The 56,149-nt window shown below is 72.2% G+C and carries 52 protein-coding genes and 2 tRNA genes (2 of these 54 only partly in view); 20 read left to right on the top strand and 34 right to left on the bottom strand.

The genetic code is table 11. The features are described from left to right. The 6 genes from mreC to CUT83_RS21205 form a co-directional block, all read right to left on the bottom strand. Nucleotides 1-655: the 5' portion of a rod shape-determining protein MreC gene (gene mreC, locus CUT83_RS21230; protein WP_101257418.1), read on the bottom strand. 353 nt of this gene lie to the left of the window's left edge; the window shows 655 of its 1,008 coding nt (coding positions 1-655); it begins with the start codon at nt 653-655; its stop codon lies off the left edge, out of view. 129 nt (nt 656-784) lie between these two features. Further along, complete coding sequence (locus tag CUT83_RS21225) at nt 785-1,804, bottom strand: rod shape-determining protein (RefSeq protein WP_093849232.1); 1,020 nt, start codon at nt 1,802-1,804, stop codon at nt 785-787. Nucleotides 1,805-2,088: 284 nt separating this feature from the next. Beyond that, the gene (gene ndk, locus CUT83_RS21220) at nt 2,089-2,502 is read right to left on the bottom strand and encodes a nucleoside-diphosphate kinase (protein WP_101257417.1); all 414 of its coding nucleotides are present in this window, start codon (nt 2,500-2,502) and stop codon (nt 2,089-2,091) included. A gap of 107 nt (nt 2,503-2,609) precedes the next feature. After that, a complete protein-coding gene (locus CUT83_RS21215) occupies nt 2,610-2,951 on the bottom strand; it encodes a DUF4233 domain-containing protein (protein ID WP_101257416.1) in 342 nt (113 codons plus the stop codon). A gap of 6 nt (nt 2,952-2,957) precedes the next feature. Beyond that, on the bottom strand, nt 2,958-4,517 hold the full coding sequence (folC, locus tag CUT83_RS21210; RefSeq protein WP_101257415.1) for a bifunctional tetrahydrofolate synthase/dihydrofolate synthase: 1,560 nt from the start codon (nt 4,515-4,517) through the stop codon (nt 2,958-2,960). Between the two features lie 104 nt (nt 4,518-4,621). Then, the gene (locus tag CUT83_RS21205) at nt 4,622-7,270 is read right to left on the bottom strand and encodes a valine--tRNA ligase (RefSeq protein ID WP_101257414.1); all 2,649 of its coding nucleotides are present in this window, start codon (nt 7,268-7,270) and stop codon (nt 4,622-4,624) included. 132 nt (nt 7,271-7,402) lie between these two features. Between CUT83_RS21205 and CUT83_RS21200 the strand changes: the two genes are divergently transcribed. After that, complete coding sequence (locus CUT83_RS21200; protein ID WP_101257413.1) at nt 7,403-8,377, top strand: hypothetical protein; 975 nt, start codon at nt 7,403-7,405, stop codon at nt 8,375-8,377. Between the two features lie 107 nt (nt 8,378-8,484). Here the strand turns inward: CUT83_RS21200 and clpX are convergent, their stop codons facing one another. The 5 genes from clpX to CUT83_RS21175 form a co-directional block, all read right to left on the bottom strand. Next, nucleotides 8,485-9,780, bottom strand: a complete 1,296-nt coding sequence (gene clpX / locus CUT83_RS21195) for an ATP-dependent Clp protease ATP-binding subunit ClpX (RefSeq protein ID WP_101257412.1) — start codon at nt 9,778-9,780, stop codon at nt 8,485-8,487. A gap of 180 nt (nt 9,781-9,960) precedes the next feature. Further along, entirely contained in the window at nt 9,961-10,647 is a 687-nt protein-coding gene (locus CUT83_RS21190) for an ATP-dependent Clp protease proteolytic subunit (RefSeq protein ID WP_101257411.1), read from the bottom strand. Between the two features lie 64 nt (nt 10,648-10,711). Further along, nucleotides 10,712-11,314 (bottom strand): ATP-dependent Clp protease proteolytic subunit, encoded by a 603-nt coding sequence (locus tag CUT83_RS21185; protein ID WP_101257410.1) that lies wholly within the window; start codon nt 11,312-11,314, stop codon nt 10,712-10,714. A gap of 252 nt (nt 11,315-11,566) precedes the next feature. Beyond that, nucleotides 11,567-13,006 (bottom strand): trigger factor, encoded by a 1,440-nt coding sequence (gene tig, locus CUT83_RS21180; RefSeq protein ID WP_101257409.1) that lies wholly within the window; start codon nt 13,004-13,006, stop codon nt 11,567-11,569. A 98-nt stretch (nt 13,007-13,104) separates the two neighbouring features. Further along, a tRNA-Pro gene (locus CUT83_RS21175) sits at nt 13,105-13,181 on the bottom strand. A gap of 113 nt (nt 13,182-13,294) precedes the next feature. Here CUT83_RS21175 and CUT83_RS21170 point away from each other — a divergent pair. After that, nucleotides 13,295-13,365 (top strand) — tRNA-Gly (locus CUT83_RS21170). 81 nt (nt 13,366-13,446) lie between these two features. On the opposite strand, the gene CUT83_RS21165 is transcribed toward CUT83_RS21170, so the two are convergent. Further along, nucleotides 13,447-13,641, bottom strand: coding sequence for a hypothetical protein (locus tag CUT83_RS21165; RefSeq protein WP_093654442.1), 195 nt, complete (start codon nt 13,639-13,641; stop codon nt 13,447-13,449). Nucleotides 13,642-14,143: 502 nt separating this feature from the next. Here CUT83_RS21165 and CUT83_RS21160 point away from each other — a divergent pair. Beyond that, nucleotides 14,144-15,373 carry an acyltransferase family protein gene (locus CUT83_RS21160; RefSeq protein ID WP_240958369.1) on the top strand — a complete coding sequence of 410 codons (1,230 nt, stop codon included), beginning with the start codon at nt 14,144-14,146 and terminating at the stop codon, nt 15,371-15,373. 16 nt (nt 15,374-15,389) lie between these two features. Here the strand turns inward: CUT83_RS21160 and CUT83_RS21155 are convergent, their stop codons facing one another. Both CUT83_RS21155 and CUT83_RS21150 read right to left on the bottom strand, forming a co-directional pair. Further along, nucleotides 15,390-16,154, bottom strand: coding sequence for an endonuclease V (locus CUT83_RS21155; protein WP_420882492.1), 765 nt, complete (start codon nt 16,152-16,154; stop codon nt 15,390-15,392). Nucleotides 16,155-16,158: 4 nt separating this feature from the next. Further along, nucleotides 16,159-17,313, bottom strand: a complete 1,155-nt coding sequence (locus tag CUT83_RS21150; RefSeq protein WP_173915122.1) for a PP2C family protein-serine/threonine phosphatase — start codon at nt 17,311-17,313, stop codon at nt 16,159-16,161. A 114-nt stretch (nt 17,314-17,427) separates the two neighbouring features. On the opposite strand from CUT83_RS21150, the gene CUT83_RS21145 reads away from it, so the two are divergent. Then, entirely contained in the window at nt 17,428-18,657 is a 1,230-nt protein-coding gene (locus tag CUT83_RS21145) for a GNAT family N-acetyltransferase (protein WP_240958370.1), read from the top strand. A 60-nt stretch (nt 18,658-18,717) separates the two neighbouring features. On the opposite strand, the gene CUT83_RS21140 is transcribed toward CUT83_RS21145, so the two are convergent. The 3 genes from CUT83_RS21140 to CUT83_RS21130 are packed head-to-tail and all read right to left on the bottom strand — an operon-like array spanning nt 18,718 to nt 20,702. After that, the gene (locus tag CUT83_RS21140; RefSeq protein WP_101257405.1) at nt 18,718-19,554 is read right to left on the bottom strand and encodes an Fpg/Nei family DNA glycosylase; all 837 of its coding nucleotides are present in this window, start codon (nt 19,552-19,554) and stop codon (nt 18,718-18,720) included. Between the two features lie 24 nt (nt 19,555-19,578). Then, nucleotides 19,579-20,067, bottom strand: coding sequence for a ribose-5-phosphate isomerase (locus tag CUT83_RS21135; RefSeq protein WP_101257404.1), 489 nt, complete (start codon nt 20,065-20,067; stop codon nt 19,579-19,581). Between the two features lie 26 nt (nt 20,068-20,093). Beyond that, a complete protein-coding gene (locus tag CUT83_RS21130) occupies nt 20,094-20,702 on the bottom strand; it encodes a biotin transporter BioY (protein WP_101257403.1) in 609 nt (202 codons plus the stop codon). A 312-nt stretch (nt 20,703-21,014) separates the two neighbouring features. Here CUT83_RS21130 and CUT83_RS21125 point away from each other — a divergent pair, with 312 nt between their 5' ends. Continuing rightward, nucleotides 21,015-22,451, top strand: coding sequence for an amino acid permease (locus CUT83_RS21125; protein ID WP_101257402.1), 1,437 nt, complete (start codon nt 21,015-21,017; stop codon nt 22,449-22,451). A gap of 213 nt (nt 22,452-22,664) precedes the next feature. On the opposite strand, the gene CUT83_RS21120 is transcribed toward CUT83_RS21125, so the two are convergent. Continuing rightward, a complete protein-coding gene (locus CUT83_RS21120; RefSeq protein WP_101257401.1) occupies nt 22,665-23,312 on the bottom strand; it encodes a mycothiol-dependent nitroreductase Rv2466c family protein in 648 nt (215 codons plus the stop codon). Nucleotides 23,313-23,586: 274 nt separating this feature from the next. On the opposite strand from CUT83_RS21120, the gene pepN (CUT83_RS21115) reads away from it, so the two are divergent. Then, nucleotides 23,587-26,199, top strand: coding sequence for an aminopeptidase N (pepN, locus tag CUT83_RS21115; RefSeq protein ID WP_101257400.1), 2,613 nt, complete (start codon nt 23,587-23,589; stop codon nt 26,197-26,199). A gap of 102 nt (nt 26,200-26,301) precedes the next feature. Next, nucleotides 26,302-27,381, top strand: coding sequence for a hypothetical protein (locus tag CUT83_RS21110; RefSeq protein WP_165869624.1), 1,080 nt, complete (start codon nt 26,302-26,304; stop codon nt 27,379-27,381). A 10-nt stretch (nt 27,382-27,391) separates the two neighbouring features. On the opposite strand, the gene CUT83_RS21105 is transcribed toward CUT83_RS21110, so the two are convergent. Further along, nucleotides 27,392-27,763, bottom strand: coding sequence for a helix-turn-helix transcriptional regulator (locus CUT83_RS21105; RefSeq protein ID WP_101257398.1), 372 nt, complete (start codon nt 27,761-27,763; stop codon nt 27,392-27,394). Between the two features lie 117 nt (nt 27,764-27,880). Here CUT83_RS21105 and CUT83_RS30490 point away from each other — a divergent pair, with 117 nt between their 5' ends. Together CUT83_RS30490 and CUT83_RS21095 are read left to right on the top strand one after the other, a co-directional pair. Beyond that, entirely contained in the window at nt 27,881-28,432 is a 552-nt protein-coding gene (locus CUT83_RS30490) for a universal stress protein (RefSeq protein ID WP_194074723.1), read from the top strand. Beyond that, a complete protein-coding gene (locus CUT83_RS21095) occupies nt 28,429-29,475 on the top strand; it encodes a TerC family protein (protein WP_101257397.1) in 1,047 nt (348 codons plus the stop codon). The genes CUT83_RS30490 and CUT83_RS21095 overlap by 4 nt, the downstream gene beginning before the upstream one ends. A 114-nt stretch (nt 29,476-29,589) precedes the next feature. Here the strand turns inward: CUT83_RS21095 and pepN (CUT83_RS21090) are convergent, their stop codons facing one another. After that, on the bottom strand, nt 29,590-32,169 hold the full coding sequence (gene pepN, locus CUT83_RS21090; protein ID WP_101257435.1) for an aminopeptidase N: 2,580 nt from the start codon (nt 32,167-32,169) through the stop codon (nt 29,590-29,592). Nucleotides 32,170-32,385: 216 nt separating this feature from the next. Between pepN (CUT83_RS21090) and CUT83_RS21085 the strand changes: the two genes are divergently transcribed. Then, nucleotides 32,386-33,144, top strand: coding sequence for a Clp protease N-terminal domain-containing protein (locus tag CUT83_RS21085; RefSeq protein ID WP_101257396.1), 759 nt, complete (start codon nt 32,386-32,388; stop codon nt 33,142-33,144). A gap of 227 nt (nt 33,145-33,371) precedes the next feature. Next, nucleotides 33,372-35,081 carry a TIGR03767 family metallophosphoesterase gene (locus tag CUT83_RS21080; RefSeq protein WP_101257395.1) on the top strand — a complete coding sequence of 570 codons (1,710 nt, stop codon included), beginning with the start codon at nt 33,372-33,374 and terminating at the stop codon, nt 35,079-35,081. A 35-nt stretch (nt 35,082-35,116) separates the two neighbouring features. Here the strand turns inward: CUT83_RS21080 and CUT83_RS21075 are convergent, their stop codons facing one another. Then, on the bottom strand, nt 35,117-35,779 hold the full coding sequence (locus CUT83_RS21075) for an SMI1/KNR4 family protein (RefSeq protein WP_101257394.1): 663 nt from the start codon (nt 35,777-35,779) through the stop codon (nt 35,117-35,119). Nucleotides 35,780-35,898: 119 nt separating this feature from the next. On the opposite strand from CUT83_RS21075, the gene CUT83_RS21070 reads away from it, so the two are divergent. Beyond that, nucleotides 35,899-36,132: a hypothetical protein gene (locus tag CUT83_RS21070; protein WP_101257393.1), complete on the top strand. Its 234-nt coding sequence runs from the start codon at nt 35,899-35,901 to the stop codon at nt 36,130-36,132. 328 nt (nt 36,133-36,460) lie between these two features. Continuing rightward, a complete protein-coding gene (locus tag CUT83_RS21065; RefSeq protein ID WP_101257392.1) occupies nt 36,461-37,630 on the top strand; it encodes an endo-1,4-beta-xylanase in 1,170 nt (389 codons plus the stop codon). 214 nt (nt 37,631-37,844) lie between these two features. Here CUT83_RS21065 and CUT83_RS21060 read toward each other — a convergent pair whose 3' ends face one another. From CUT83_RS21060 to CUT83_RS21040, 5 genes are all read right to left on the bottom strand, one after another. Then, nucleotides 37,845-38,591 carry a lytic polysaccharide monooxygenase gene (locus tag CUT83_RS21060; protein WP_093849150.1) on the bottom strand — a complete coding sequence of 249 codons (747 nt, stop codon included), beginning with the start codon at nt 38,589-38,591 and terminating at the stop codon, nt 37,845-37,847. A gap of 453 nt (nt 38,592-39,044) precedes the next feature. Further along, on the bottom strand, nt 39,045-39,809 hold the full coding sequence (locus CUT83_RS21055; RefSeq protein WP_240958374.1) for a ComF family protein: 765 nt from the start codon (nt 39,807-39,809) through the stop codon (nt 39,045-39,047). After that, on the bottom strand, nt 39,806-40,759 hold the full coding sequence (locus CUT83_RS21050; protein WP_101257391.1) for a DNA-processing protein DprA: 954 nt from the start codon (nt 40,757-40,759) through the stop codon (nt 39,806-39,808). Before CUT83_RS21050 ends, CUT83_RS21055 begins: the two co-directional genes overlap by 4 nt. Nucleotides 40,760-40,972: 213 nt before the next feature. Beyond that, nucleotides 40,973-41,374, bottom strand: a complete 402-nt coding sequence (locus tag CUT83_RS21045; RefSeq protein WP_240958376.1) for a type II toxin-antitoxin system VapC family toxin — start codon at nt 41,372-41,374, stop codon at nt 40,973-40,975. After that, nucleotides 41,371-41,679 carry a FitA-like ribbon-helix-helix domain-containing protein gene (locus CUT83_RS21040; protein WP_101257390.1) on the bottom strand — a complete coding sequence of 103 codons (309 nt, stop codon included), beginning with the start codon at nt 41,677-41,679 and terminating at the stop codon, nt 41,371-41,373. Before CUT83_RS21040 ends, CUT83_RS21045 begins: the two co-directional genes overlap by 4 nt. Before the next feature lie 203 nt (nt 41,680-41,882). On the opposite strand from CUT83_RS21040, the gene CUT83_RS21035 reads away from it, so the two are divergent. The 5 genes from CUT83_RS21035 (at nt 41,883) to CUT83_RS21015 (ending at nt 47,060) form a co-directional block, all read left to right on the top strand. Next, nucleotides 41,883-44,153 carry an SUMF1/EgtB/PvdO family nonheme iron enzyme gene (locus tag CUT83_RS21035; RefSeq protein ID WP_101257389.1) on the top strand — a complete coding sequence of 757 codons (2,271 nt, stop codon included), beginning with the start codon at nt 41,883-41,885 and terminating at the stop codon, nt 44,151-44,153. After that, nucleotides 44,150-44,410, top strand: a complete 261-nt coding sequence (locus CUT83_RS21030; protein ID WP_101257388.1) for a hypothetical protein — start codon at nt 44,150-44,152, stop codon at nt 44,408-44,410. Before CUT83_RS21035 ends, CUT83_RS21030 begins: the two co-directional genes overlap by 4 nt. Further along, nucleotides 44,407-45,708, top strand: coding sequence for a hypothetical protein (locus tag CUT83_RS21025; RefSeq protein WP_173915121.1), 1,302 nt, complete (start codon nt 44,407-44,409; stop codon nt 45,706-45,708). Before CUT83_RS21030 ends, CUT83_RS21025 begins: the two co-directional genes overlap by 4 nt. Before the next feature lie 315 nt (nt 45,709-46,023). Further along, nucleotides 46,024-46,761 carry a helix-turn-helix domain-containing protein gene (locus tag CUT83_RS21020; RefSeq protein WP_240958378.1) on the top strand — a complete coding sequence of 246 codons (738 nt, stop codon included), beginning with the start codon at nt 46,024-46,026 and terminating at the stop codon, nt 46,759-46,761. Between the two features lie 92 nt (nt 46,762-46,853). Beyond that, on the top strand, nt 46,854-47,060 hold the full coding sequence (locus tag CUT83_RS21015) for a DUF397 domain-containing protein (RefSeq protein WP_101257386.1): 207 nt from the start codon (nt 46,854-46,856) through the stop codon (nt 47,058-47,060). 46 nt (nt 47,061-47,106) lie between these two features. Here the strand turns inward: CUT83_RS21015 and CUT83_RS21010 are convergent, their stop codons facing one another. Beyond that, entirely contained in the window at nt 47,107-48,309 is a 1,203-nt protein-coding gene (locus tag CUT83_RS21010) for a hypothetical protein (RefSeq protein ID WP_101257385.1), read from the bottom strand. Here CUT83_RS21010 and CUT83_RS29865 point away from each other — a divergent pair. After that, nucleotides 48,275-49,054, top strand: a complete 780-nt coding sequence (locus CUT83_RS29865; RefSeq protein ID WP_143688605.1) for a hypothetical protein — start codon at nt 48,275-48,277, stop codon at nt 49,052-49,054. The two genes, CUT83_RS21010 and CUT83_RS29865, sit on opposite strands and share 35 nt — an antisense overlap. Before the next feature lie 272 nt (nt 49,055-49,326). Here the strand turns inward: CUT83_RS29865 and CUT83_RS20995 are convergent, their stop codons facing one another. The 7 genes from CUT83_RS20995 to CUT83_RS20970 all read right to left on the bottom strand — a co-directional run bounded on the left by CUT83_RS20995 (nt 49,327) and on the right by CUT83_RS20970 (nt 54,528). After that, entirely contained in the window at nt 49,327-49,986 is a 660-nt protein-coding gene (locus tag CUT83_RS20995) for an ABC transporter ATP-binding protein (protein WP_240958380.1), read from the bottom strand. Between the two features lie 94 nt (nt 49,987-50,080). Further along, nucleotides 50,081-50,389, bottom strand: coding sequence for a hypothetical protein (locus CUT83_RS20990; RefSeq protein ID WP_101257382.1), 309 nt, complete (start codon nt 50,387-50,389; stop codon nt 50,081-50,083). A 298-nt stretch (nt 50,390-50,687) separates the two neighbouring features. Continuing rightward, on the bottom strand, nt 50,688-50,864 hold the full coding sequence (locus tag CUT83_RS31105; RefSeq protein ID WP_240958381.1) for a hypothetical protein: 177 nt from the start codon (nt 50,862-50,864) through the stop codon (nt 50,688-50,690). A gap of 81 nt (nt 50,865-50,945) precedes the next feature. Beyond that, entirely contained in the window at nt 50,946-51,221 is a 276-nt protein-coding gene (locus CUT83_RS31100) for a hypothetical protein (RefSeq protein ID WP_240958382.1), read from the bottom strand. 448 nt (nt 51,222-51,669) lie between these two features. Next, entirely contained in the window at nt 51,670-51,969 is a 300-nt protein-coding gene (locus CUT83_RS20980; RefSeq protein ID WP_240958383.1) for a hypothetical protein, read from the bottom strand. A 10-nt stretch (nt 51,970-51,979) separates the two neighbouring features. After that, complete coding sequence (malQ, locus tag CUT83_RS20975; protein ID WP_101257381.1) at nt 51,980-54,226, bottom strand: 4-alpha-glucanotransferase; 2,247 nt, start codon at nt 54,224-54,226, stop codon at nt 51,980-51,982. Nucleotides 54,227-54,264: 38 nt separating this feature from the next. Continuing rightward, the gene (locus CUT83_RS20970) at nt 54,265-54,528 is read right to left on the bottom strand and encodes a hypothetical protein (protein WP_093849159.1); all 264 of its coding nucleotides are present in this window, start codon (nt 54,526-54,528) and stop codon (nt 54,265-54,267) included. Between the two features lie 477 nt (nt 54,529-55,005). Here CUT83_RS20970 and CUT83_RS20965 point away from each other — a divergent pair, with 477 nt between their 5' ends. Further along, nucleotides 55,006-56,149: the 5' end (the start) of a beta-N-acetylglucosaminidase domain-containing protein gene (locus CUT83_RS20965; RefSeq protein ID WP_241524817.1), read on the top strand. It continues 2,081 nt past the right edge of the window; 1,144 of the gene's 3,225 nt are visible here — the first part of the coding sequence; it begins with the start codon at nt 55,006-55,008; its stop codon lies beyond the right edge, outside the window.

Genomic DNA, 56,149 nt, shown 5'->3' with positions numbered 1-56,149 from the left:
GGCGGTCGCCCTTCTTCACCCTGGCCTTGCTGTTGAGGAGCTGGACGGTCAGCGCGCTGTCGCCGCGGCCGCCCGCGAAGCCGAGTTCGCCGGTGCCCTCCATCCGGGTGCCGACGGTGAAGTCGGGGTCGTTGGCCAGGAGCACGGTGGAGGTGCTCGGTCCGACGGTGGTGACCCGGCCGACGAGTCCGTCGCCGTTTATCACGGTCATGTCGCGTCTGATGCCGTCGTCGCGGCCGACGTCGATGGTGACGGTCCAGGAGAAGCCCTGGGCGGCGCCGATCCCGACGACCTGGGCGGCCTTGATGCCGTACTGCCCGGCGCCCGCGGTCCTCAGCAGGTCGTCGAGCTGCCTGACCCGGGCGTTGTCGCGGTCGGAGGCGGCGAGCCTCTGCTTCAGTTCGGCGTTCTCCTGCTCCAGTACGCTGATCCGGTCATGGCGCTCGCCGGAGTCCCGTACGGCCGCGATGGCGTTGCCGACGGGGTCGACGGCGGTGGCGACACCGCTCTCCACCGGGCCCAGGACGGACGCGGTCACCTGCCGTGCCCCGTCCAGCGGCGACCGCTCACCGCCGCGGATGTCCACCGTGATCAGTGCGAACGCGATGGCGACCAGCAGAACGAGCAGCAGCCGGCTCTCTCGTGTATCCCTCACGTGCGACGGCCGTGCCTTCCCTTGTTGGACTTGTCTGACCGTGGTGCCGATCCGGTTTCCCGGGGCGCCCGCCGCCTTTGTCCCCCGTCCGGGCACGGGCGGCGCGGCGGGAGCCGCCCCGGCCCGGCGTCACCGCCGCGGCTGGGCGTCGAGCACCTGCTGGAGCGCCTCGAACTCCTCGACGCACTTGCCCGAGCCCAGCGCCACCGAGTCCAGCGGGTCCTCGGCGATGTGGATGGGCATGCCCGTCTCGCGCCGCAGCCGCTCGTCCAGGCCGCGCAGCAGGGCGCCGCCGCCGGTGAGGACGATGCCGCGGTCCATGATGTCGCCGGAGAGCTCGGGCGGGCACTTGTCGAGGGTGGTCTTGACCGCGTCCACGATGGAGTTGACGGGCTCCTCGATGGCCTTGCGGACCTCGGTGGCCGAGATGACCACGGTCTTGGGCAGTCCGCTGACCAGGTCCCGGCCGCGGATCTCGGTGTGCTCGTCGTCCTCCATGTCGTACGCCGAGCCAATCGTGATCTTGATGCTCTCGGCCGTGCGCTCGCCCAGCAGAAGGCTGTACTCCTTCTTGATGTGCTGGATGATCGCGTTGTCCAGCTCGTCGCCCGCCACCCGGATGGACTGCGCGGTGACGATCCCGCCCAGGGAGATCACGGCCACCTCGGTGGTGCCGCCGCCGATGTCGACCACCATGTTGCCCGTCGCCTCGTGGACCGGCAGCCCCGAGCCGATGGCGGCCGCCATCGGCTCCTCGATGATGTGCACCTGGCGGGCGCCGGCCTGGGTGGATGCCTCGATGACCGCGCGTCGCTCGACACCGGTGATACCGGAGGGGACGCACACGACCACCCGGGGGCGCGCGAGGTAGCGTCGCTTGTGGATCTTGAGGATGAAGTAGCGGAGCATCCGCTCGGTGATCTCGAAGTCCGCGATCACCCCGTCCTTGAGGGGACGGACCGCCACGATGTTGCCCGGGGTGCGGCCGATCATCTTCTTCGCCTCGGCGCCGACCGCGAGGATTCCGCCGGTGTTGGTGTTGATGGCGACGACCGATGGCTCGTTGAGGACGATCCCGCGACCCCTGACGTACACCAGCGTGTTGGCGGTCCCGAGGTCGACAGCCATGTCACGGCCGATGAACGACATGTTGTTCGCCATGAGGATACGTCAGGCCTTCCGACTGGAGCGATGTGAGGGGAGGACGACAGCGTGCGCTGCGGGGCCCGGAGAAGTTTCCATCGTAGTCGCGCTCCTTCGAACGCGGTGAGAGGGTTCCTCCTCCGTCATTGTCGGCGGAACGCGGTTCATCCCCGTATGTGGTGACGTCGCGTCCGGGTGATTCGTTCCCCCGAGTGGAGGGCGAATTCACCTGGGGCGATCGAATTCCATCGATCGCCCCAGGTCAAGAGGTTCGCACTTCTGATAGCCCGTCAGAGGTAGGAGGGGAAGAAGATCTTCAGCTCCCGTTCGGCGGACTCCTCGGAGTCCGAGGCGTGGACAAGGTTCTCACGCACGATCGTTCCGAAATCCCCTCGGATGGAGCCGGGCGCCGCGGCGATCGGGTCGGTCGGACCCGCCAGGGCGCGCACTCCCTCGATCACCCTCTCGCCCTCGACGACCATCGCCACGGACGGGCCGGAGGCCATGAACTCGAGCAGCGGCTCGTAGAACGGGCGGCCGACGTGCTCGGCGTAGTGCCGCTCCAGGGTGGCGCGGTCCAGCGTGCGCAGCTCCATCGCGCTGATCGTCCAGTCGGCCTTGCGTTCGATGCGCCCGACGATCTCGCCGATCAGGCCCCGCCTGACCGCGTCGGGCTTGAGGAGGACGAGGGTGCGCTGGCTCATGGTCGGCTGCTCCTTGGGACTTTCACGTGAGGTACGGGCTTTCACAAGTGCTCAGAGGCTACAGGGAGCCCTCCCACGCTCCGTCGGCACCCGTCGCGCGGTGCAGGTCAGGCGGCGCCGGCTTCTGCGGCCCTCCGGGCCTTCGCCTCGTCGATCACCCGGCCGAAGTGGATGGACGCCCACCACAGCCCGGCGAAGACGGCGCCGAGGAAGAACATCGCCGGGACGGCGAAACCGGAGACGATCAGGCCGATCTGCAGCGCCCAGCCGAGCTGGATCGCGCCGGGCCGGCCGAGCATCCCGCACAGCAGCAGACACAGCGCCATCGCCGTACCGCCGACGGCCCACACCGTCCCCGCGGGCAGCTCTCCCAGCCGCATCGCCACCAGGGAGGCGAAGCCGATGACGAGGAACTCGCCGACGAGCGTGGACGCGCAGAGCGTACGCACCGTGTGTCACCTGTCCTTTCCGAGCAGCAGCCGGGCCTCGCCGACGGTGAAGACCGAGCCGGTGACCAGTACGCCCGCGCCGGCGTACTCGCCCTCCTCCTCGGCCAGGGTGATGGCCGCCTCCAGCGCGTCGTCCAGCCGGGGCTCGACCTGGATCCGCTCCTCGCCGAAGACCTCCACGGCCAGCGCGGCGAGCTCGTCCACGTCCATGGCGCGGGGGGTGGAGTTGCGGGTGAGCACGACCTCGGCGAAGACCGGCTCGAACGCCTCCAGCAGCCCCTTGACGTCCTTCTCGGCGCTGGGGGCGACCACACCGACCAGACGGCTGAAGCCGAACGCCTCGGTGACCGCGGCGGCCGTCGCCTGGGCGCCCGCGGGGTTGTGCGCGGCGTCCAGCACCACCGTGGGGCTGCGGCGCACCACCTCCAGCCGTCCGGGGGAGGCCACGGCAGCGAAGGCCGTGCGCACGGCGTCGATGTCCAGGGTGCGGGCGTGCCGGGAGCCGATGCCGAAGAACGCCTCGACGGCCGCCAGCGCCACGGCGGCGTTGTGCGCCATGTGGGCGCCGTGCAGCGGCAGGAAGACCTCCGGGTACTCCCCGCCCAGACCGCGCAGCGTCAGCAGCTGCCCGCCGACGGCGACCTCACGGGAGACGACGCCGAACTCCAGACCCTCGCGGGCGACGGTGGCGTCCGTCTCCGCGGCCCTGCGCAGTACGACCGAGGCGGCCTCGACCGGCTGCTGGGCCAGCACGACGGTGGCGTCCCGCTTGACGATGCCGGACTTCTCCGCGGCGATCTTCTCGGGTGTGTCGCCCAGCCGGTCGGTGTGGTCCAGGGCGATCGGGGTGACGACGGCGACGGACGCGTCGATCACGTTGGTGGCGTCCCAGCTCCCGCCCATGCCGACCTCGACGACCGCCACGTCCACCGGCGCGTCGGCGAAGGCCGCGTACGCCATGCCCGTCATGACCTCGAAGAACGACAGCCGGTGCTCCTGGGAGGCGTCCACCATCTCCACGTACGGCCGCAGGTCCTCGTACGTCTCGATGAACCGCTCGGCGGAGATCGGCGCGCCGTCCAGGCTGATCCGCTCGGTCATCGCCTGCACGTGCGGGCTGCTGTAGCGGCCGGTGCGCAGGTCGAAGGCGCCCAGCAGCGCCTCGATCATCCGGGCCGTGGTGGTCTTGCCGTTGGTGCCGGTGATGTGGATGGAGGGGTAGGAGCGCTGCGGCTCGCCGAGTACGTCCATCAGCGCGACGATCCGCGTCAGGGACGGCTCCAGCCTCGTCTCGGGCCACCGCCCCACCAGCTCGGCCTCCACCGCCCGCAGCGCCCGGTCCAGCTCCGGATCCTCCGGCCGGGTCGGCAGCTCGCCGCCCCCGGTCGGACCGGCCTGGGTGCGCAGGGTGCGGCTGCCGGCCTCGATCACGGCGAGATCGGGGTCGCGGTCGGTCTCGGCGTCGATGATCTCGTCGAACCGCTCCAGGGGATCGCCGTGCTCCCCCTCCTGACCGGAGGCGTCGCCGGGGCCTTCGTGCGGGTCGTGCGGGGGCTGCTCACTCACCGTTTCAGTGTACGGAGACGGCGGTGGCCGCCGCGCCCGGCCCGGGCGCGGCGGCCACCGCCGCTCTCTCGTCGTACTTGTCGTTCTACCCGCCCGCGGGCTTTCTACCCCTGCGGCAGTGCCTCCAGCTGGGCGGAGATCCGGGCGATGTCCGCCTCGGCCTGCTCCCTGCGGGTGCGGATCTTGTCGACCACGTGGTCGGGGGCCTTGGCCAGGAAGCCCTCGTTGCCGAGCTTGGCCGTGGTCTGCGCCAGCTCCTTCTCGGCCGCCGCCAGATCCTTGGCCAGACGCTTGCGCTCGGCGGCGAAGTCGATCGCGCCGGACAGGTCCAGCTCCACCTTCGCGCCCGCCACCGGCAGGGACGCGGTGGTCCGGAACTCCTCGCCGGCCGGCTGCAGGCGCAGCAGGGAGCGGATGGCCGCCTCGTGGACCGCCAGCGCCGTCCCGTCCAGGGTGAGACGGGCCGGGACGCGCTGGCCGGGCTGGAGGCCCTGGTCGGCGCGGAAGCGGCGGACCTCGGTGATCACCTGCTGGAGCGTGGCGATCTCCCGCTCGGCCGCGGTGTCGCGGAAGCCGGAGTCGGAGGGCCAGTCGGCGATCACCACGGACTCCCCGCCCGTCAGCGTCGTCCACAGCGTCTCGGTGACGAACGGCATCACCGGGTGGAGCAGCCGCAGCGTGACATCCAGGACCTCGCCCAGGACGCGGGCGGAGGCCCGGGCCGCGTCACCGCCCGCGGCGAAGGTGGTCTTGGACAGCTCGACGTACCAGTCGAAGACCTCGTCCCACGCGAAGTGGTAGAGCAGGTCGGAGAGCTTGGCGAACTGGTAGTCGTCGTAGTGGGCGTCCACCTCGGCCACGACCGTGTTCAGCCGGGAGAGGATCCAGCGGTCGGTCGCCGACAACTCCTCGGGCGCGGGCAGGTCGCCCTCGACCGTGGCGCCGTTCATCAGCGCGAAGCGGGTGGCGTTCCACACCTTGTTGGCGAAGTTGCGGGAGGCCTGGACCCAGTCCTCGCCGATGGGGACGTCGACACCGGGGTTGGCGCCGCGCGCGAGGGTGAAGCGCAGCGCGTCGGAGCCGTAGGTGTCCATCCAGTCCAGCGGGTTGACCGCGTTGCCGAAGGACTTCGACATCTTCTTGCCGAACTGGTCGCGGACCATGCCGTGCAGCACGAGCTGGCGGAACGGCGGGGTGCCGTCCATCGCGTAGAGGCCGAACATCATCATCCGGGCGACCCAGAAGAAGAGGATGTCGTAGCCGGTGACCAGCGCGGAGTTCGGATAGAACTTCTCCAGGCTCTCGGTCTTCTCCGGCCACCCGAGGGTGGAGAAGGGCCACAGGCCGGAGGAGAACCAGGTGTCCAGCACATCGCTGTCCTGGTGCCAGCCCTCGCCGCTCGGGGGCTCCTCGTCCGGGCCGACGCAGACGGTCTCGCCGTTCGGGCCGTACCAGACCGGGATGCGGTGGCCCCACCACAGCTGGCGGGAGATGCACCAGTCGTGGAGGTTGTCGACCCAGCCGAAGTAGCGGGACTCCATCTCCCTGGGGTGGATGGCGACCCGCCCGTCGCGGACCGCGTCGCCGGCGGCCTGCGCCAGCGGACCGACCTTCACCCACCACTGCATCGACAGCCGCGGCTCGATGGTCGTCTTGCAGCGCGAGCAGTGGCCGACGGAGTGGACGTAGGGGCGCTTCTCGGCGACGATGCGTCCCTCGGCGCGCAGCGCGCCGACGACCGCCGAACGCGCCTCCAGCCGGTCCAGGCCCTGGAACGGGCCGTGGGCGGTGATGACCGCGTGCTCGTCCATGACCGTGATGCTCGGCAGGTCGTGGCGGCGGCCGATCTCGAAGTCGTTCGGGTCGTGCGCCGGGGTGACCTTGACGGCGCCCGTGCCGAACTCCGGGTCCACGTGCTCGTCGGCGACGACCGGGATGCGCCGGCCGGTGAGCGGCAGTTCGATCTCGGTGCCGACGAGGTGGGCGTAGCGCTCGTCGTCGGGGTGGACGGCCACGGCGGTGTCGCCGAGCATCGTCTCGGCGCGGGTGGTGGCCACGACGATGGAGCTGTCGCCCTCGCCGTATCGGATCGAGACCAGCTCGCCGTCCTGGTCGGCGTACTCCACCTCGATGTCGGAGATGGCCGTCAGACAGCGCGGGCACCAGTTGATGATCCGCTCGGCGCGGTAGATCAGCTCGTCGTCGTAGAGCCGCTTGAAGATCGTCTGGACGGCGCGGGAGAGCCCCTCGTCCATGGTGAAGCGCTCACGCGACCAGGCGACGCCGTCGCCCAGTCGCCGCATCTGGCCGGAGATCTGGCCGCCGGACTCCGACTTCCACTGCCACACCCGCTCCACGAACGCCTCGCGGCCCAGGTCGTGGCGGGACTTGCCCTCCTTGGCCAGCTCTCGCTCGACGACGTTCTGGGTGGCGATGCCGGCGTGGTCCATGCCGGGCTGCCACAGCGTCTCGTGGCCCTGCATCCGCTTGCGGCGGGTGAGGGCGTCGATCAGCGTGTGCTCGAAGGCGTGGCCCAGGTGCAGGCTGCCGGTGACGTTGGGCGGCGGGATGACGACCGTGTACGGCGGCTTGTCGCTCCCCGCGTCCGCCTCGAAGTAACCGCGCTCTACCCAGCGCTCGTACAGCTTCTCCTCCACCTCGGCCGGGACGTACTGGGTCGGCAGGTCGGCATGGGCGCTGTTCGAAGGCTCCGCCCCCGCGGGGGTCGGGCTCTGCTGAGTGTTCTCGGTCACGACGGCCAGTGTACGGGCGGCCGTGCGGCGGGCTCGAACCGGTTTGGGGGTCCGGGTGACGGGGGAGCGCCGAGGTCCGCAAGGATGGGGGCGCTCATAGATGAACGTGTCCGATCAAGGGGGAGCCCCAGCGTGAGTCACAACCAGCCGCCGCCGCAGCCCGGTCCGTACGGCCAGCAGCCGCAACCGCCGTACGGCGGCGGCCCTCAGCCGGGGTACGGCTACCCGCAGCAGCCGGGTATGCCGCCGCAGGGGCAGCCGGGGTACGGGTACCCGCAGCAGCCCGGTCAGCCCGGTCAGCCCCAGCCGGGCTTCCCCCAGCAGGGCGGCTGGGGACAGCCGGGTTACCCGCAGCAGCCCGGCGGCTACGTGCCCCCGCCCCCGCCGGGCGGCGGCGGCAAGGGCAAGACGATCGGCGCCCTGGTGGCCGTCCTCGCGGTCGTCGGCCTGGCGGTGGGCGGCTACTTCGTCTTCTCCGGCGACGGCGGCGGCGACATCGCCGACGACGGCAAGCGGTACAAGCTCGTGCTCCCCGCGACGGTGGCCGGCGAGTACAGGAAGACACCGTCCGGCGATCCGGACGGGTTCGACTCGGACGACCTCAAGGAACTGGAGAAGGTTGGCGTCTCCAACGCCGAGGAAGTCAACGCCGAGTACTTCACCGGCGACGTCGACGATCCCAGCCCCACCACCGGTATGGCCCTGTCCTTCAACGGGGTGTGGGGCGAGGTGAAGAACCCGGAAGCAGCCGTCGACGCGCTGTTCGCGACCCTCTCCGAGGGCGCCGACGAGGATTCCTCCGAGGAGGGGGACGCGGAGGTCACACTGATCGGCGAGCCGGAGGAGGTATCCCCCGAAGGGCTGGAGAACGCTGTGATGAAGTGCCAGGAAGCCGAGTTCACCAGTGCTTCTGCTTCCTCCGCCGGGCTGGGAAGCGGCAAGAGGGCGACCATCCCCTTCTGCGTCTGGGCCGACTACAGCACCGTCGGCGCGGTGTCCCTGGCCGACATCTCGGCGTTCCTCAGCGGCAAGGGCGGGGCGCCGATCGGCGATGCCGCCGACTTGGCCGCGGAACTGCACAGCAAGGCGCGCGTCGAGATCGAGTGACACCCGCACGGCGCGTCCGACGTGGACATGCGGCTGGGGCCGCCCGGATTCCCTCCGGGCGGCCCCAGCCGCATGTCCACGTGCCGCGCGTCCGCGCGGCGCGCCGCTCAGGCGCTCTTCTCGCGCGGCCCCTGCCCCTGGTCGCGCTCACCGCGGGAGCGGGGCACCAGGGTGGGGTTGACGTTGGAGTGGACGACGTCCTCGGTGATCACCACACGCGCCACGTCCTTGCGCGAGGGCACCTCGTACATCACCGACATCAGGACCTCCTCCATGATCGCGCGCAGACCGCGCGCCCCGGTCCCGCGCAGGATCGCCTGGTCGGCGATGGCCTCCAGCGCCGGGCGGTCGAAGTCCAGCTCCACACCGTCGAGCTCGAAGAGCCGCTGGTACTGCTTGACCAGCGCGTTGCGCGGCTCGACCAGGATCTTCAGCAGGGCCTCGCGGTCGAGGTTGTGGACGGAGGTGATCACCGGCAGACGGCCGATGAACTCCGGGATCATGCCGAACTTGACCAGGTCCTCGGGCATGACGTCCTCGAACTGGTTGCTGGCCTCGATCTCGCGCTTGGAGCGGATCGTGGCGCCGAAACCGATGCCCTTGGCTCCCGCCCGGGACTCGATGATCTTCTCCAGCCCGGCGAAGGCACCACCCACGATGAACAGCACGTTCGTGGTGTCGATCTGGATGAACTCCTGGTGGGGGTGTTTGCGCCCGCCCTGCGGCGGCACGGAGGCGGTGGTGCCCTCCAGGATCTTCAGCAGCGCCTGCTGCACGCCCTCGCCGGAGACGTCGCGGGTGATCGACGGGTTCTCACTCTTGCGGGCGACCTTGTCGATCTCGTCGATGTAGATGATCCCGGTCTCGGCCTTCTTCACGTCGTAGTCGGCGGCCTGGATCAGCTTCAGCAGGATGTTCTCGACGTCCTCGCCCACGTAGCCGGCCTCGGTCAGGGCGGTGGCGTCGGCGATGGCGAAGGGGACGTTCAGCATCCGGGCGAGGGTCTGCGCCAGCAGTGTCTTGCCGGAGCCGGTGGGGCCCAGCAGGAGGATGTTGGACTTGGCCAGCTCGATGCCGTCGTCACGGCCCTGCGAACCGCCGTTCTCACCGGCCTGCACCCGCTTGTAGTGGTTGTAGACGGCGACGGAGAGGGCCTTCTTGGCGGCCTCCTGGCCGACGACGTACCCCTCGAGGAACTCGTAGATCTCACGCGGCTTGGGCAGTTCGTCCCAGCGCATCTCGGAGGTGTCGGCGAGCTCTTCCTCGATGATCTCGTTGCAGAGGTCGATGCACTCGTCGCAGATGTAGACGCCCGGCCCCGCGATGAGCTTCTTCACCTGCTTCTGGCTCTTGCCGCAGAACGAGCACTTGAGCAGATCGCCGCCGTCACCGATGCGTGCCACGAGGTGCTTCTCCTTCGCCTGGGATCCGTCGAGTTCCGCGAACCCGGGTGCTTGCTCTGGGCCTTGGCGGGGGCGGCCCCCGGACCCCCTATGACGGTACCTTGCCCGGCCCCCTGAATGGGCCCCCCTCGGACCGACTCGACCCGAGGGGGGCGGAAATGTTCGGGAGAATCCGCGGGCTCAGCCCAGCCCCACCGAGGTCTTGCGGGTGGAGATGATCTGGTCGATCAGGCCGTACTCCAGCGACTCCTCGGCGGTGAGGATCTTGTCGCGCTCGATGTCCTGGCTGATCTGCTCGATCGACTTGTTGGAGTGCTTGGCGAGCATCTCCTCCAGCTGGATGCGCATCCGCTGCACCTCGTTGGCGGCGATCTCCAGGTCGGAGACCTGGCCCCGGCCGGTCTCACTGTAGGGCTGGTGGATCAGGATCCGCGCGTTGGGCAGCGCCATCCGCTTGCCGGGGGTGCCGGCGGCGAGCAGCACGGCCGCGGCGGAGGCCGCCTGGCCCATGCAGACGGTCTGGATGTCCGGCTTGACGAACTGCATCGTGTCGTAGATGGCCGTCAGCGCCGTGAAGGAGCCGCCGGGGCTGTTGATGTAGACCGAGATGTCGCGGTCGGGGTCCATCGACTCCAGGCACAGCAGCTGCGCCATGACGTCGTTGGCGGAGGCGTCGTCGATCTGCACTCCGAGGAAGATCACGCGCTCCTCGAAGAGCTTGGCGTACGGGTCGTACTCCCGCACGCCCTGCGAGGTGCGCTCCACGAAACGCGGAACGACGTAGCGGGACTCGGCCGACGGCCCGGTGTAGCGGGTCTCGATGCGGTCGTGGATCCCGGCCCCGGGGAAGCTGTGCTGACTGTTCATGTGGCTGTACACCGTTCTGGAGAGATGGACTGGCTGCGGTGTCGAGCTGCGGGGCGTCAGGCGCTCACGCGCCCGTGCCGCCGCCGCCCGGAAGCTGCGTGGCGGAGCCGTAGACCTCGTCGATCAGGCCGTACTCCTTGGCCTCCTGGGCGGTGAACCAGCGGTCGCGGTCGGCGTCATGGGTCCACTGCTCCTCGCTCTGGCCGGTGTGCAGCGCGGACAGCTTGGTCATCTTCTTCTTGGTGCGCAGCAGCTGCTCGGCGTGGATCTTGATGTCCGAGGCCGAGCCCGCCAGGCCCGCGGAGGGCTGGTGGATGAGGATCTCCGCGTTCGGCAGGGCGAAGCGCTTGCCGGGGGTGCCGGCGCTCAGCAGGAACTGGCCCATGGAGGCGGCCAGGCCCATGGCGATGGTCACCACGTCGTTCTTGATGTACTGCATGGTGTCGTAGATCGCCATGCCGGCCGTGATCGAGCCGCCCGGGCTGTTGATGTAGAGGTAGATGTCCTTGTCCGGGTCAGCGGCCAGGAGGAGCAGCTGAGCGGTGATCCTGTTGGCGATGTCGTCGTCGACCGGCTGGCCGAGGAAGATGATCCGCTCGTTGAGCAGCCGGTTGTAGACCTGGTCGCCGAGGCCACCGATGGTCGGCTCGGTGGCGGCGGAAGGCATCGGAAGCGTCACGTGTCCACCTGCTCGTGTACGGACGGCCGCGTCTGCCGCAGGGCCGCCTCTGGGGTCTTCGTCTGTACTTGGACCCTAACGCGCGGGTCCGACTGCGCCATCCCGGTCCGAGAGCTGTTCGCTGTTAGCGCAGGGAGCGTTCCCGCAGGTGGAACGGGCGTGTTCCGCCGTACGTGAACGGGCCCGCACGCGATGTCGCGTGCGGGCCCGTTCGGCCGGTCGTGGGGCGGGCCCCTCCGGTCAGCCCTCGGACTTCTCGCCGCTCTGCCCGGCGGACTCCGCGGAGGCGTCGGCGGGGGCGTCGGCGGAGGCGTCGGCGGTGGACTCCGCGGAGGCGTCGGCGGCCTCGCCGGACTCCTCACCGTCCTCCTCGTCCTCCATGGAGACGGCCTCGCCGTTGGTGTCGGTGACCTTGGCTGCCTCGACGACGACCGCGAGCGCCTTGCCGCGGGCGACCTCGCCGACGAGCATCGGCACCTGGCCGCCCTCGACGACGGCCTGGGCGAACTGGTCGGGGCTCATGCCGGAGGACTGGGCGCGCCGCATGAGGTGCTCGGTGAGCTCCTCCTGGTTGACGTTCAGCTTCTCCTTGTTGACCAGCTCGTCGAGGATGAACTGGGTCCGGATGCCCTTCTCCGCCTGCTCCTTGAGCTCGTTCTCGAACTCCTCCTCGGACTTCTCCTGCATCTTCAGGTAGGTCGCGAGGTCCACGCCGAGCTGCGAGAGCTGGTGGTTGACCAGGTTGTGCTTGCGGGTGTTGATCTCGTCCTGGAGGAGCTTCTCCGGGACCGGGACCTCGACCAGGGAGATCAGCGCGTCGAGCACCTTCTCCTGGGCCTGGGTGGCCTGGTCGTACTTCTTCATCCGCTCCAGGCGCTTGCGGCTGTCGGCCCGCAGCTCCCCGAGGGTGTCGAACTCGCTGGCCATCTGGGCGAAGTCGTCGTCCAGCTCGGGCAGTTCGCGGGCGGAGACGGAGGTGACGTCCACCTTGACCTCGGCCTCGCGGCCCGCGGCGGAGCCGCCCTTGAGCTCGGAGGTGAAGGTCGCGGAACCGCCGGCCTCCAGGCCGGTGACGGCCTCGTCGATGCCGTCCAGCAGCTCGCCGGAGCCGATCGTGTAGTCGATGCCCTCGGCGACGCCGTCCTCCAGGACCTCGCCGTCGACCCGGGCCTCCAGGTCGATCTTGACGACGTCGCCCTCGGCGGCGGCGCGCTCGACGGCGGTGGTGGAGGCGAAGCGCTCACGGAGCTGCTCGACCGACTTGTCCACGTCCTCGTCGGTGACCTCGACGGCGTCGACGGTGACCTCGATGCCGGAGTAGTCCGGGATCTCGATGGAGGGGCGGACGTCCACCTCGGCGGTGAACGCGAGGAGCTCGTTGTCCTTGAGCTCGGTGATGTCGACCTCGGGCTGGCCGAGCGGGCTCAGCTCACCCTCCTCGACGGCGTCCTGGTAGAGCTTGGGAAGCGCGTCGTTGACGGCCTCCTCCAGGACCGCGCCCCGGCCGAACCGCTGGTCGATCACCCGGGCGGGGACCTTGCCCTTGCGGAAGCCGGGCACGGTGACCTGCTGGTTGATCTTCTTGTACGCCGCGTCGAGGCTGGGCTTGAGCTCCTCGAAGGGCACCTCGACAGTGAGCCGAACCCGGGTGGGGTTCAGGGTCTCCACGGCGCTCTTCACGGTCGGTCTCCTTGGGGGCTGACTGCTGGGACTTCGTACTTCTTGTGGGGCGCCCCGCACGCAGACACGACACAGACAGGCGCGTCTTTCATAGTACGTGGTCGGGGTGGCCGGATTCGAACCGACGGCCTTCCGCTCCCAAAGCGGACGCGCTACCAAGCTGCGCCACACCCCGTCCGTGCGACACGTAGAGTACATGCCGTACGATGCGGAGCGTGCCGCACGCGGTTCACGGTCGGCCGGTGGCGATCTGTATGATCTGCCTGCCCCGTGAACGACGGCGGCGCTGCGGGCGTAGCTCAATGGTAGAGCCCCAGTCTTCCAAACTGGCTACGCGGGTTCGATTCCCGTCGCCCGCTCCGACGGAGAACGGCCCGGTCCTCGGTGAGGACCGGGCCGTTCCGCGTATCCGGTTTCCGCGCCCGCTCTCCGGGCGCCGCTCAGAAAGTGATCTGGTTGATCGACTCGGCGAGCGAGTCGAGGAAGCGGTTGATCGACGGGGCGATGCCCGTGGAGGCCAGGAAGAAGCCGAAGAGGATCGCGACGAGCGCGGGCCCCGCCTTCAGTGAGCCGCTGCGCATGAGAACGACCATGATGATCGCCAAGAGCAGCACCACAGACAGTGAAATGGCCACAACTGATCACACCCTCGGTCGCAACGCCTCTGCGCCGGCCACGCCGGCCCGGGGACCCTCCACCGCGCCCCCGGCGTGACCATCGTGCCACCAACTGCCGTGTCAGTGGAGGCAGGTGAAGGAACGGCGGGCTCCGGGCGTGTCAGCGGACCGGGTTCGCCGGAGCGCCTCGCGGGGCGCCGGGCCGGTCGGTGCGGCGTGCACCGGTGTTTCGGATCGGATCTTCCGAGAACATTCCCAATTACTTCACCTTTGGAATTGAGTGGCGGCACACCCCGCGCCGGACGGAGAAACCCCCCTGGGGAAAGAGCGGCACACACCAGGGCGAAAAGTCCGATATGGACGGATTGAAGGAGTGGGTCAATGGAACTTAACGGACACTCTCCGGGAGAAGTCACCGACCGCGGACTGCCCGGAAGACACCGGTCGCAATTCCTTTTCCCGCGGGCGGTGAGGCCTTCCCGGATTTACCTCCGGACGGATTCCCACTATGGTGCGGCAGATGTTCCAAGTCGGCCATGAGCGCTCCCCGCTCCCTCCCGCCGGGCCCGACGCGGCCGTACCCTCCGCGCCGTCGGCGCCGTCCGCACCGTCGGCGCCGGGGACCTCCCGGCCCGGGCCGGGAGGCGGAACGGAAGGAGCCGGGCGGCGGGACGCCTTCTTCGATAACGCCAAGTTCCTGGCGATCGCGCTGGTCGTGGTGGGACACGCCTGGCGGCCGGTGGTCGACGACTCGCGGGCGGTGCTGGCGGCCTACAACTTCGTCTACGCCTTCCACATGCCGGCCTTCATCGTCGTCTCCGGCTACTTCTCCCGCGGTTTCGACCTGCGCCCGAGCCGGGTGCGGCGGCTGGTGGCCGGCGTACTGGTGCCGTATCTGATCTTCGAGACCGTCTACAGCCTGTTCAAGCGTGCGGCGGACTCCCCCGAGCACCCCGTGAGCCTGCTCGATCCCTGGTATCTGACCTGGTTCCTGATCGCGCTGTTCGTGTGGCGGCTGACGACGCCCGTCTGGAAGGCGCTGCGCCGGCCCCTGCCGGTGGCCCTGGGCATCGCCCTGCTGGCCTCCGTGTCGCCCGACATCGGCAACGACCTGGACTTCCAGCGGGTGCTGCAGCTCCTGCCGTTCTTCGTCCTCGGCCTCTGTCTGCGCCCCGAGCACTTCGAGCGCGTGAGGCGGCGCGAGGTGCGGCTGCTGAGCGTCCCCGTGGCCGCCGCGGCGCTGGTCTTCGCCTACTGGTCGGGACCCCGGATGAACTTCGCGTGGTTCTACCACAACAGCAGCGGCCAGGAACTCGGCGTGCCCTGGTGGATCGGCATCGCCATGAACCTGGCGATGTTCGCCTGCTCGCTGGTGCTGGCCGTCTGCTTCTTCGCCTGGGTCCCCCGGCGCCACATGTGGTTCACCGCGCTGGGCGCGGGGACGCTGTACGCCTACCTGCTGCACGGCTTCCTGGCGCAGGCCTCGCGGATCTTCGGGTGGTACGACGCTGTCCCGTGGATCACCACGCCGGCCGGCATCGTCGTGCTGACGATCGGCGCCGCGGCCCTGGCGGCGCTGCTGTGCGGCTCGCCGGTGCGGCGGACGTTCCGGTTCGCGGTGGAGCCCAGGGTGGACTGGATCTTCAGACGCGATGCCGCCGAGGAGGCCCGGCAGCGCACCGCCGTCCCGGCCGAGTCCGCCGAGTCCGCCGGGGCGTCCGGGTCGGCCGGAGCGTCCGGCCCGCGCTGACCGTCCGCCCGGGATCTCACCGCTCCGCGGCGCCGTACGGCTCCCGCGGACCCTGCCTGATCTCCCTCAGGACCCTGCGGCTGAGTCCGTCGGCGCCGCGCGTCGTCTCCGGCAGCCGGTAGCGCGGGGCGAGGCGCAGGGTGTGGGCGCAGGCGTGGTCCAGTCCAATCCCGTGCCCGGCGGAGACGAAGACCGGTCTGACGCCGGGCCGGGTGCGCAGCGCGCGGCCCACGGTCTCGGCCGGGGTGGAGCTCCGGTCCAGCAGCGGCGAGGTGTCGCCCCGCCGCGGTCCCGGCTCGGTGTGGTCGAAGACGAAGGGCGACTTGGCGACCCCGAAGCACGGCAGCCCGGTCAGTACGCCCAGATGCACCGCCAGCCCGGCCCGCCGGGGGTGGGCGTAGCCGTAGCCGTCGCAGACCACCAGATCGGGTGATGTGCCGAGCTTCTCCAGCGCGGCCAGTACCGGCGGCAGCTCGCGGAAGGCGAGCAGGCCGGGGATGTACGGGAAGCGGCTGCGGCCGGTGTGGACGGCCTCCTCCAGGACCTCCAGGCTCTCCGCGTCCAGCACCACGGCCGCCGCGACCAGCAGGTCGCCGTCCTCGTCGTAGGTGACGTCGACCCCGGCGATCCGGCGCGCCTGCCCCGGCGCCGGTCCCGGGCCCACCGGGTCGGCCGCGGCCCGGATGCGCTCCTGCTCGGCCACCGCCTCCGCCTCGGTGACCGGCCACCGCGGCCCGCCGGTCGTGCCGGTCGTGCCGGGCATGCCGACCGCGCCCCCCATGCCGTCAGTCACGGCGGATCAGCAGCAGGGCCCGGTCGTCGTTGACGTCGCGGGCGACGGCCTCGATCAGATGCCAGGCGGCCCCCTCGAAGCCCGCGACGACATAGCGGTCGGCCTCTCCCGTCAGCCGGTCGATGCCCTCGGTCAGCTCCCTCTCGGCGGTCTCCACCAGACCGTCGGTGAAGAGCATCAGGACGTCGCCGGGGCGCAGGCTGCCCTTGACCGGGTCGAACCGGGCGCCGTCGTAGACACCCAGGAGCGGTCCGTCGGCGTTCTTCTCCTCCCAGCGGCCGCTGCCGGCGTTGAGCTGGAGGGCCGGCACATGGCCCGCGGAGAACAGCTCGTAGTCGCCGCTGTCGAGGTCGAGGACGAGGTGGACGGAGGTCGCGAAGCCCTCCTGCCAGTCCTGGCGCAGCAGGTAGTCGTTGGCGGCCGGGAGGAAGGCGTGCGGGGGCAGGGAGCCCAGCAGTCCGCCGAAGGCGCCGGACAGCAGCAGCGCGCGGGAGCCCGCGTCCATGCCCTTGCCGGAGACGTCGGTGAGGACGGCCTCCAGGGTGCGGCGGTCGGGCCCGGTGAGGGTGGCGACGACGAAGTCGCCGGAGAAGGACTGCCCGCCCGCCGGGCGCAGCGCCATCTCCCGGTGCCAGCCCGCGGGCAGCATCGGCAGCTTGCTCTGGACGCGGATGCGTTCGCGCAGGTCGAACAGCATGGTGTTGCCGCGCCGCCAGGGGACGCCGACCCGGCTGCGGAACTGGGCGATCAGCAGCCCGGAGAGCCCGACCGCGCCCACCACCAGGACCGTCCCCGGTGTGACGCGGCCGGGCCCGGCCGTGTACGGGCCGAGCACGGTGGCCTCCACGATCAGGGCGCCGGCCGCGGCGGCGTACAGGACCAGCAGGCTGGCCGGGCGCAGCAGCAGGCCGCCCGCGATGACCGGCAGCACCAGGGCCTCGGGCGCGAACCACAGCGGCTCGGCGGCGGTGGCGTAGGCGAGGGCGGGGACGGTGGCGAGCAGGGCGGCGAAGGCGATCCAGTCGGACCCCTCGCCGCGGAAGTAGTCGACGGCGGAGCGGCGCAGGACGGTGCGGGCCCGGTGGACGGCCTTGCGGGCCTGGTACAACCGGGGCGCGGGGAGGGTCTTGCCCGTGCGACCTGCCATGTCAGGGACCTTATCCACCCGTTCGGGGGTCCGTCGATTCCCGATATGGGGTGACCTGAAACGGTGTTCGATAACCAGTCGCCCGGCTCACGCCTCCCTGATAGGGATGGGCGCATGACGAGTACGGATATGCGGACGCTGAGCCCCGGGGAATGGGACGACTGGTACGGCAAGCTCGAACTCGCCTTCGGGGAGTCCGAGCCGCCGGAGGCCCGGGCGCTGTGGCGGGAGCTGACGGAGTTCGAGCGGTCGATCGCCGTCCGGGACGGGGAGGAGATCGTCGGTACGGCCGGCACGCTCTCCTTCCGCATGTCGGTTCCCGGTGGCGCGATCGTGCCCACCGGCGGGCTGTCGATGGTCAGCGTGGCCGCCACGCACCGGCGGCGCGGCATCCTGACCGCCATGATGCGGCGGCAGTTGGACGACGTACGGGCGGCCGGGGAGCCGCTGGCGGTGCTGACCGCCTCGGAGCCGGCGATCTACGGGCGCTTCGGGTACGGCGTCGCCGCCCGCCACCTGCGCGCGCGGATCGACACGGCCCGGGTGCGCCTGGCGGTGCCGCCGGGTGCGGACGGGATCCGGCTGCGGAACGCCGACCCGGCCGGGTCGTTGGAGGAGTGCGAGAAGCTGTACGCCCGCCTGGTGCCTTCCCGGCCCGGCATGCTGGAGCGGCGCCCGGGCTGGGAGCGGCAGGGGGTGCTGGACCCCGAGGGCTGGCGGGCGGGCGCGTCGGCGCTGCGCTGCGTGCTGGCCGAGGCGGACGGCGAGTTGCGCGGATACGCCCGCTACGCCGTCAAGCCGGAGTGGGACGCGGCCGGGCCGAGGGGCACGGTGGTGGTGCACGATCTGGAGGCGCCGGACCCGGCGGCGTACGCGGCGCTGTGGCGCTTCCTGTTCGGGATCGACCTGACCTCGGCGGTGGAGGCGAGGTCCCGTCCGGTGGACGATCCGCTGCTCCACCTGGTCAGTGACGTCCGGCGGTGCGAGCTCGGTCTGCGCGACCTGCTGCACCTGCGTCCGGTGGAGGTGGGCGCGGCGCTGGCGGCCCGCCGCTACGCGGCGCCGGTGGACGTGGTGCTGGAGGTGGAGGACTCCTTCTGCCCCTGGAACACGGGGCGCTGGCGGCTGACCGGCGACGTCTCGGGCGCGTCCTGCGAGCGCACCGGTGACGCGGCCGAACTGGCGCTGGGCGCGAGGGAGTTGGGCGAGATCTATCTGGGCGGTACGTCCCTGGCCGCGCTGGCGGGCGCCGGACGGGTGCGGGAGCTGCGTCCCGGGGCGCTGGCCGGGGCCGCGACCGCGTTCTCCTGGCCCGTCGCTCCGTGGCTGCCGCACGGCTTCTGACGGCTCGGGCACACCGGTGGGCCCGGTGGGGCGGTCCGCCGGGGCGGGCCCGGCGGCGGGTCAGGGCTTCTGGCAGCCGGGGCACCAGAACAGGTTGCGGGCGGCGAGCGGGGCGGTGCGGATCTCCTCGCCGCAGATGTGGCAGGGCATCCCGGCCCGGCGGTAGACGTACACCTCGCCGCCGTGGTCGTCCACGCGCGGCGGGCGGCCCATGGCCTCGGGGGTGTGCTCGGGCCGTACGGTGTCGATGCGGTTGTTCCGTACGCCCTCGCGCATCAGCCCGGCCAGGTCCGCCCAGACCGCCTCCCATTCGGCCCGGGTGAGGTCCCTGCCCGCCCGGTAGGGGTCGATGTTGTGCCGGAAGAGGACCTCGGCGCGGTAGACGTTGCCGACGCCCGCGACGACCTTCTGGTCCATCAGCAGCGCGGCGACCGTGGTGCGGCTGCGGGAGATCCGCGCCCAGGCCCGCCCGGGGTCGGCGTCGGGGCGCAGCGGGTCGGGACCCAGGCGGCCGGTGACCGCGTCCTTCTCGGCTCCGGTGAGCAGTTCGCAGGTGCTGGGGCCGCGCAGGTCCGCGTGGGCCAGGGGCGCCTCGGCGGTGGCCAGGCGCAGGCGTATCTGCCCGACGGGGGCGGGGGGCGCTCCCCCGCCGAGGGCGAAGGAGCCGTACAGGCCCAGGTGGATGTGGATCCACTCGCCGCCTGCCTCCCCCTCGAAACGCGGGAAGCCGAGGAAGAGGTGCTTGCCGTGGGCGTCGGCGCCGCCCATCGTCCGGCCGTCGACGAGGGCGGCCCCGCCTTCGAACCGGCCCTGGGGGCTGGAGGCGTGGACGGGCCGGCCGCCGAACCTCTCGTCGAGGTCGGCGGCCAGCCGGTGGATGGTGTGGCCTTCCGGCACGGGTGCGGTTCAGTCCTCGCGGGTTCAGTCCTGCTGGGGGTGGTGGGCGGGGACGGGCGGGAGGTTCCCGGTCCGCTCGTACGACGAGAGCATGTCGATACGGCGGATGTGCCGCTCGTCGCCGGAGAACGGGGTGTCGAGGAAGGCCCGCACGAAGGAGACGGCCTCGTCGGTGGTGTGCATCCGGGCGCCGACGCTGATCACGTTGGCGTCGTTGTGCTCCCGGCCCAGCCTGGCGGTCTCCACGCTCCACGCCAGCGCGGCCCGCACCCCCTTGACCTTGTTGGCGGCGATGGCCTCGCCGTTGCCCGAGCCGCCGATGACGATGCCCAGGGAGTCCTCGTCGTCGGCCGTCTGCTCCGCGGCGCGCAGGCAGAAGGGCGGGTAGTCGTCAGCCGCGTCGTAGATGTGGGGGCCGCAGTCGACGGGCTCGTGCCCGGCCTCCTTCAGCCACTGGACGAGGTGGTTCTTCAGTTCGTAGCCGGCATGGTCGGAGCCGAGGTACACGCGCATGGGACGGAAGTCTATTCAGGGCCGGCTCAGGACTTGCGCCCGACCAGCTTCCAGGCCGTGGGGAGGGCTCCCATGGCCAGGGCCGCCTTGAGCGCGTCGCCGATCAGGAAGGGCACCAGACCGGCCGCGACGGCCTGGCCGATGGACATGCCGGTGGCCAGCGCCAGGTAGGGGACGCCGACGGCGTAGATGATCGCGGTGCCCACGGCCATGGTCCCGGCGGTGCGCAGTGCGCCGCGGTCACCTCCGCGGCGGGCCAGGGCGCCGACGGCGACGGCGGCCAGCAGCATGCCGACGATGTACCCGAAGGAGGGCATCGCGGCGCCGGAGGCGCCCTCGGCGAACCACGGCATCCCGGCCACGCCCGCGGCGGCGTACAGGCCCATGGAGGCCAGGGCGCGGCGGGGTCCCAGGCCGGCGCCGAGCAGCAGGGCGGCGAAGGTCTGGCCGGTGACGGGGACGGGCGAGCCCGGCACGGGGACCGCGAGCTGCGCGGCCAGCCCGGTGAGCGCGGCGCCGCCGAGGACCAGCGCCACGTCGCGCAGGCGGGCGCGGGCGGCGGTGGAGGCGGGCAGGACGTCGGCGAGGACGGCGCCCGGGCGGACGGTGGCTGTGGTGGTGGCAGAGGTGCTCATCACGGCTCCGGTCTCGTGAGGACTTCGGGGGACGCCCCGACGTTAACCGACGTTAGCGCCGAAGCCCCCGTGAGATTGGCGACAAAGAAGGGCAGGTCCAGCTTGTGGGGGGCGACTGGAGGGCGCCTGGAGCGGCGCGTGCCGACGGCCGGCGCCGGCGGCCGGCGCACGGAGCGGCCAGGGTGTCCGCATATCGGACAGTGGGGCGGGGGACGTTGCCGCGGACCGGGTCGGACGCCCACACTGGCCGAGTGCGGAGTCAAGTGTTCCGCTTTCCTTCCCCTCCCCGATCCCCTGGACGGCACCTTCCCCATGTCCGGCACGCCCGATGCGAAGACCACCGCCTCCCCCCGCCGGGAGGCGGACGGCACCGAGCACTCAGCCCTCTCCCACGGTCTCAAGCAGCGCCATCTGTCGATGATCGCCCTCGGCGGCGTGATCGGCGCCGGCCTCTTCGTCGGCTCCGGTGCGGGCATCGCCGCCGCGGGCCCGTCCATCGTCCTGGCCTACGCCGCCTCCGGACTGCTGGTGATGCTGGTGATGCGGATGCTCGGCGAGATGTCCGCCGCCCACCCCGCCTCCGGTTCCTTCTCCGTGCACGCCGAGCGCGCGATCGGCCCGTGGGCCGGCTTCACCGCCGGGTGGATCTTCTGGGTGCTGCTGTGCGTGGCCGTCGCCGTGGAGGCGCTGGGCGCGGCGACGATCATGACGGGCTGGCTTCCGGGTACCCCGCAGTGGCTGTGGGTGGCCGTCTTCATGGCGGTGTTCACCGGCAGCAACCTGCTGGCCGTGCGGAACTTCGGCGAGTACGAGTTCTGGTTCGCCGCGCTGAAGGTCGCCGCGATCGTCCTGTTCATCGTCCTGGGCCTCGTGGCCGCCTCGGGCCTGCTGCCCTCCACCCCCTCCCCCGGTCTGGGCAACCTCACCGGGCAGGGCGGCTTCCTGCCCAACGGCGTGGAGGGCCTGGTCGTCGGCCTGCTGGCCTCGGTCTTCGCCTACGGCGGGCTGGAGACGGTGACCATCGCCGCGGCCGAGTCGAAGGACCCGGTGCGGGGTGTGGCCAGGGCCGTGCGCACGGCGATGTGGCGCATCGCCGTCTTCTACGTCGGCTCGATCGCGGTGATCGTCACGCTGATCCCCTGGGACGACGAGTCGGTGCTCTCCGGCCCGTACGCCGCCGTGCTGGACCACATCGGCGTCCCGGCCGCCGCCGAGGTCATGAACGTGGTGGTGCTGGTCGCCCTGCTGTCGGCCATGAACGCCAACGTCTACGGCGCCTCGCGGATGGCGTACTCGCTGGTCGCCCGGGGCGAGGGCCCGGCCTTCCTGGGACGGGTCGGCGGCGGGGTGCCGCGCCGGACGGTGCTGGCCTCGGCCGCCTTCGGGTTCTTCGCCGTGCTGCTGAGCTTCTGGTGGCCCGACACCGTCTTCGCCTGGCTGCTGAACATGGTCGGCGCCGCCGTGCTGGTGGTGTGGGGCTTCATCGCCGTCTCCCAGCTGATCACCCGCCGCAGGCTGGAGCGCGAGGCGCCGGAGCGGCTGGTGGTGCGCATGTGGCTGTTCCCCGCGCTGACCTGGCTGTCGCTGGCGGGGGTGGCCGCGGTGCTGCTGCTGATGCTGCGCGAGGGCGACACCCGCACCCAGCTCGCCTTCACCGCCGGGCTCACCCTGGCCCTGTCGGCGGCCGGGCTGGTGCGGCAGCGGCGGGCCGCGGCGAGGGCGGCCGCCCGGGCGGCGCGCGAGCGGTAGCCGCCGCGCCTGCGTACGCTCCGGCGCGCGCTGTTGCCCCGCGCGCTGTTGTCCGCAGCGCCGGGCCCGCCGCTGCCGTACGTGCCGCCCGCCGCCCGCGCGGTCGTCTTCTCAGCCTTCGCGTGCCACGGGCGGCGGGCGGCACGGAAGGTCCCCGCCCATGGACGGGGACCGGGGGCGCGGGGACGGGGACCGGGGGCGGGGACCGGCGGCTCAGTCGAACTTCGGGTCCTCCGTGCGGGTCCGCTTCAGCTCGAAGAAGCCGGGAGTGGAGGCCACCATCAGCGTGCCGTCCCACAGCCGGGCCGCCGCCTCGCCCTTGGGCGCCGGGGTGACGACCGGGCCGAAGAAGGCCGTCTGCTTTCCGTCCGCACCCGGTACGGCGATCACCGGGGTGCCGACCTCCTGGCCCACCAGACCGATGCCCTCCTCGTGCGAGGCGCGCAGCCGCTCGTCGTGGACGTCCGTGTCGGCCGCGTCCGCCAGCTCCCCGGGAAGGCCGGCCTCCTTCAGCGCGTCCACGATCGTGGCGCGCTCGTTGGGCAGGCCCCGGTTGTGGAAGCGGGTGCCCATGGCGGTGTAGAGCGGGCCGAGCACCTCGGGGCCGTGCTTCTGCTCGGCGGCGGTCAGCACGCGCACCGGGCCCCAGCCGGCCTCGATCAGATCGACGTACTGCCGCGGCAGCTCGTCCAGCCGGTTCTCGTTGAGCACCGACAGGCTCATCACGTGCCAGCGCACCTCGACCGGGCGGACCTTCTCCACCTCCAGCATCCAGCGGGAGGTCATCCAGGCCCACGGGCAGATGGGGTCGAACCAGAAGTCGGCCGGGGTCCTGCTCGCGGTCTCGGACGTCTCGGGCATGCGGGTCTCCTCGTCGGACGGATCGTGCGGGTCTTCTTGTCGCGGACACGCGCCACGGACGGCGGCCGTCGCGCGGACGGCCGCCGGGGTGCCTGGTGGGAACGCCCGGGGGCCGCGCGGTGATTCCCGGCCCGGGCCCGCACCGCACAACCCGCACCGCACGGCCCGCACCGGCTGCCCGTCCGACCGGCCGGTCGACCGGCTGCGCACCGGCGCACGGCCGCATGAAATCCTGGCCCTTCGTTGTCGAGACGCGAGACGAGGGAGTCACGCCGTGCCCGGTGAGAATCTGACCCGTGACGAGGCCCGGGAGCGCGCCCGGCTGCTGACCGTGGACGGGTACGACGTCGCGCTCGACCTGTGCTCCGCGGTCGGGCCCCACCCCGGGGACGGCCCGCGCACCTTCCGCTCCACCACCACCATCCGCTTCCGCTGCGCCGAGCCGGGCGCCTCGACCTTCGCCGACCTGCTGGCCCCGGCGGTCGCCTCGGTGACGCTCAACGGCCGCGAGCTGAACGTGGACGAGGTGTTCGACGGCACGCGCGTCGCGCTGGACTCCCTGGAGGCCGAGAACACCCTGACCGTGGACGCCTGGTGCGCGTACAGCCGCACCGGCGAGGGGATGCACCACTTCCTCGACCCCGAGGACGGGGAGACCTACCTCTACACCCAGTACGAACCGGCCGACGCCCGCCGGGTGTTCGCGAACTTCGAGCAGCCCGACCTCAAGGCGCCCTTCGCCTTCACCGTGACCGCCCCCGCGCGGTGGACGGTGCTGAGCAACGGCGCGCGCACCGGTGAGCCGGAGCCGGCCGGGGACGGCGCGGCCGTCTGGCGCTTCGAGGTGACGAAGCCGATCTCGACGTACATCACCACCGTCGTGGCCGGCCCCTACCACCACGTCACCGACGTCTACCGGCGCGAGCTGCCCGGCGGCGGCGAACTGGTGATCCCGCTGGGCGCGCTGTGCCGCAGGGGGCTGGCCCGCCACTTCGACGCCGACGAGATCTTCACCGTCACCAAGCAGGGCCTGGACTTCTTCCACGACCACTTCGACTACCCGTACCCGTTCGGCAAGTACGACCAGGCGTTCGTGCCCGAGTACAACCTCGGCGCGATGGAGAACCCGGGCTGTGTGACCTTCCGCGAGGAGTTCGTCTTCCGCGGCAAGGTGACCGACGCCTCCTACGAGGGGCGGGCCAACGTCATCCTGCACGAGATGGCGCACATGTGGTTCGGCGACCTGGTCACCATGGAGTGGTGGGACGACCTGTGGCTCAAGGAGTCCTTCGCCGACTTCATGGGCTCCTTCTCGATGGTGGAGGCCACCCGCTTCACCGACGGCTGGATCACCTTCGCCAACCGCCGCAAGTCCTGGGCGTACCGCGCCGACCAGCTGCCCTCCACCCACCCGATCACCGCCGACATCCGGGATCTGGAGGACGCCAAGCTCAACTTCGACGGCATCACCTACGCCAAGGGCGCCTCCGTCCTCAAGCAGCTGGTGGCGTATGTGGGGCGTGACGCCTTCCTGGAGGGCGCGCGGCGGTACTTCAAGCGCCATGAGTGGGGCAACACGCGGCTGGAGCACCTGCTGTCGGTGCTGGAGGAGACCTCCGGGCGCGACATGGGCGAGTGGGCGCGCGCCTGGCTGCAGACGGCCGGGGTCAACTCCCTCACTCCGCAGGCCACTTACGACTCCGCGGGCCGGATCACCGAGCTGGCGGTCGTCCAGGAGGCGGCCGAGGAGTATCCGGTGCTGCGCCCGCACCGGGTGGCGGTCGGCCTGTACCGGCGGCGGACCGCGGGGGGCGCGCTGGAGCGCTACGCCCGCGCGGAGGTGGACGTCACCGGCGTGCGGACGGTCGTGGAGGAGCTGGCGGGCGCCGAGCGCCCCGAGCTGATCCTCGTCAACGACGACGATCTGACGTACTGCAAGGTCCGCCTCGACGAGGCGTCCCTGGACACCCTCCGCTCCCACCTGGGCTCGGTCACCGACAACCTGGCCCGCGCGCTGTGCTGGTCGGCCCTGTGGAACCTCACGCGCGACGCGCTGATGCCCGCCCGCGACTTCCTCGACCTGGTGCTGCGCTTCGGCGGCCGGGAGTCCGACATCGGCGTGGTGCAGATGCTGCACGCCTGGGCGCGCGCCGCCCTGGTGCACTACGTCGCGCCCGAGTGGCGCGAGGAGGGCGCGCGGCTGCTCGCCCAGGGCGCGCTGCGGCATCTGCGGCAGGCGGAGCCGGGCGGCGACCACCAGCTCGCGTGGGCGCGGTTCTTCGCCGCCGTCGCGCACGACGAGCACGACCTCCAGGTGCTGGACAGGATGCTGGAGGGCACGGGCCGGATCGACGGGCTGGAGGTCGACCAGGAGCTGCGCTGGACCTTCCTGGAGACGCTGGCCTCCCAGGGGCTGGCCGACGAGGGGCGGCTGGCGGCCGAGCTGGTCCGCGACGACACCGCCTCCGGCAAGCGGCACCAGGTGCGCTGTCTGGCCGCGCGGCCGTCGGCCGAGGTCAAGGCGCGGGCGTGGACGGACGTGGTGGACTGCGACCGCCTGTCCAACGCGCTGGTGGAGGCGACCATCTCCGGCTTCGACCAGCCGGGGCAGCGGGAGCTGCTGGCGCCGTACGCGCCGCGGTACTTCGAGGTGATCGAACGGGTGTGGGCCGAGCGCTCCATCGAGATCGGCATGTCGGTCGTGCGCGGCCTGTTCCCGGCGCTCCAGGACGACCAGGACGTGCTGGAGCGGACGGACGCCTGGCTGGCCGCGCACGAGGGGGCCGCTCCCGCGCTGCGGCGCCTGGTGCTGGAGGCCCGCGACGACACGGCGCGGGCGCTGCGGGCGCAGCGCCGCGACGCGGCCGCCCATGCGGCGGGGAGCTGATCGGCGCTCGAACGCCCGTACTTTAGGACGGGTGTGTCCGCGTTCGTCGACGGGTGTGTAACAGAGGTTGGCGGGCGGAACGCGGGCGGGAATCGCGGGGACATGAGCCATGAGACCCCCGTGTCCCCCCGCCCCGTCCGCCGTCTGTCGCACGTACGCCGACGGGTGGTGACGGCCCGCACGCTGCGCGAGCACGGCGTGTCGGCCGCCGCCGCCGGTGAGCGCTGCCGACCGGGCGGGCCCTGGCGGATGCCGCTGCCCGGTGTCTATCTGCTGCACCCCGGGCCGCCGACCGGCGAGGAGCGGCTGCACGCGGTGCTGCTGTACGCGGCGGGGGCGGACCGCGTGCCGGGGCAGATCTCCCCCGGTTCCGCCGGTTCCCCCGGTTCCGCCGGCCGCCCCGCCGTCCGCGAGACGCCGGCTGCGGTGATCACCGGGCCCGCCGCGCTCGCCCTGCACGGCTTCTCCTCCACGCCCCCGTTGTCCGCCCTGGAGCACATCGACGTACTGGTGCCGCACACCCGGCGGCTGCGCCCGGCCGGGTGCGCCCGCGTGGTGCGCACCCGCCACCTCCCCGTACCCGAGGAGATCACCGGCCTGCCCGTGGCCCCGGTGCCCCGCGCACTGGCCGACACCGCAGCCCGGACCGGCGACGCGGTGGCGGTGTGCCGGATGCTGACCGAGGCGGTGCGCGGCGGCCACTGCGAGGCGCGGGCCGTCGTCCGCGAGCTGGCGCGGGCCCGGCTGCTGGGCCGCCCGCATCTGGCGGACGCCGTGGACGCGCTGCTGGCCGAGAGCCGGTCGGTGGCCGAGAGTCTGCTGTACGGCCTGGTCCGCGCCCACGGTCTGCCCGAGCCCTGCTGGAACGTCGACCTCCGGCTGCCCGGCGGCCCTCACCTCGGCGGGGTGGACGCCTACTGGCCGGAGCAGGCCGTGGCCGTCGAGATCGATCTCCGCGACGGCACGGAGGCGCGGGGCGGCGCAGGTGCGCGGGGCGGCACACGCCCGCCGGCGTACGCCCGCAAGCGCGAGCGGCTGCGGGGGCAGGGCGTCACGGTCGTCCACGTCACCGCGGCCGCGCTCCGCGACCGCCCCGCGCGGCAGGCCGCCGTGGTCCGCACCGCCCTGGTGACCGCGCCGGAGCGCGGGCCGGTCCCGTACGTGGAGGTCCTGCCGCGGTGAGCACCGGTCCTCAGGCGCCGGAAGCCTCCCGCCCCTCCCCCTCCCGGGACACCGCGGCCCGGGAGGCGGGGGCGGCCGGGGAGTCCTCGCGGTGGAGGAAGGTGTCGAGCAGGTCGCCGACGGGGTGGTCCGCCTCCGAGGGGTGGCGCAGGGCGACGGTGGGGTCGACGGTGTAGCGGTTGCGCCTGCCGACCCGGGTGCGGCTGAGGTATCCGGCGGCCTCCAGGTCGGCGACGATCGCCTGGGTCGCGCGCTCGGTGATGCCGATGGACGCCGCGACGTCCCGCAGCCGGACCTCGGGGTCGCGGGCGATGTGCAGGAGCACGCGGGCGTGGTTGGTGAGGAAGGTCCACCGGTCGCCGCGGGAGGGGGAGACGGTCATGCCTCCATCGTACGATCCACGCTTCGCATGTCACCCATGGAAGGACGCTCCAGGATTAGCGAAAAACTTTTCACGTAATCATTGACGCGGTTCTCTTTTCGGGTGACTCTTGGGCATATGACCGTTTCAGCGCAGGAAGGCGGATCCGCCGTGACCGCGCCGCACCTCCCGCCCCGACCGATCGCCGCCGTCCTCACCGACCGTCTCGACGACATCGCCGTCGCCGACGCCGCCGTGCGTCTGGCCGGGATCCACCGGGCGCCCCTGCTGCTGGTGGCCGTACTGCCCGCACACGTGGACGACCGGGCCGCCGGGCGGGCGGGCGCCGCCGTCCTGGCCAGGGTGCTGCCCCGCCTCGGACGGGCCGGCCTGGGCCACATACCCACCGCTCACCGTCTGCCGCCGCGCCACGGCACGCGGCTGCGGACCGCCGCCGGTGTGGTCGCCCTGGCCCGCCGGAACCGCTGCGACGCGGTGGTAGCCGCCCGTACCGGCCCCGCCGGAGTCGACGCCGCCGCACTGCGGGAGGCCGCCGCCCTCCACGGCGGCCCGCCGGTGCACACGGCGGGCCGCGCGCCCTGGGCCCCCCTGCGCGGCACCGCGCCGACCCCGCCGGCCCCGCCGACCCGGTCGAACCCGCCGACGACGGAAGGAACCCGATCCCGTTGAACGACCCGTCACTGGCCGTCCCCCTGTGGGTGTGGGCCGCCCTGACCCTGGGCATCGCCGCGATGCTCGCCGTCGACCTGCTCGCCCACCGCGACAACCATGTGATCGGCTTCCGTGAGGCGGCCGTCTGGAGTGCGGTGTGGATCGCCGCCGGCCTGGGCTTCGGCCTCGTGCTGTGGGCCTGGCAGGGCAGCGACACCGCCGGCACCTACTACGCGGGCTACCTGATCGAGAAGGCCCTCTCGATCGACAACGTCTTCGTCTTCGCCCTGGTCTTCTCGTTCTTCGCCGTTCCCGAGGCCTACCAGCACAAGATCCTCTTCTGGGGCGTGATCGGCGCGCTCGCCGCCCGGCTGGTGTTCATCTTCGTCGGGGCCGAACTGCTCCAGGTCTTCTTCTGGACCGCCTACCTCTTCGGCGCGTTCCTGATCTGGACCGGCTGGAAGATGGCCTTCTCGCACGACGAGGAGGTCCACCCGAACCGCAACCCGCTCGTGCGGCTGGTGAGGAAGGTCGTCCCGACCGACTCCCGGTACCACGGCGACCGCTTCTTCGTCCGGATCGACGGGCGCCGGGTGGCCACCCTGCTGTTCGTCGCGCTCGTCGCGATCGAGGCCACCGACCTGATCTTCGCCATCGACTCGGTCGCCGCCGTCCTGGCCATCACCACCGACACCTTCCTGGTGTGGACGGCCAACGCCTTCGCCGTCCTCGGCCTGCGCAGCCTGTACTTCTGCCTGTCCGGGCTGCTGCGGCGCTTCACCTACCTCCACTACGGGCTGGCGTTCCTGCTCGTCTTCGCCGGCATCAAGCTGATCCTGTCCGAGACCCCCGTCGGCAAGCTCCCCATCCCCGTCACCCTCGGGGTCATCGCCGCCGCCATCGCCGTCTCGATCGGCTGGTCCCTGGCGGCCACCCGCTCCGGGGACACCGACGGCGACGGAAACGGGGACGGCGACGGGGAAGGTGACAGGGGAGGCGACGGGGGGAGCGCGGAAACATCCGGCGAGACCGCCGCGCCGCGCGGCGCCGCGTCCGGCTGAGAGACCCCAGAACCCCCGGATACACCGGGAAGGGGGCGGTGCCCGCGCCTCCAGTGCGCGGGCACCGCCCCCTTCGTGGCTCCCGGATCGGCTCCCGGAGCGGCTCCCGGAACGTCAGACGGCCGCCGCCGCGTCCGCCGCCCGCGCCTTCAGCGCCCGCTCGACCCCCGCGCGCGACTCGGTCACCAGGCGGCGCAGGGCCGCGCTGGGCTCGGCCGACTCCAGCCAGGCGTCCGTGGCCCGCAGCGTCTCCTCGGACACCTGCAGGGTCGGGTAGAGGCCGACCGCGATCTGCTGGGCCATCTCGTGGCTGCGCGACTCCCACACGTCCTTGAGCACGTCGAAGTACTTCGCGGTGTACGGGGCGAGCAGCTCGCGCTGGTCGGTCTGGACGAAACCGCCGATGACCGACTCCTGCATGGCGTTGGGCAGCTTGTCGGACTCCACGACCGAGGCCCACGCCTGCGCCTTGGCCTCCTGCGTCGGCCGGGCCGCCCGCGCCGCCGCCGCGTGCCGCTCGCCGGCCGAGGTGCGGTCGCGCTCCAGCTCGGCCTCGATGGCGGCCTCGTCCGCGCGCCCGGTGGCCGCGAGGCGGTGGAGCAGTGCCCAGCGCAGCTCGGTGTCCACCGTCAGGCCCTCGATCTCCTGGCCGCCGTCCAGCAGTCCGGCGACCAGGCCGAGCTGCTCGTCGGTGCGGGCGGTGTCGGCCAGCGCCCGCGCCCAGGCGAGCTGGTGGTCGCTGCCGGGCCCGGCCGTGCGCAGCCGCTCCAGCGCGGCCTCGGACCAGCGCAGCAGCCCGGCCTCGCGCCAGCTCGGGGCGGCGTACAGGTCCAGGGCCAGCTTGACCTGCCGCTGGAGGGACTGGACGACGCCGATGTCGGACTCCTTGCCGATGCCGGAGAGCACCAGCTCCAGGTAGTCGCGGGCGGCCAGCTCGCCGTCGCGGGTCATGTCCCAGGCCGAGGCCCAGCACAGGGCGCGCGGCAGCGACTCGGCGAAGTCGCCCAGGTGGCCGGTGACGGTGGCCAGGGACGCCTCGTCGAGCCGGACCTTGGCGTAGGACAGGTCGTCGTCGTTGAGCAGGACCACCGCCGGGCGGCGGGTGCCGGCCAGTTCGGGCACCTCGGTGCGCTCGCCGTCCACGTCCAGCTCGACCCGGCCGGTGCGCACCAGCTTCCCGTCCTCCAGCTCGTAGGAGCCGACGGCGATGCGGTGCGGACGCAGCAGCGGCTCGCCCTTGGCGCCCGCCGGCAGGGCCGGGGCCTCCTGGCGCACGGCGAAGGAGGTGATGACGCCGCCTTCGTCCACCTCGATCTCCGGGCGCAGGACGTTGATGCCGGCCGTCTCCAGCCACGCCTTCGACCAGATCTTCAGATCCCGGCCGGAGGTCTCCTCCAGGGCGGTGAGCAGGTCGGTCAGACGGGTGTTGCCCCAGGCGTGCCGCTTGAAGTACGTCTGCACGCCGCGGAAGAAGGCGTCCTGGCCGACGTAGGCCACCAGCTGCTTGAGGACGGAGGCGCCCTTGGCGTAGGTGATGCCGTCGAAGTTGACCAGGACGTCGTCCAGGTCGCGGATCTCGGCCATGATCGGGTGCGTGGAGGGGAGCTGGTCCTGGCGGTAGGCCCAGGTCTTCATGGAGTTGGCGAAGGTCGTCCACGCGTGCGGCCAGCGGCTGCCGGGGGCGGCGGCCTGGCAGGCGATGGAGGTGTAGGTGGCGAACGACTCGTTCAGCCACAGGTCGTTCCACCACTCCATGGTGACCAGGTCGCCGAACCACATGTGGGCCAGCTCGTGCAGGATCGTCTCGGCCCGCACCTCGTAGGCGGCGTCCGTCACCTTGGAGCGGAAGACGTACTGGTCGCGGATGGTGACGGCGCCCGCGTTCTCCATCGCGCCCGCGTTGAACTCGGGGACGAAGAGCTGGTCGTACTTGGCGAAGGGGTAGGGGTGGTCGAACTTCTCCTCGAACCAGTCGAAGCCCTGGCGGGTGACCTCGAAGATCGCGTCCGCGTCCAGGTGCTCGGCCAGTGAGGGGCGGCAGTAGACGCCCAGCGGGACGCTGCGGCCCTCGCCGTCCTCCCAGCTGCTGTGCACCGAGTGGTACGGGCCGGCGATCAGCGCGGTGATGTAGGAGGAGATGCGCGGGGTCGGCTCGAAGCGCCAGACGTTCCCGCCCTGCCCTCCGTCCTTCGGGGTGGGCGAGTTGGAGATCACCGTCCAGCCCTCGGGGGCGGTGACGGTGAAGGCGAAGGACGCCTTCAGGTCGGGCTGCTCGAAGCAGGCGAAGACGCGGCGGGCGTCGGGCACCTCGAACTGCGTGTAGAGGTACGCCTGGTCGTCGACGGGGTCGACGAAGCGGTGCAGGCCCTCGCCGGTGTTGGTGTAGGCGCAGTCGGCGACCACGCGCAGCTCGTTGCGTCCGGCGGCCAGGCCGGGCAGGGCGATGCGCGAGTCGGCGAAGGCCTCGGCGGGGTCGAGGGACTCGCCGTTGAGGACGATCTCGTGCACGGCCGGGGCCACCAGGTCGATGAAGCTCTCCCGGGCCTCGCGCGCGTCGAACCTCACCGTGGTGGCCGAGCGGAAGGTTCCTCCCTCCTGCGCGCCGGAGAGGTCGAGCTCGATCTCGTAGGAGTCCACCTCGAGCAGACGGGCCCGCTCCCGCGCCTCTTCGCGCGTGAGGTTCGTACCAGGCACCTGCGTCATCTCCTTCGTATGGCCGGGTTCTCGGGTTTCCGGCCATCCTCGCACGCCCGCTCCGGGGAACGTGGTGGCCTTTTCCCGCCGGTACCTGCGGCGATGTGCCGTGACGGCGGGGACACCGGCGGAGCGCCGCACCCTCCACGAGGGCGCTCGGCCGAAAATCGTCAACCTCAAGTTGACGGAATCGGATCGTCAACCTAAGGTTGACACATGGAGAATCCGACGCCCGTCACGGGCACCGTCCGCCTCGACGACCTGATCGAGGGCATCAAGCAGACCGAGTCCGACGTCCTGCGGCAGCTGTCCACCGCGGTCCTCACCGCGGAGCACCTCGGCGAGGTGGCCGACCACCTGATCGGCCACTTCGTGGACCAGGCCCGGCGCTCGGGCGCCTCCTGGACCGACATCGGCCGGAGCATGGGCATCACCAAGCAGGCCGCCCAGAAGCGCTTCGTCCCCAAGGGCTCCGCACCGGACCTGGACCCTTCCCAGGGGTTCGGCCGGTTCACCCCCCGCGCCCGGAACGCCGTGGTGGCGGCGCAGAACGAGGCCCGGGCGGCGGGCCACGGCGAGATCCGGCCCGAGCACCTTGCCCTGGGCCTGCTGAGCGAGCCGGACGGGCTCGGCGCGAAGGCCGTCACCGCACAGGGCCTGACGGCGGAGGCGGTCCGGGAGGCCCTCACCGCGGCGCTCCCGCCCGCGGCCGGCGAGGCGCCCGAACTCGTCCCGTTCGACGCGGGGGCGAAGAAGGCGCTGGAGCTCACCTTCCGCGAGGCGCTGCGGCTGGGCCACAACCACGTCGGCACCGAGCACATCCTGCTGGCACTGCTGGAGCTGGAGAACGGCGACGGGCCGCTGAGCGGCCTGGGCGCCACCAAGACGGCCGCCGAGGCGTACGCGGCCGAGGCGCTGGCCGCGTTCGCGGCCTCACGGGGTGGCTCCCAGCCGGAGGCGGCCCCGCGGGAGTGAGCGGAGAGGGCGAAAGCGGGAGGCCGGGAGGTGAACTCCCGGCCTCCCCGGTGAACGCACGGCCGGCGGGACATGACGGATGCGGTCCCCGGTGATCCATGCCCCCTGTTCGGCGCCGTACGTTCGCACGCCGTTGGAACGCGGGTCACCGCGGCTGCCGACGATCCCCGGTGGGTGGGGAACGCCCCGCCCCAAGGCGCCGCGTTCGCATCCGGGGAGAGACGCCCATGTCCCGCAGCAGCCAGCCCGCCCACCGCACCACGCTCCACCGCGCCCTCGACCGCCGCACCCTGCTCACCGCCGCCGGGGCCGCCGCGATCGCCACCGGGACGGGGGTGGCCCTCGGCACGGGCGGGGAGCCGGCCGACGCCGCCGCGCCCACCGCGGCTCCGCCCACGCCGCCCGCCTCACCGGCGCCCACCGCCCCGGCCGTCCCCTCCCCCGCCGGGACCACGCTGGTGAGCACCGCCGCGCCGCGCGGCGCGAGCGGCTACCGGCGGCTGGGCGAGGGGCGCGGCTGGGAGCGGGTCGTACGGGAGGACCTGGCCGCCGCCGGCGGGGCGCGCGCGGACCGGCGCACCGTCCTGGCCTCGTTCGTCCAGCTCACCGACACCCATGTCACGGACGTGCAGCACCCGTTGCGCTTCGAGTACCTGCGCTCCGGGAAGCCGCGCGCCTGGCGCCCGCAGGAGGCACTGTCGGTGCACGGACTGGTCTCGATGGTCGAGCGGATCAACTCGCTGCGCGGCGGCCCGGCCACCGGCGCGCCGCTCGGCTTCGCGATCACCACCGGGGACAACACCGACAACAACTGCCGTGCCGAGACCGAGTGGTTCCTCACCGCGATGAGCGGTGGCCGCATCACCCCCAACACCGGCGACCCGCTGCGCTACGAGGGGGTGCAGAACTCCGGGCTGCCCCTGTACTGGCACCCGGAGGGCGGGACGGAGGACACCGACCGGGCGCGGTACGGCTTCCCCCGCGTCGACGGCCTCCTCGGCGCCGCGATCCGGCGGCTCACCAGCCCCGGTCTGACCATCCCCTGGTACTCCACCGTCGGCAACCACGACGACCTCCACGGCGGCCACTACGCGGGCGGCGCATACCTCGCCGACCTGTCCGTCGGGGAGCGGAAGCTGTACGAGCTGCCCGAGGCCGAGGCCGCCGCGATGTACAGAACGATCCGCAAGGGCCGCGACACCCGGGGCGCCGCGCTTGAGGAGCTGCTGCGCGCCAACTCCCGGAAGATGCGCACCGTCACCCCCGACCCCTCCCGTGCGCCCCTCACCACCCGGGAGTACGCCGCGGCGCACCTGGACCCGTCGTACACCGGCCCCGGCCCGGTCGGTCACGGCTACACCCCGGCCGCCCTGGAGGAGGGGCGGCTGTACTACTCCTTCCGTATCGCCGACGGCGTGCTCGGCGTCAGTCTGGACACCACCAACCCGGACGGGGACTGGCACGGCCACATGGGCGCGGCCCAACTGCGCTGGCTGGAACGCGAACTGACCCGCCACGGCGACGACCACGTGCTGGTCTTCAGCCACCACCCCAGCGGCTCCATGACCGTCGGCGGAGCGGAGCTGACCGCGCTGCTGGGACGGCACGCCAATGTGACCGCCTGGATCAACGGGCACAGCCACCGCAACCGGATCGAGCCGCACGGCCACTACTGGGAGATCACCACCGCCTCGCACGTCGACCACCCGCAGCTCGCCCGCGTCGTCGAGCTGACGGACAACGGCGACGGCACCCTGTCCCTGTTCACCACCTGCGTCGAGTCCGCGGCCCCGTACGCCGCCGACCCCGGCGACCTCTCCCCCGTCGGCCTGGCCTCGCTCTACCGCGAACTGGCCTTCAACGCCCCGGGCCGCAGCACGGCACGGGCGGGCAGGGCGGGCGACCGCAACACGGAACTGCTGCTGCGGGGCCGCTGAGGGGGCGGCGAGGAGCGGCGGCGGTACGGGGCGAGTCAGAGCATCCGGCTCTCCGGCCCGGACTCGGGCTTCGGAACGGGCTCCGGCCCGGACTCCGGCGGTCTCCAGGGGCGGGCGCCGGCCAGGAAGGCGGGACGGCGCGCGGTGGGCGGCAGCGGCCCGAGCGTCCTGCCGCCGGGCAGCCGGATCCCGGTGGTCAGCAGCGCCGCCAGGGTCTGCGTCAGCGTCGTCCCACAGCCGTGCCACGGATCGTCACCGCGCCGGGCGGCCCCGGCGTCGAACACGACGACCGGCCACCGGTCGGGGTCGCCGGACGCCCCGGTGTCCCACAGCAGCCTGACGCCCTCCCGCGTCTCGCCCCAGGCGAGCAGCCCGCCGGGCTCGGGGCGGAACGGCGGCGGCTCCCGCCGCAGGGCCCGGCGGGAGGAGATACGGCACTCCCGGTGGGTCTCCCACAGCCAGTCCCCGTAGTCGTAATCGCCCTCCCGCTCGCACGGCGTGTGCAGCCACAGCCGCCCGCCGATCTCCAGCGGCCCGAGGGCGGCGACCAGCGCCCTGTAGTCGGCGGGCAGCCTCAGCCCCAGCCGGCTCTCGACCGCGTCCCAGTCGACGGGGACGGGCTCGGGCGCGGCGGGCCGGCCGGAGTCCGTCGACGGCGGCGGGAGCTCGAGCCGTGCGATGAGCGAGGACAGGTCCATGGCGTGGCATGTTCGCATGTCACGCCGACAACCGCGCCGCCCGGGGGCGGGCGGAGAGGTGTTGTGCCGGGTGCGGCGGTGGGACAGAGTGCGGGGGACGATCGGGAGGAGCGGCACGGATGGCCATACTCGTCCACTACCGCAAGCTCTCCGAGGACGCCTCCACCGTCCGTTACGCGTTCGGTGGGCGCCCCGAGGAGATGGAGCGGGCCTTGACCCTGGACAAGGCGACCTACGGGGCCGAACCGGACGACGGCGGGCAGACCTTCGGCTTCCGCGCCGCGGTCCGCGGGATCGCCCGCGCCCACCGCACCTCCGGCGCCTGGCCGGAGCGGGGCATGATCGCCCACTAGCGGCGCCACGTCCCGAGACGGGGCCCGAAAGCGGCCCCGGCCCGGAAGCGACCGGGGACCGTTCCCCATCCTCGTACGACTCCACACGTATGTGCTCACGTCCGGCAGGCATGTGCCGGTCCTCCCTCGTGCCACGTGCACCCGTGCTTCCCCCGCACCCATGTCCTGCCCGCCCCACCTGTCACACGGGTGCGCGGAACGACCTCGGCGAACGCGGTGGTGCACGGGTATTGACGCCCCGGCCGAGCGGCCCTTAGCGTCCCTGAACCAAGCGTCCGGAAAATTTCCGGAAACTTTGAAAAGGTCGACCGAAAATGGGAGCCCTCCGATGAGACCCGTTCGCATCGCCACCGCCGCACTCACCGCGGCCGCACTGTCCCTGCCCCTGGTGGTGACCTCGGCCACGGCCGCCCCGCCCGCCGACCGGGAGGCCGCACCGCACTCCAACGCCAAGTTCGACCGGCTTCGCGAGGCCGCTCCCAAGGGGTTCTACGTGGGCACCGCCGTGGCAGGCGGCGGCCACCACCTCGAGCAGGACTACCCGGACCCGTTCACCCACGACCGGAAGTACCGGAAGATCCTCGGGCAGCAGTTCAGCTCGGTCTCCCCCGAGAACCAGATGAAGTGGGAGTTCATCCACCCCGAGCGGGACACCTACGACTTCGGGGCGGCCGACGCCATCGTCGAGTTCGCCGAGCGCCACCGGCAGGTCGTGCGCGGCCACACGCTGCTGTGGCACAGCCAGAACCCCGAGTGGCTGGAGCAGGGCGACTTCTCCAAGGAGGAGCTGCGCGAGATCCTGCGCGAGCACATCACCACCGTGGTCGGCCGCTACAAGGGCAAGATCCAGCAGTGGGACGTGGCCAACGAGATCTTCGACGACCAGGGCAACCTGCGCACCCAGGACAACATCTGGATCCGCGAGCTCGGGCCGGAGATCATCGCCGACGCCTTCCGCTGGGCCCACGAGGCCGACCCGGAGGCGAAGCTGTTCTTCAACGACTACAACGTCGAGAGCGACAACGCCAAGAGCGACGCCTACTACGAGCTCAGCCAGGAACTGCTCGCGCAGGGCGTGCCTCTGCACGGCTTCTCCGTGCAGGCGCACCTGAGCATGCGCTACGGCTTCCCGGGCGACCTCCAGCAGAACCTGCAGCGGTTCGACGACCTCGGCCTGGAGACGGCCGTCACCGAGCTGGACATCCGCATGGACCTGCCCGAGAGCGGTGAGCCCACCGCCGAGCAGCAGAAGCAGCAGGCCGACTGGTACCAGCGGGTGCTGGAGGCGTGCCTGGGGGTCGAGGAGTGCAACTCCTTCACCATCTGGGGCTTCACCGACAAGTACTCCTGGGTGCCGGTGTTCTTCGAGGGCGAGGGCTCGGCGACGGTCATGACCGAGGACTTCAAGCGCAAGCCCGCCTTCTACGCCCTGCGCTCCTCGCTGAAGGAGGCCAAGTGGGAGCAGTGGAAGGAGGACCGGGGCTGGAAGCGCCGCTGAGCGTGTCCGCCCGCGGCGGGTGACCCGATGAGCCCCGCCCACCACCGGGCCCGGCTCACATCCGCTCGCCCCGCGCCGCCCCGCACCGGATACGGAACCGGACAACGGGCCGGACACGGGGCGGGGCGGCACACGCGCGGCGGGAACGCGAACGGGCCGGCGCCCTGTAGTCGGCGGGCGCGCGCCGGCCCGGCCGCGTCATGCGGTCACCGGATCACCCGGCCGCGCAGGCTCCGAGGTCCTCCCAGACGCCCCACTCGCCGGTGGCACCGGGCTCCTCGCCCTGCGTCCACCACTTGGCGCGCCAGGTGTGCCCGTCGTGGGTGACGGTGTCACCGCCGTTGTAGACGTTCCCGGTGCCCCAGGCCGGCGAGGCGCAGGCGCCCGGCTCGCCGTCGCCGCCACCGTCGCCGCCGCCGTCGCCACCACCGTCGCCGCCGCCCGTGCCACCGATGTTGACGTCGATGCAGGCGTAGAAGGCGTTGGCGGTGTCCGCCACGTTCCACACGGCGAGCACCTTCTGGCGGCCGGTGAGGCCGTCGAAGTTCACCTGGTGGCTGACCTGCGAGGGCGGCTGCACACCCTTGCCGTCGAACTCGGCGATCTTCCGGTCACCGATGAAGTACTGCCAGGTGTCGGTGGCGTGGCGCGCCGTCAGGCTCCAGGTGAAGGTGTGCGAGGAGCCGACCGGCGTGACCCGCCAGGCCTTGCTGTCGTCGTCGAGCTCGGCGAACTGCTCGTTGCCGCCGCTGCAGCTCTTGAGCCCCTTCGGCCCCTCCACGCTCTGCGGCTCGTACGAGATCTGACCGCAGTCGACGACGCCCTGGGCGCACTGGTCCTGGCGGCTGCCGGGGTCGGTCACCCAGCCGTGGGCGTTGGCCGTGCCCGCCGGAAGGCTGACGGCGAGCAGGGGGGCGACCATCGCGCCGAGCGCAAGGGCCACTCGCTTCTTCGTGTTCATGCCATTCCACTTTCTTCGGTGTCGTCGAGGCCGCCGCCCGGAAGTCCGGCGCGACCGGGTGGGGTACGGCGCGTACGCCGCTCCGGTCGCGCCGACCCGCCGGGTGGCGCGGGTGCGCGGACGCACCGGATGCCCCGATGGGCATCACCGTCCGCGCACCGTGCCCTCACACGGACAACGCCGTGGGACGAGGACAGAGGCTGACCTAAGGTCTAGACCTGAGGTGCTCAGGTCTAGACCTTAGCGGCGGACTGTCCTCGGTCAAGAGGTTGAACAAAGCGAACTTCCAGCCAACACGGCCGACTTCAGGTCCCACCGCAACACCCGCCGACGCCACGAGGCCACGAGGCCACTCGCAGCCTCCGATTCAGCCGGCCGGGGGCGGGGTACGCCGTGGACCACGTACACGCGCCCGCACACAGGGGCCGTGCCCTGCCCGTGCGCACGGCCCGCTCAGAACAATGCGCCGGACCCGACCTTCCCCGGTCTCTTCCCGGCCCAGGGAGCGCGTGCCAGCACCAGGCCACGGACCTCCCTGGCGCCCCTCGCAAGCAGGAAACGGGAGACCGCACACATCTGGCTGCCCGTGGTGAACAGATCGTCGAAGAGCATGACCCGCTTCCCCGCCACGTCCATGTGAAGCCGGAGTACGGCGGCGTGTTCCTCAGCCGCGCGGCGCTTCGCTTCCCGCCCCTGGGTGGCGGACCGGGGCGTGGGAACGGTCTTGGTCAGCAACGGGCTCGGCGGTATGGGCCAGCGCCCGGCGATGTCCTCGGTCCTGGCGGCCTCAAGGATGCGCTCGATGTGCTGGAGGGGCTGACGGCCAGGCGGGGTCGGATTGCCCACGATGAGATCGATATCGGCGACCTCGTCCCTGTGCTGCTCGAGCCAGCCGGTGACCAGTCGGCCGAAGATCGGAGCCCAGCCGTACTTGCCCTGGTACTTGAAGCGCCTGATCGTCTCGGCCAGATCCCCCGAGTACATGGCGACAGCGCGTACCGAGGAGAAACCGCGCTCACTCGGCGGGGCACCACATAACGCGTTGCCGCACCGCCCGCCGTCCGTCACCTGGCTGCACACCCGGCAGTGGTACTCGGGCACAGCCGTCATGGTGCGTGCGGCACAGGCCGCGCAGACGGCGGCACTGCCGTGCGCGTAGTAAGGGCAGTCCCGGCAGCCGGGGAATCCGGCCGGTTCCAGTCCGTCGACCCTGCTCACAGCACCGCCAGCGCGAGCTGCTGCCGCTGCTCACCCGCCCGCTGGACACGCTCCGCGCTGGCGAGGTCGGAGAGGACGTCGGCGAGCTCCCGTACTTCCTTCGCCCTGCCGCGTTCCAGCATGGTCATGGCCCACTGCTGCTGCGCCACAAGGGAGCGCAGGAGGAAGACCCGCTTTCCGTGGTCGGCGGCGATCCGTGCCTGCATCTTCGCGCCCGAGGTACGAGCCGCCTCGATGACCACCGTGCCCTGGGTGAACCCGCTCATGGTGACGTTGCGCCGGGGGAAGGTCCACCGGGCGGGCCCGGACGTCGGCCAGAACTGGGAGACGACGGCTCCCCCTTCGGCGACGAGACGCTCGGCCAGAGCGCGGTTCTCCGGCGGATACGTGGGAGCGGCGATGCCTGTGCCGATCACCGCGACGGTGCGCCCACCTGTCTCCAGCGCGGCCGTGTGCGCGGCGGTGTCCACCCCCCGGGCCAGACCGGAGACCACCACGACCCCTTCCCGCGCCAGGCCCCGGGCCATCCGTGCCGCCCTGCGCCGGCCTTCCTCCGTGACCTGCCGGGTGCCGACGACGGCAACGGAACGGGCGTCCTCGGGAACGATTCCACCCCGGACGAACAGGAAGGGCGGGAGGTCCGGGACGAGCCGGAGATTCGCCGGGTAGTCGTCGTCGAGCACGGTGACGAGCCTCGCTCCGGCCCGCTCCGCGGCCTCGATCTCCGCCTCGACCCGATCCCGCTCCTCATGGAGCGAGGGCAACGTGGCCCGCAGCACCGGCAGCGCCTTGCGGGCGGCGGCCGACCGTTCCGGAATGTGACCGGAGAAGAGGGAGTCCAGCCCGTCCGGCCTTTGGCAGGTACGGGCCAGGAGTTTCCAGTCCAGGCCCGTGCCCTCGTGGCGCAGGGCGCAGAGGGTCAGGAGCCGGCGCTGTCGTTCGGTCACCATGGTCTGTTTTCCTTCTACTCAGTGGATCTTGTTCGAAGGAGAGGTCCACCGCTGTCGCGGGGAACCACCACTATCGTCCATCCACGGCACGCCTCGCCACCACTTCGGCCCTGAACCGCCCTGTCGAGAGCCACCACCGGTCTCCGCTGCGACCGGTGTCGGGGAAGAACTCGTCGAGGAAGCCCTACTGGCCGTATCGGCGGGAACTCACCCTCAGCCGACCACGTGGACCGGACAGCGTGCCGCGCCCGAGCGCGCCAGGCGCGCGTCGGCGGTCACCAGGGCGCAGCCGTGGGCCTCGGCAGCGGCGATGTACGCGGCGTCGTACCCACTGACGTTGCCTCGCAGCTCCCACATGCGCGGCAGCAGGGAGTCCGTGGGCACGACCTCGACGACCATGCGCGGAATGCTCTCCACGGCCCGTCGGGCCCGCTCCTCGCTGATCTTCCGCCCCAGCCAAAGGCCCCGGACGGTGCTGAACAGTTCGGTCTTCCAGTGCTCCGGAACCGCCCATGCGGGGTCCCGGGCCAGAGCGGCCCGCGCGGCCTTGGCCCGCGGCTCGGCCGCGGGGTCGGTGAACAGCAGGGCGGCGACCGACACGTCCACCACGATCACGCGGCACCGCCGTCGCGGTACGTCCCGGTATGGTCGACCGACCCGCCCCCGGACGGAAATCCCGTGGCCGTACCCCTCTCGACACGGGCCGCGTCCCGCGCGGCCAGCACGTCCTCTGCGGTCGCGTCGCTTCCTTCCGACCACTCCTCGATCTCCCTGAGGAGGTCGAGATTCCTGCTGAACGAAGCCTCACGCACCACCAGGGCACGCAGGAATGCCTGGAGGGACTGCCCTTTCTCGCGCGCGCGGGCGGCGAGGGCGTCCCTCACCTCTTCCGGTACATCGCGGATCTGCAGAGCAACCATGCATGCATTTTACATGCACGCCATCGATGTCGTGGAGAGTGCGGAGGAGCCCGGCGTACCTCTCTGACCAAAACACGATCTTGCAGCGCCCCGGAAGGCCGGTAGCCTGACGAGGGGCCGCAGAAGCGGCGCGGCGGCTCGTCGACGTCCTGGTCTGGTTCACCGACACCGGCAGCGCCGCTCTCCTCGGCGGTGAGCCCCACATGGCCCGCGAGGTGGCCGAGCGCTGCGAGTTCCTGGCCGGCCTCCACCTCACCCTCGGCTACCGGCTGGCCAAGCGTTTCGTCCTCACCCCCGACACGGTCTACCAGCTGTTCTGCCGCGAGGCGGGCATGCGCCTGGAGTACGTCGAGCTGATGCTCTCGCGGGACGCCGAGGACCTGCGCACCGTGCTCACCTCCCAGGGCGGCGAACTGCTCCGCACCCGCCTGCCCAAACTCACCCGCTTCGTCATCGTGGACCACGAGGGCGACGGCCCGCCCGATCCGCTGCGGGATCTGCTGGGGCAGGACTACCGGGTGGTCCGCTACGACGGCTTCGTGGGCACCGTCTTCGACCTGGACGCGCACCTGTGTGCCGCGATCTCGGGCCCCGGGACGACCGCTGCCGAGGCCGCTCCTGTCGCGCCGGTCTCGGCCGCCGTGCTCTCCACCGATCCGCGCAGCGGGGAGAGCCGTCTCCAGGACAAGCGGGACGCGGCCGAACTCCTCGGCCGTCTCGCCCGCGAGCGGGCGAACGTCCTGGTCACCGGCCGCCCGGGAAGCGGCAAGAGCACTCTGCTGCGCGCTCTTGCCACGGACCCCGGCATCCGCCGGTTCCGCTTCTACTTCGACCTCGGCCTCAAGCCCAGGGACGAGCCCTTCCCGGAGTATGTGGCCCGTCTGCTGGCCCCGTGCATGCTGGTGGACCGGTCCCGGGCGTACGACCTGTTCCTCTATCTGATCCGCTCCGGCACCGCACTGTGCCTGCTGGACGCCGTCGACGAGGGCGTGGAGGAGTCCAGCCCGGCCGGTTTCCTGCGGCTGTTCGCCGATCTCGCTCCGGTGCTGTCCGCCGAGTCCGCCGTGGTCATGAGTTCCCGGGTGTCCTTCCTCGCCGACTCCCCGCAGATCCGCCAACTGCTGGACAGCGGCGCGGCCCGCTCCGAGCAGCTCGTGGAGCAGATGTACGCCAACGGCGTCGATCCGGCCCGTGTGCCGCACTTCCACCTCGTACGTCTCGCCGAGCCCGACGCGACCCCGCTGGAGAAGCGGCTGACCTCCGTCCTGGGGACGGACGCGCCTCAGTCCTTCGACGCCATGCTCGGCGCTCACATCACCCGGACACTGGCCGAGCACGGCCGGGAGCATCTGGAGGAGCGGCTGCCCGAAGCGTTCGGCCGGGCGTTCCTCACCGACCGGACCGTCTTCCCCCTCCTCGACCTGCACCGCGCCCTGGGCCCCGACGCCTTCCTCGACGGCCGGGTGGACCTCGATACGTGCGTGCTCGCCCCGCTGCTGCGGCCCGCCGGGGCCGACCGGGCCGCCTTCGTCCACACCGCCTACCAGGAGTTGCTGGCCGCCCGGTATCTCGCGTCCGAGGAGGGCCGGAACACGGCGGCGGAGCTGCCCGGTGACAGCTTCCTCACTGAGCAGGTCCGGGCCTTCCTCGCCCGTGTCGCAAAGCCCCGCACGGCCGACGACTGCGTCCTGCCCGCAGGCGCCTACCTCGTCGGCCCGGCCGAGCGGCTGCTGCTGCGCCGCGTACGACGGCCGGTCCGCTTCGACCGGCACGCCGTCACCGTCGCCCGCTACCGCCGTTTCCTCGACGCCCTGCGCCCCGACGGCACCTCCGAATGGGACCATCCCGAACAGCCGGCCCACATCACCCACAAGCCCTGGACGGACCGGCTGCGCGACCCCGACTACTACCGTGACCCGAAGTACGACGACCATCCGGCGGTCTGCGTCAACTGGTGGAGCGCCTACGCCTTCGCCGCCTTCGAGGGCAAGCGGCTGCCGACCGCGCTGGAGTGGGAGGCCGCCGCCCGCGGCACCGACGGCCGCCTCTTCCCCTGGGGCGACGATCCCGACGGCGCGCCGGTCAACTGCGCCGATACCTGGGTCGGCCGTCCGGTGGTGACCTTCCAGGCGTGGCAGCGGCACTTCACCGGGGACACGGCCCGCCGGGCACAGGCCACACCCGTACGAGACCGGTCCGCCAACCGTTCTCCGTTCGGCGTCACCGACATGGTCGGCAACGTATGGGAGTGGACCTCGACCAGCCTCGACGACCCCGGTGAGGCGGTCATCTGCGGCGGCAGCTACGACAACCCGCTGCGCGCGGTGCAGACGAGCAGCAAGAGTCTCTACAGGAAGCAAGGACGCAGCAACGCGGTCGGTTTCCGCTGCGTCCAAGATCTCCCGGCCGTCCCCGGCGCGCGGGACGCACGGAAGGCACAGGACGGCGTGGGCGCGGAGGTGACCAGCACATGAGCGAGGCGCACCACGGCGTCATCGTCGATCTGCGGTCCAGCGGCGGCGGCGCGACCGGCAAGGCGAGCGCCTACGTCGTCCAGGATGAGGCCGACGGTCACCACTACACCTTCGACTACACGCAGATCGTCGCCGAAGGACTTCGCACAGTCCGCACCGGGGAGCGCGTCCGCTTCCACGTCTCCGACGCCCGCCCTGGATGGGCGGAGTTCGTCATCCGGCTCGACCAGCCCGACCCGGCCGAGTTCTACCGGTGACCGCCGGGCCGCCCCTGGAGACCGTCACCGGCGTGCGGCAGGTGCTGGCCGTGGTGCTGCCGGTACGGCTGCTGCGCGAACCGGACGGCCCGGAGTGGGCCGAGGGGCCGTTCCCCTTCGAGCTGGGCGAGCGGCGCACCGACGCCGCGACCCGCACCACGTACTTCGCCCCGGCCTCGGCCCGGGTGCTGTACGGCACCCGGGAGCGCCCCTGCCGCTGGCATCGGCCGGCGGCGGCCGAGCACGAGGGGCTGCGTCTGGATGGTCTGGAGCTGCTGCGCACCGCCACCGTACGCGGCCCCGCCTGCGCCCTGGCCGTCCTGCACTTCACCGTCACCCGGCCCCTGCTGCCGGTGCTTCGGGCCATCGGCCACCGCACCCCGGCCGACCCCGACCCCCTCACCGGCCCCCTCGAACCGGGGCACCTGCTCGGGGAGACGGCCGAAGTCCGCGACACCACCGGCACGTTCGCCATCGCCCGTCCCTACACCGTCGCCTTCCTCACGCCCGGCCCCGGTCACACCCCGGCCCTGCGTCCCAATCCGCAGACGCCCGTCCCGCCCGGCGCCGACCGCTGGCTGTGGCAGCTCGCCTCCCGGTCCGTCCCAGCCGACTACCCCCTCGCCCCCGAGACCGCCGCCGAGGAACTGAGCCGGGCGGTACGGATCTCCGCCGACTGGAGCGCCCTGGTCCTGCGCCACGGCACCGCCTTCCTCGGCCACCGGCCCGACCCCGGCGGAGGCGACTTCTACGCCTTCGCCGCCCTCCACGCCCGCACCGTCTACCTCGACGCCCTGCTGCTCGGTTCCCTCCAGCGCGACCACATCGACGAGCTGACCGACGAGCTCTCCGCCGTATTCGACGACGGCTCCGGCCTGGCCTCCCGTGTCGCCGCCCTGGAACGGAACATCGCGCGCTTCCGCAGCACCTACTGGCGCCAGCACCTCACCGCCCACGGCCCCGCCAACGGCCTGCTGCTCGCCTTCCAGAACCAGCACCGGCTGCCGGAGCGCTTCACCGAGATCCTGGCCGAGGCCGCCGACTACAGCCGGCTCGTCCAGACCCAGGAGAGTCAGCAGATCAGCGGCGCGCTCGGCGTGCTGACCATCCTCGGTCTGCCGCTGGGCACCGCACTGGGCATCCTCCAGGTATTAGGCGACGATTCCCCCGTGCACCTGCTGGCCGCGCTGGGACTGTCGGTGGTGGTGACGGCCGCCGCGCTCACCACCCGCTACGGCCGCCTGGTCCTCTCCTCGCTGCGCGGCGGCCCGGCCTCCGGCCGCCGCCAGCGCCGCTGACCTCGGGCGGCTCCGGGCGGTTCCGACCCAACAACGCTCTTGCGGATGGGGCATGGCTGCCGCGTCGATGTCGCGAGCCGGGCGCCGGGCCCCGCGATAGATCGACGCGCTGCCCGCTTCGGCGCGTCTGACGGAGGGCCACGACGGACGTTGGGCCGGTTCCGGCCCGCACTTCCCCTGTTGGGCAAGGCCGAGGGGCTGGTGAACACCTTCGGGGGAATCATTCGCCGAACACACCGCTCCGGTCACTCTGTGTGCCTGCGTGGAACGGAAGTCCAAACCCGTATGCCCGTGCCGTGACAGGGGGAGCCCGCCATGACCGAGCCCAGGCAACTCGACCCGTACGCCTCGCCCAAGACCTTCTACGGCGCGGGACTGCGCCGCCTGCGCGAGGCGGCGGGGCTCACCCAGTCCCGGCTCGGCGAGCGCGCCTTCTGCTCGGGCACCTACGTCGGCCAGTTCGAGACGGCGGTGCGCCGCCCGCAGCCGGACACCTCCAAACTGTTCGACGAGATCCTCGACACCGGCGAACACCTGCAACGCCTGTGCCGGCTGACCCGGGAGAACAAGTACCCGGACTACTTCGCCGACGCGGCGGAACTGGAGCAGCTGGCGACGACCATCAGCGAGTACGCACCCATGGTGCTGCCGGGACTGTTGCAGACCGAGGGCTATACACGGGACCTGCCCCGTGCAGCGCAGCTGTTCGCGCCGCCGGAAGACGTGGACGACATCGTCGTGACCCGTATGGACCGCAGGCGTCTGCTGGAGCGGTCAACAGTCCCGGAACTGTGGGCCGTGATCCACGAGGCAGCACTGCGCATCCCGGTCGGCGGCCCGGCCGTCATGTGCGAACAGTGCCGACACCTCCTGGAAATCGGCCGCAACCACCACCGTGTCGTGGTCCAGGTACTGCCCTTCGAGGCCGAAGCCTCTGCCTTCCTCAGCAGCACGGTGATTCAGATGTCCTTCTCGGACGCACCGCCGGTGGCCTGCACCGAGAGCGCGTACACAGGCCAACTCATCGAGGAACCAAGGCTGGTAGCCCAGTAGCACCGAGCCTACGACCTGATCAGGGCCGCCGCGCTGCCCCCGAAGGCGTCCCTTGCCCTGATCGAATCGGCCGCGAAGGACTACAAGACACCATGAGCACCGACCACGGCCCGAGCACCACCGCTTGGCGCAAGTCGTCCCACAGCAACGGCGACGGCGGGGCGTGCGTCGAGGTCGCCGACGGCTTCCACGGCGTCATACCCGTCCGCGACAGCAAGGCCCCCGATGGACCCACGCCGGTCTTCCCGGACACCGGCTGGTCCGCCTTCGTGACGGCGGTCAAGGGCGGCATGATCTGACCGGCTCACCGGACTACCCTGCCGACCGTAAGAAGGGAGTTCACCGTCAGTCGTTGGTAGGCGTCCAGCGCCGGGCCCCGGCGAGTGCGCCACGGGCGCCGGCCGCCCCGGTGAGCACGGCCAGGAGGGCGCAGCCGGCGACGGCGGTGACGACGAGACCGGTCGAGAGCCCCGCGCCGGTCCCTCTGACCACGGGCTGTGACAGGAACCACGCGGCCCCCGCCGCGATGGGCGCGGCGATCACCAGCGGCGTGGTGAGGTACCACACCGAGGTGCTGACGAAGACGCGGCGGTTCCCGCTGAAGACGCCGACCGGGGCGAGCCGGGTACCGAAGCACCGGAACTCCGACAGGGAGCTGACGGTGGATGCGCATGCGAGGACGAGCAGACCCACGCCGCCCAGCAGCGCGACCCACCGGCCCACAGTGGCGTACTGGAGCATGCCTCCCAGGGCGTTCCCGCCGAGCCGGTCAATGAACGGGGCCATCCCCAGATGTGCGTAGGAGGCTCTGTTGACAGCCTCCGACGCACCGTGGCCGGCGGAATCGGCGACCGTCACCAGGGTCCACTGGGCATCGCCCGGCTCGTTCACCGCGCGGACGTAGTCGGTGACGGATGCTTCCCGGACGGTCAGACCGGCACGGGTTCCGGTCCAGCGTGCGAGCTCACGCGCCTGCGTACCGGTGCCGGTGTCGATGGGGGCCGGGGCGGCGGAGCATTTCTGTCCCAGCGAACGCAGAGCCTCGCAGTCTCCGCGGAGTTCGGCGGGGCTACGGGGATCGGGCCGACGGACGAGGGCCAGGACGTGCTGCCCGGCGAGGTCCCGCCGGAACGCTGTCAGCTCCTTCTCCGTGATGGCGTCGGTGCGGACGAGGCTGATGCTCGTACCGATGCGGTCCAGGGTCTCGGCCGCGGCGGCGGCCTCGCCCGATGTGCGCGAGGTCCAGATGTGTAACTGGGTGACCAGAACCAGCCCGACGGTGACGGTGGCGACCATGCGGGCGGTCACCCCGGGGTGGTGGGTGGTCCACCGTCCCGCGACGAGCGGCCCCACTTTCCCGGACCTCTCCCCCGCCCAGGCCACGGCCCGGCCGAGGGCCGCCATGACGGTGGCGATCAGTGCGGGCAGAGAGGCCAGGACCAGCACCAGCCCCGTGACGTACTGGGCCAGGCTCACCGCGAGGTTCGGAGCGAACGGGGTGAGCTCGGCGGGCATGGCGATCACCGCGCCGAGCGGTAGCAGGATCATCCAGCGTCTGCCGACCCGGGCGGGGGGCGTGGCGGTCCGCGGCGCGCCGGGCGCGGTGAAGCAGGACGACGGCGGCCAGAATGGTGAGGACGGCCACCGGCGCGGTGGCCGCGTACGCCCACAGCCGGGGCCGCAATCCGGCCGCGGTGAGCGGGTATCCGACCAGGGGCAGTGTGATGTCCCACGTCAGCACGGCGACGGCGGGGATCGTGCCCGCCAGCGCGCCCGCAACGACCGGGGTCGCGGCCTCTCCGAGATTGATCAGGGCCCGGTGACCGGCGGTCGCCCCCAGGGTCTCCAGCAGTGTGGTGCGCCGGTCCCGTCCGGCCGCGTCGACACGGACGGCGATCACCACCAGTACGGCGGTGGGGAGCAGGATCAGGCCGCCGATGGCCGACAGGAGGATATCGGGGCCGTAGACCACGGCGGAGTCCCCGAAGACCGGGTACGTCTCTTCTCCACGGGCCCCGAATCCGGTGATCAGATCGCTGTCGTCGAAGGACTCGTGCCCCTCGGGGGCGCGGACGTAGGCCAGGCGCTCGGCCGGGGAGGTGAGCCCGTCTCCGGTGATGGTGCCCGCATGGGTGCCGTAGCGCTCGGCGATCCCCTGGTCCACGCCGGCCCGAAGCAGCGCCGGGGAGAGGAACGCCTCGCCCGGATCGGGCCAGCGCGGCAGGCCGGGCGGCGGCTCGGCCTCGGTGTCGGCGTCGAGAGGGGCGAGGAAGACGACGTTGTGCTGCGGTGATCCGGTGATGTCGTTCCCGGACTCGTACCAGTGGGCGACCGGCTCCTCGTCCGGGTGGGACATGTGCATACGCGGGGCGCGGGCCCGGTCGGTGTCGGCACGCGCGTCGTAGCCGGCCGCCGTGGTGACAAGAGCCGTCAGGCCCATGGTCAGCGTGGCCGCGGCCAGGAACAGGCCGGCCCACCGCAGCCGTGCCTGTCGTGCCCCGGCCCCGGCTGCCCGGCCGATCCGCCACAGCCGCCGCCACAGCGGCCCCTCGGCCGCGTGGCGGCTCACACGGCCTCCACAGCGGGAGCGAGATCGAGGACGTCGTCGGCCCGCCGGGCCACCTGCTGATCGTGGGTGACCACGACCAGTGCGCAGTCCCACCGACCGGGCAGTGAGAAGAGCAGGTCGGCGACGATGTCACGGCTCGCGGTGTCCAGTGAGCCCGTGGGCTCGTCGGCGAGCAGCACCGTCGGCCGGTTGACCAGTGCGCGGGCCACCGCGACCCGCTGTCGTTCCCCACCAGACAGGGCGCCCGTGGCCGTGTGGTGGGGCACACCGAGGTGGTCGAGTAGTTCGAGCCCGCGACTGCGGGCCTCCCGCCGCCCGGTGCCGGCCAGGAGCGCGGGGAGGGTGACGTTCTCCAGTGGGCTGAGCTCCGGGAGGAGTTCGCCGAACTGGAACACCATGCCCAGGTTCCGGGCGCGGAACGCGGCCAGCCGGCCGCGGCCGAGCCGGGTGATGTCCGTGCCGCCCACCAGGATGCTGCCCTCGTCCGGCCTGACCAGGCCCAGGACGCAGGAGAGCAGGGTCGTCTTCCCCGTCCCGGACGGCCCCGTCACCGCGACCGACGAGCCCGCGCACACCTCCAGGTTCACGTGCGCCAGCACGGGACGGCCCGGGAAGCCGTGGCTGACGTCCCTGACGGACAGGACTGGGTCGTTCACGCTGCGGCTCCGAGACTCCGGGGAAGAAGATGGCGCGGTGGGCGGGGAGTCCCCGCCCACCGCCAGTGATCGGACGATGCTCCGTCAGTCGTTCCTACCGGTAGTACCACTTGCCCTCGACGTCGGGAGCGGCGAACCTCTGCTCGACCACACGCATCTTGTTGATCCCGCGGCCTTCGGGAGTCGGGTAGCAGCTTCCGTCGCCGAGTTCGTTCCACCAGTTCTTGATGGTGTCGCTGCCGTCACGCCGATACTGGGCCTTGATCTTGTTGCCGTCCGCTTCCCAGTCGCACACCTCGGCATTCCTGCCGCCGTTCGTCGTGTAGGCGTAGTCGTCGCCCTGCCAGGCGTAGAAGCCGAGCGCGGGAGCAGCGCCGAGGGTGACACCGATCGCGAGTGTCATGCCGGATATGGCCGCAGCGCGCCGTGCGGTCTTCTTCATGTTTCCCCCTCACTACGAATACCTGAACACCAAGACACCACCACATGAACAACATCCGTCACAACAAGATCAATAACCGGAACCATTCATCGCGTTTTCCGTACGCGAAGGTGATTCCTGGTCAGAGTTGGTCTCTTGCTCACCCCTGCCGCCTCTCTCCCGCGAGACATTGACCGGATCCCTCCCCGGCTGTCTCGAACCGATCGTGTCCGAGGGCGGTCGGTCACGGCCTGAGCACGGCCGCCCGGTGCGGGGCGTCCTACGGCGACGGCACCAGCGGGTGCTGTGGTGAGGCCGCCGGTCGCTTCCCCACCACCGCCCACCGGACCGCAGGGCCCATGGCCCAGGAGGCGGCGAGGAAGGCCGCGCCCAGGGCGAGCCAGCCGAGCGGGCGGGCGCCCAGGACCGGCCAGGTCAGCAGCAGTGGGCCGAGCATGCGGGCGACGGCCGCTCCCGTGCCGAAGAAGCCCTGGTACTGGCCGTGGCGGTCGTCGGGTGCGAGGCCGAAGGAGATCTCTCAGGCGCCGGAGGCCAGCGCCGTCTCGCCCAGGACCTGGAGGCAGGCGGCCGCCAGCAGGACCGGCAGGGCCGTCCACGGCGAGGCGGTGGCGGCGGTGAGGGCGAAGGCCGCGCAGGAGGCGGGCATCAGCGTGCCCGCGGCGCGTATGTGGCGGGTGGCGGTGCGCAGGTCCCGCACCCCGCGCGCCACCCGGACCTGGAGGGCGACGACGCCGAGGGTGTTGAGCACCAGCAGCGCGGCCACCGTCCAGCGCGGGGCCTCGGTGCGCTGCACCACCCACAGCGGGACGACGACGCTCAGCAGCGGCGTGTAGAACAGCAGCGCCGTGTGGAGTGCGGTGATCAGCGCGTACGGCCGGTCGCGCAGGACGGCCAGGCGCGGGGCGCCGGAGGCGGCCGACGGTGAGGCCGAGGCCGACCTCGGTCGCGGACAGGCCGACGACGCGGGTGAAGTACAGCGCGGAGCAGACGTAGTACGCGCCGTCGCCGACGGAGTTGATCAGTTGGGCCAGTGCCGGCCGCCGGGACGGGGCCGACCGTGTCCGCAGGGTCATGCCGTGACGCTACGGAGCCGTCCGGCCCTGCTGGCGGGGTCGATCGGCGGCCGGTTCGCCGGGCCAATCGGCCGGCCAATCAGCCGACCGGTCACCGGGCGGGCCGGTGGGGACCGGCCCGGTGTCCGAAAGCCCCGTCACAACACGCCGCGGGCCGCGGGCCGCGGGTCAGCCGCGGTTGGGCTCCTGGCGGCCGGCGACCTGACCGCTCCTGCGGGCGGACTTGTCGCCGACCATCACCAGCGCGGCGATGATCGCGAACAGGGCGATGGGCGCCACGACGTACAGGCCGAGGGTCTCGACCACGCTCAGGCCGGTGCCCGGGTCGTCGCCGTCGTCGCGGTAGAGGGCGAGGGCGGAGGGGGAGGCGACCAGCAGCGTCAGCGCGGTGAGGGCGGTGACGAATCCGGCGCGCACGGCGGTGCCGGCGCTCCTGATGTTCTCGTTGACCTTGACCTTGTTGTCCACGGAGTCAACGCTAGCGAACGTCTCCGGTCGTCACGCGCCCAGGGTGGTCTTCGGGCTCGGCGTGGCTCTCCTCGTGCTGTCCTCCGTGCTGCCCGGGAGCCGGTATGCGGCGCTCGCGCGGACCGTGCAGTTCCTCGTACACCGTCTCCAGCAGATCGCGCATCCGGGGCGAGGTGACCAGTTCCTCCAGGGTCACGGGCCTGCCGTCGCCGTCGGCGACGGGCAGCCGCCAGTTGGGGTACTGGTCCCAGGTGCCCGGCACGTTCTGCGGGCGCCGGTCGCCGACGCCGTCGGGCAGCCAGACGCCGACCATCTTCGCGGGGGTGTGTGCCAGGAAGCGGTACAGGCCCCTGATCTCGCTCTCCTCCTCGCCCGGTCCTTCCGGCAGCAGGTCCAGACGGGTCAGATGGGAGATCCATTCGGCGGTCTCCATGGCGTCCCGGGCCTGCTCCTCGGCGAGCGGGCCGGACAGCAGGCCGAGGCCGTCGCGCAGCGCGACGTGGTCGCCGCTCAGGCGGGCGGCGGTGCTGGGCAGGTCGTGGGTGGTGGCGGTGGCCAGGCAGTCGGCGCGCCAGTCCTGCGGCTCCAGCGGCTGGGGGACCTCGTGGCTGGGGGTGCGGACGTGGTCGTAGTCGCGCTCGAACCACAGCACGGAGGTGCCCAGCATGCCGCGCCCGGCCAGCTCCCCGCGCACACCCGGCTCGACGGTGCCCAGGTCCTCGCCGACGACGACCGACCCGGCGCGGTAGGCCTCCAGGGCGAGCACGCCGAGCATGGCCTCGGCGTCGTAGCGCACGTACGCGCCCTCCGTGGGCGGGCGGCCCTCGGGGACCCACCACAGCCGGAACAGGCCCATCACATGGTCGATGCGCAGGCCGCCGGTGTGCCGCAGCAGCCCGCGCAGCAGCGCGCGGTAGGGGGCGTAGCCGGAGGCGGCCAGCGCGCCCGGGTTCCAGGGCGGCAGGCCCCAGTCCTGGCCGTGGGGGCTGAAGGCGTCCGGCGGGGCGCCGATGGACATGCCGGTGGCCAGGAAGTCCTTGAGCGCCCAGGCCTCGGCCCCGGAGGGGTGGACTCCCAGGGCCATGTCGTGCACCAGGCCGATGGACATGCCCGCGTCGCGGGCGGTGCGCTGGGCGCGGGCGAGCTGGGCGTCGGTGAGCCAGGCCAGCCAGGTGTGGAAGTCCACCCGGTCCAGCAGTTCGCCGCGGGCCCGGGCGGTGGCGGCCGAGCGGGGATCGTCCAGGCCGGCGGGCCAGGAACGCCAGTCGGGACCGTGGATCTCGGCGAGGGCGCACCAGACGGCGTGGTCCTCCAGGGCCTGGCCCTGCTCGGCGAGGAAGTCGCAGTACGCGACGTGGCGGCCGGGTCCGAGGGGAACGGTGCGCACCAGCTCCAGGGCGCGGCGCTTGAGCGACCACACCGCGTCGCGGTCGATCATCCCGTCCTTGGCGAGGGTGGCCTCGCGCAGTTCGGCGGCCTGGGCCAGCAGCTCGTCCGCCTTCGCGCGGGCCTCGCCGCGCAGGTAGGCGTACTCGGAGATCTCCTCGATCCGCAGGTGCACCGGGTCGGCGAAGCGCCGCGACGAGGGGCGGTAGGGGGAGGGGTCCACCCTCTCGCCCTCGGCGGCGGGGACGGCCGCGTGCAGGGGGTTGAGCTGGATGAAGTCGGCTCCGGTCGCGCGCCCGGACCAGGCGGCGAGGTCGGCGAGGTCGGCCAGGTCGCCCATGCCCCATGAGCGCGAGGACAGCAGCGAGTAGAGCTGGACGAGCAGGCCGAAGGAGCGGTCGCGCACGGCCGGGAAGCGGTCCGGGGCGACGATCAGGGCGGCGTGCGCGGTGCGGCCGCCGGGGGCCTCGGCGTGGAGGGTGTGGCAGCCCAGGGGGAGCCGCTCGCCTTCGGCGTCCGGGTCCGTTCCCCAGTCCAGGGTGCGGCCGTCCTCCGTCTCGACCCTCAGCGCGGTGCCGTCGGGGAGCGGTGGGACGCCGCCGCGGACGACGGGCGCGGAGGCGGCGGGCGGGGAGGAGTCGCCGCGGGAGGCGGCGCGTACGACGACGGTGGGGGGCAGCAGCCGGGCCGCCTCCTCACGTGCGTGGCGCGCCAGGGCGTCACGGACGGCGTCCGGGGTGGAGGCGTCGACGCCCAGTGCGGCGAGCACTTCGACGATCGTGTCGTCGGGCACCCGGATCGTACGGCCCGGGGCCGGGTCGTAGGAGGTGCAGACTCCGTGTGCCGCGGCCAGTCGCGCCAGTCGGCTCATGGGAACTTCCTCCGCTCTCCCCCTGGGCTCTCCCGGGTCTAGATCTCCGCGGAATCCGTTCCGTATCCCACCCCGGCCGGTTCGCTGGTCAGCGGGAGCTCGGCGGCCAGCGGCGGCTCACTGGTGAGCGGGGCGGCGTCGGCGAGCGGTGGTTCGCTGGTCAGCGGTGTCTCGGCGTAGTCCCAGGAGCAGGAGCCGTCCAGGCCGGAGTCGGGGTCGGAGACTCCGGACAGGTCGATCGGCTCCTGCCCCTGTTTGGGAAACAGGGGAAGGGGTGTGAGGAGTTCAGCGGACGCGGCCACGGGGGCCTCCGTTCGTTGCTGTCGGTCGGACATGGGGGCCCTACCCACTGAGGCGGAGCCCAGACACTTTTGGCGGGACAAACGTGAGATGGCTCACAGTCCCATCACCGATGATTTCACGGTGCGATGCGCCTGTCAGCGTAGGGCATTCGAGCAAAGCGGGCATCTCGGCCAAGATTTACCGCCCCCTCGCGGGACGGCCGCCCCACGGAGGCCCCACGGAGGCCCCACGGAGGCCCTGGGGCCGTTCCGCGCCACCCCGCCCGGCCTCGTCCGCACCGGTCGACAAACCGGGCACTTCGGCCCCTGTCGTTGACACCTTCACCACGGCGGTGATGGGCTCGTTACCTACCGGCGGGTCCGACCGCCCGGCCGGAGGGCCGCTCCGGCCGGGACGGGACGGGACGGGGGGGGCCGGGCGGAGGAACGAGCCGGGAGACGGGTCGGGGAACGGGTCGAGAGGGGCCTGAGGAACACGTGAACCACGCGACGCATGGCCGCGCCGTGCGCCGGACCGGTGCGACGGCACTGGTCGCGGCCGTCCTCGGCGGACTTCTCGGCGGCGCACCGGCCGCACACTCGGCGCCACCGCCGGACAGGGCGGCCGAGGAGCCCGCGCGGGACGCCGCGGGCCCGGACGACCGCGTCCGCCTGGACGGCGCCCCCGGTGTGTGGCCGCGCCCCCAGTCCCTGCGCACGCGCGGCCCGGCCGTGCCCGTCGGGCAGGAGGTGCTGCTGGTCGCCGACGAGGACGCCGATCCGTACGCCCTCGACACCGTCCGCGACATCCTGCGCGCGGCCGGGGCGCGCGAGGTGCGCACCGTACGCCCGGGCGAGGAGACGCGCGCCGGCGGGCTGGTGGTGCGCGCCGGCGACCGGGCCGCCGAGCGGGCGCTGCGCGCCCTGGGCGCGCCCGAGCGCGGCGATCTGCCCGCGGGCGGCTACCGGCTGGCGGCCGGGCGGGCGGACGGCGTGGACGGGCCGGGCGGCACGGTGGCACTGTCGGGCGTCGGCCCGGACGGGCTGTTCCACGCCGCGCAGACGCTGCGGCAGCTGGTGACCACCGGCGACGGCGGGGCACGGATCACCGGGGCCGTCGTACGCGACTGGCCCGCCTCGCCGGTGCGCGGCACCACGGAGGGCTTCTACGGCGAGGCCTGGCCGCACCAGGAGCGGCTGGCCCACCTGGACTTCATGGGCCGCACCAAGCAGAACCGCTATCTGTACGCCCCCGGCGACGACGCCTTCCGCCAGTCGCGCTGGCGCGAGCCCTACCCCGCCGAGCGGCGCGCGCAGTTCCGCGAGCTCGCCGAGCGCGCCCGGCGCAACCATGTGGTGCTCGGCTGGGCCGTCTCGCCGGGGCAGTCGATGTGCCTGGCCTCCGAGGGCGACCGCAGGGCCCTGCTGCGCAAGATCGACGCCATGGCGGCCCTGGGGGTGCGGGCGTTCCAGCTCCGCTTCGAGGACGCCAGCTACACCGAGTGGCACTGCGACGCGGACGCCGAGCGCTACGGCACGGGACCGAAGGCCGCGGCCACCGCCCACGCGGAGCTGGCCAACGAGGTGGCGGCGCATCTGGCGAAGCGGTACGGCTTCGGGCGCGACGCGGTGCCGCTGTCGG

This window comes from Streptomyces barkulensis (assembly GCF_002843305.1).
Taxonomy (GTDB): domain Bacteria; phylum Actinomycetota; class Actinomycetes; order Streptomycetales; family Streptomycetaceae; genus Streptomyces; species Streptomyces barkulensis.
This window is presented reverse-complemented; position numbering and strand designations above follow the sequence as displayed.

Coding starts and splice junctions, on each gene's coding strand:
- CUT83_RS21060 (WP_093849150.1), bottom strand. CDS start 38,591: ATGAACACGAAGAAGCGAGTGGCCCTTGCGCTCGGCGCGATGGTCGCC.
- CUT83_RS21135 (WP_101257404.1), bottom strand. CDS start 20,067: ATGCGCGTGTACCTCGGCTCCGACCATGCCGGCTACGAACTGAAGAAC.
- CUT83_RS21075 (WP_101257394.1), bottom strand. CDS start 35,779: ATGGACCTGTCCTCGCTCATCGCACGGCTCGAGCTCCCGCCGCCGTCG.
- CUT83_RS21020 (WP_240958378.1), top strand. CDS start 46,024: ATGACCGAGCCCAGGCAACTCGACCCGTACGCCTCGCCCAAGACCTTC.
- CUT83_RS21110 (WP_165869624.1), top strand. CDS start 26,302: ATGAGCCATGAGACCCCCGTGTCCCCCCGCCCCGTCCGCCGTCTGTCG.
- CUT83_RS21080 (WP_101257395.1), top strand. CDS start 33,372: ATGTCCCGCAGCAGCCAGCCCGCCCACCGCACCACGCTCCACCGCGCC.
- CUT83_RS21085 (WP_101257396.1), top strand. CDS start 32,386: ATGGAGAATCCGACGCCCGTCACGGGCACCGTCCGCCTCGACGACCTG.
- malQ (WP_101257381.1), bottom strand. CDS start 54,226: ATGAGCCGACTGGCGCGACTGGCCGCGGCACACGGAGTCTGCACCTCC.
- CUT83_RS21145 (WP_240958370.1), top strand. CDS start 17,428: ATGACGAGTACGGATATGCGGACGCTGAGCCCCGGGGAATGGGACGAC.
- CUT83_RS21105 (WP_101257398.1), bottom strand. CDS start 27,763: ATGACCGTCTCCCCCTCCCGCGGCGACCGGTGGACCTTCCTCACCAAC.
- CUT83_RS21125 (WP_101257402.1), top strand. CDS start 21,015: ATGTCCGGCACGCCCGATGCGAAGACCACCGCCTCCCCCCGCCGGGAG.
- CUT83_RS21065 (WP_101257392.1), top strand. CDS start 36,461: ATGAGACCCGTTCGCATCGCCACCGCCGCACTCACCGCGGCCGCACTG.
- CUT83_RS21030 (WP_101257388.1), top strand. CDS start 44,150: ATGAGCGAGGCGCACCACGGCGTCATCGTCGATCTGCGGTCCAGCGGC.
- CUT83_RS21130 (WP_101257403.1), bottom strand. CDS start 20,702: ATGAGCACCTCTGCCACCACCACAGCCACCGTCCGCCCGGGCGCCGTC.
- CUT83_RS21160 (WP_240958369.1), top strand. CDS start 14,144: ATGTTCCAAGTCGGCCATGAGCGCTCCCCGCTCCCTCCCGCCGGGCCC.
- CUT83_RS21120 (WP_101257401.1), bottom strand. CDS start 23,312: ATGCCCGAGACGTCCGAGACCGCGAGCAGGACCCCGGCCGACTTCTGG.
- CUT83_RS21190 (WP_101257411.1), bottom strand. CDS start 10,647: ATGAACAGTCAGCACAGCTTCCCCGGGGCCGGGATCCACGACCGCATC.
- CUT83_RS21040 (WP_101257390.1), bottom strand. CDS start 41,679: ATGGTTGCTCTGCAGATCCGCGATGTACCGGAAGAGGTGAGGGACGCC.
- CUT83_RS31105 (WP_240958381.1), bottom strand. CDS start 50,864: ATGCTCGGCCCACTGCTGCTGACCTGGCCGGTCCTGGGCGCCCGCCCG.
- CUT83_RS21150 (WP_173915122.1), bottom strand. CDS start 17,313: ATGGCAGGTCGCACGGGCAAGACCCTCCCCGCGCCCCGGTTGTACCAG.
- CUT83_RS21035 (WP_101257389.1), top strand. CDS start 41,883: ATGGCCCGCGAGGTGGCCGAGCGCTGCGAGTTCCTGGCCGGCCTCCAC.
- CUT83_RS21015 (WP_101257386.1), top strand. CDS start 46,854: ATGAGCACCGACCACGGCCCGAGCACCACCGCTTGGCGCAAGTCGTCC.
- CUT83_RS21185 (WP_101257410.1), bottom strand. CDS start 11,314: ATGCCTTCCGCCGCCACCGAGCCGACCATCGGTGGCCTCGGCGACCAG.
- ndk (WP_101257417.1), bottom strand. CDS start 2,502: ATGAGCCAGCGCACCCTCGTCCTCCTCAAGCCCGACGCGGTCAGGCGG.
- CUT83_RS21070 (WP_101257393.1), top strand. CDS start 35,899: ATGGCCATACTCGTCCACTACCGCAAGCTCTCCGAGGACGCCTCCACC.
- CUT83_RS30490 (WP_194074723.1), top strand. CDS start 27,881: ATGACCGTTTCAGCGCAGGAAGGCGGATCCGCCGTGACCGCGCCGCAC.
- CUT83_RS21050 (WP_101257391.1), bottom strand. CDS start 40,759: ATGGTGACCGAACGACAGCGCCGGCTCCTGACCCTCTGCGCCCTGCGC.
- CUT83_RS21155 (WP_420882492.1), bottom strand. CDS start 16,154: ATGGGGGGCGCGGTCGGCATGCCCGGCACGACCGGCACGACCGGCGGG.
- CUT83_RS20990 (WP_101257382.1), bottom strand. CDS start 50,389: ATGACACTCGCGATCGGTGTCACCCTCGGCGCTGCTCCCGCGCTCGGC.
- CUT83_RS21010 (WP_101257385.1), bottom strand. CDS start 48,309: ATGATCCTGCTACCGCTCGGCGCGGTGATCGCCATGCCCGCCGAGCTC.
- CUT83_RS21225 (WP_093849232.1), bottom strand. CDS start 1,804: ATGTCGTTCATCGGCCGTGACATGGCTGTCGACCTCGGGACCGCCAAC.
- CUT83_RS29865 (WP_143688605.1), top strand. CDS start 48,275: ATGGCGATCACCGCGCCGAGCGGTAGCAGGATCATCCAGCGTCTGCCG.